This is a genomic window from Pseudomonas sp. gcc21 (assembly GCF_012844345.1).
In the GTDB taxonomy this organism is placed as follows: domain Bacteria; phylum Pseudomonadota; class Gammaproteobacteria; order Pseudomonadales; family Pseudomonadaceae; genus Halopseudomonas.
In genome coordinates this window covers 3326606-3384276 of sequence record NZ_CP051625.1, presented here as the reverse complement: position 1 = coordinate 3384276, position 57671 = coordinate 3326606, and the positions used below count along the sequence as shown (strand labels likewise).

The window sequence follows — 57671 nt, the reverse complement described above, 5'->3', positions numbered from 1 at the left end:
GCTTTACTCGAGCCCCGTTGATATTTCGAAAGACAGGCCTGGAATGGGCATACCGCCTCGGCAAGGAGCCAAAGCGGCTATTCAAGCGCTATGTGATAGGTATTCCGAAGTTCTTTTACTATGTCGGCCGCAACGGATTCGGCAGTGCGCCGCGCGACCCCAAGCATCATCTGATCGAGTGACCCGTTGGCCCTGCCTCTCTGGTAGGGCCCAGGTTCGCCTCCAACGCTCCTTCCTTGCTGTTTCGTTTATTCCGGCTGCGTCCTGACCCTACCTTGTGCGTATTAGCCAATACAGCGATAGCGCAAAGCACCACGTAGGTCGCTGCGTTAGACGGTATTTGCAGATTGAAGTCCGTCAGCGAATGCAGCATCAACGCCAATATCCCCAAGGCTGCACCACATCCCACTCCGCTTCGATAGAGCGAGCGTCGCTGCACCATCGCTTTCAACGCATAGAACATCGAAATCACTACAAACAGAACCAGCGGTAGACTCCCTACTACCCCGTACTCGATAAAGAACTGCAGAAAATCATTGTGCGCATGGTCGTAGTGCAGAGGCAAATTACCTGCATAGGGTGGAAAAACGGCCTCGAAACTGCCCGCGCCCTGACCGATCCAGGGCCGGTCTGTTGCCAGCGGCAGAGCCTGATTGAATACTGTTCCACGCAATTCATTGGCCTGCTCGACCACCGCACCGTCGACAACCACATCGGACAGCCGCGTATTGACCAACCGTTCCTTGAGTCGATCCAGACCGAAGTACTGGCTGACTATCAATATGTCGATCAAGAGAATGCTCGCCAACATGAGCCCGTTACGCAGTCGGTGCTCCTTGTCGACCAGCAGAAACAGCCCACCCGTCAGCAACAGACTGGAGAAAAACGCGGTATTGCCCATACGCGAATGAGTCATGACCAGACCAATAACCATAATGATCAGCGCCAGGCGCAGACGCATTTTTGGTCCCATGATAGTTTCAAACAACCCCGTCCACCGGAACCTGCCCTCCTGCCGCAGAGCAAGCAGTAGCCCGATGCCGGCCGCCAGTGTCAGTTCCAGATAGCCCGCCAGATGATTGCGGTTAACAAAGGTACCGGTGGCATGCCCGACGTGATGATCCTTGGGCCCGATAATCAGCCACTCAAGCCCCGACAGCGTCATGATGGTTCCGTAGAAAGCCTGCAGGACCCCGCTGATCACCAGGACGCCCAGCAACACGGACAACCGCTTGCGCGTTCGGAACAGGCCAATCACCAGCAGATAAAGCAGGCAATACGACAATCCGAGCATCAGATATTGGAAGGTCGCGGTCGAATCACGCGTCAACTCGGCTCCCCACTGCACGACCACCCAGGCTTGGGTTGCTACCAACAATCCGAGCGGCACCAGGGCTTTCCTGAATCCCGAGCCCAGGGACAGATTCTGCAGCATCTGCACGCTTAACCAGACGCAGGCAAGGCTACCTATCGCGAAAATCATCAATGCCGCCGACCAGTCCCGATTACTACCGAGCGGTAAAGGTATCCAGACGAGCAGAAGGAGTAAACCGGCGAGCACAAGGCGTTCAACGGTCTTGAAATAGCGGGTCATTCAGGCGCTTCCTACAACGATGAAAAAGGAATACTTCCGCCCTGCCAGGCGTACCGATTGTGTAGCGTAGGCAAGGCCGCTGTCGAGGCCTCATGATGGCCAGGTGCATAATGACTGGTGCTGATCAGGCAGGTCGGTTTACGGCCCTGAGCGCTGTTACTACACTCCAGGCTACGACAGGTTTGCCGGGTTGCTGATTGGCCAGCACTCCGGCATGGTCTGCTTCACACTCGGTAAAGGATAGCGGCATGCAGGTCGAATTCATTGAAATACGCGATCACCTGAGTCGCTTCCCGCCGTTCGATGGACTGGACGAGGACGTGCTGAACGACATCGCGCCCCAGGTCGAAATCAGCTATGTCCGCGCAAACACCGACATCCTGCACTTTGGCGAGGACAGCTACTACCTGTATTACGTGCGCAGCGGAGCAGTCGAGATCTATCGGCGCAACGGTGATCTGTACAACCGTCTGACCGAGGGCGACATTTTCGGGCAGTTTGGCCTGTTGCGCGATAACAAGGTGCGCTTTCCAGCCAAGGCAATCGAGGACAGCCTGCTGTATCTGATCCCGGACAAGCTGTTCAAGCGATTGTGCGATGAGCACGACAGCTTCGCGGATTTCGTCGAAGCCGAAGGTCAGTCCCGCCTGAAGACCGCCGTGGATACCCAATCCAAGGCCAGCGAGCTGATGAAACTCAAGGTGCGCAAGCTGGTGTCGCGCACGCCTGTGACTGCGCCACTCACAGCGACCATACGCGAGGCGGCCGCCATCATGACCGACGAAAGCGTGTCGTCTCTGGTCATTGTCGACCCTGAATCCACCCCTGCCCCGACCGGCAACGATCGGGCATCTGCCGCGCAGCACGTAATGGTGGGAATCATTACAGATCGCGATTTTCGTACCCGTGTAGTGGCTGAAGGGCTGCCAGCGCAAACGCCGGTCAGCGACGTCATGACCGGTCATCCGATTACCATGCAGGCTGACGACTCGGTATTCGAGGCCATGTTGTGCATGCTGCGCAACAATATTCATCACCTGCCGGTCGTGCATCGTCGGCGGCCGATCGGGGTCATCAACCTGTCGGATATCATCAAGTACGAATCCCAGAGCAGCCTGTATCTGGTCAACAACATCTTCAACAAGCAGAACATCAAGGATCTGACCAAGCTGTTGCCGGACGTGCGCGCCACCTTCGTGCGGATGGTCAACGAGGAGGCCAGCGCGCAAATGGTTGGCAGCGCCATGTCGAGCATTGGCCGCAACTTTACCCAGCGCCTGCTGGAGCTGGCCGAAGAGCAGCTGGGGCCACCGCCGGTGCCCTACTGCTTCATGGCGCTTGGCTCGATGGCACGTGACGAACAATTGATCGTCTCTGATCAGGATAACGCGCTGATTCTGGATGACAGTTTTGTGCCGGAAAAGCATGACGCCTATTTTCTGCAGATGGCAACGCTGGTCAGTGACGGCCTGGCCGCCTGCGGCTATACCTATTGCAAGGGCGGAATCATGGCCACCAACAGCAAATGGCGGCAGCCGCTCAGGGTATGGAGAAGTTATTTCAACAACTGGATCGACCGGCCCAATCCGGAAACGCTGCTGAACAGCTCGATTTTTTTTGATCTGGATAGCGTGTATGGCGAAGCAGAGATGGTCGAATCGCTGAGGGATCTGCTGGCTGAAAAGGCCAGCCGCAACGAAGCCTTTCTCGCTGCGATGGCGCGCAACGCGTTGAACCGCACCCCGCCCCTGGGATTTTTCCGCACCTTTGTCATGGAAAAGGACGGCGAACAGAAGAACGTCATCAACCTCAAACGCCGCGGTACTGCTCCGCTGACCGACCTGATCCGCGTGCACGCGCTGGCCTGCGGTACCAAGGCGCAGAACTCCTTCGAGCGCCTCGATGCCATCGCGAAAACCAAGCTCATGCCCCCCGAGGCCATCACGCGATTACGCTATGCTCTGGAATTCCTGACCAGCGTACGCATCCGGCACCAGGCGGTAGACATTGAACAGGACCGCGAGCCTGACAACAACGTCGAACCGGAAATGGTGACTACGGCTGAACGACACAATCTCAAGGAAGCCTTCCAGATCCTCAGCAACGCGCAGAAATTCCTGCGCTACCGCTATCCCAGCCTGCAATCGACGCGGGCACTATGACGGAACGCCAGCGCCGATCCGCCCACGCCGAAACCACCCCCGACTGGCGCACGCTGTTCGCCAGCCTGGCCCATACCGCCAGGCATCCGCATCTGGTGAAGTATTACCAGAGCGGAGCGGTGGCCGCCGAAACGCCACTGAATGACGTGCCGCTGATGGCGCTGGATATGGAAACAACCGGCCTCGACCCCAGAAAACACGCGATACTCAGTATCGGTCTGGTGCCGATGAATCTCGAGCGGATTCGCTGCCAGGGCTCGCTATACCGCGTAGTCAAGCCACCGTCGGAGTTGAGCAGCGAATCGGTAGCGTTTCACCGGATCACCCACTCCGATATCGAAGCTGCACCGCCTCTCGCCGAGGTGCTGGAGGAGCTCCTCGATGCCATGGCCGGAAAGGTGATGGTGGTGCATTACCGCAATATAGAGCGAGCCTTTCTTGATCGGGCTCTACAACATTATCTCGGCGAGGGCTTTCATTTCCCGGTGATCGACACCATGGACCTGGAAGCACGCATTCACCCCCGCCACAAAACCGGCCTGCTCAACTGGCTGTTGCGCCGGCCGCCTGAATCCATTCGTCTGGCGGACAGTCGCCGCCGTTATGGCCTGCCGCAATACCAGTCGCATCATGCACTGACCGACGCGCTGGCGACCGCCGAACTGCTACAGGCACAGGTTGCCACGCATTTCCGGCCGGACATGCCTGTCTGCGAGTTATGGCGCTAGGCTCTTTTCCTGGTGATGCGCGCACAAAAAAAGGCGCGACCTTGCGGACGCGCCCTTCTGTTTCTGCGGTGCGTTAACGCGGCTCGGAGCGTAGCCCCTTGATGATTGCCACACACCCGGCCAGCAGCACGACCGTGAACGGCAGCCCCGTGGACACCGCCATAGCCTGTAGCGCGACCAGACCGCCGCCAAGCAGCAGCGCAATAGCGATCACCCCTTCGATGATTACCCAGAAAACCCGTTGCGGGGCCGGAGCATTGATCTTGCCACCTGCGGTAATGGCATCAATAACCAGCGAACCGGAGTCCGAGGAGGTGATGAAGAATACAACCACCAGAATGATGCCTATAAAGGAAGTAATCGCCGCCAGGGGAAGCTCGCTCAACATGACGAACAACTGAAGCTCTAGTGCAGCGTCCTGCACCCCGGTGAACCCTGCAGCGAGCTGACTGATACCGGTGCCACCGAAGGCAGTCATCCACAACACTGATATCAGGGTCGGTACCAATAATACCGAAACCAGAAACTCACGAACCGTGCGGCCGCGACTGACCCGGGCGATAAACATACCGACAAAGGGCGACCAGCTGATCCACCATGCCCAGTAAAAGGCAGTCCAGCCCTGACTGAAGTTGGCATCCTCACGTCCGACCGGGTTGGCCAGCGCCGGGAGATGCATCAGGTAGGAGCCAAGGTTCTTGAAGAAGCCGGTCAGAATGGCCAGCGTTGGCCCCATGATAATGATGAAAAACAGCAGCAGAATGGCGAGCCCCATGTTCAGCTCTGACAGCCGCTTGACGCCCTTGTCCAGCCCGGCCAGAACCGATACCAGCGCAACGGCTGTAATCGCGACGATCAGCAGAACCTTTACGGCGTTGGTGGAAGTAATGCCAAACAGATAATCGATGCCACCCGCCGCCTGCTCTGCGCCCAGCCCCAACGAAGTGGCAAGACCGAACAGCGTGGCAAATACTGCGAGCACATCGATCACGTGCCCCGGCCAACCCCAGACCCGCTCACCGAGTATTGGATAGAATATCGAGCGGATACTCATCGGCAGACCTTTGTTGAACGAAAACAAGGCCAGCGCCAGCGCCACGATCGCGTAAATACCCCAGGGATGCAGACCCCAATGGAAGATGGTTGCGGCCATACCCAACCGGGCCGCAGCCTCTGCATCCCCCTCGGCTCCACCCAACGGCGCCCAGTCTGTACGGGCGCCGCTTTCAGCAAATTCCGTTCCTCCCATCGCAGCGGAATAGTGCGACATGGGCTCGGAGACCCCGTAAAACATCAACCCGATGCCCATGCCCGCGGCAAACAGCATCGAGAACCAGCCCAGATAGGTATGGTCCGGCACGGCTTCCTTGCCACCCAGGCGTACCTTGCCCAGCGGAGAAACGATCAGAAACAGGCAGAGAATCACGAAGACGTTGGCCGCTGCGATGAAGAACCAGCTCAAGTGGCCCGTCAGCCAGTCACGAATCGCGTTGAATATGGGTGCCACTTCATTCTGCAATGCCAGGGTCAGCATCACGAATACCAGAATGGTCAGCGAAGAGATCAAAAAGACCTTGCCGTGGATATCCAGCGACAGGGAAAACTCGCCGGTGATATTGTCCTGACCGATTACATAATCGGTATCGATCAGATTGGTCTCGCCACTTGGCGCCGGAATGCCTTCCAGGTTTTCCGGGGCTGGCTGGTCGGAGGGCCGTTCTTTATCCATGTATGGATACTCCTGAAAAAGCGGCCGCGCTTACCACGGCACATAAAGCGAAGACGTCTGTAAGTGTCTGGACCATAGTTCAGCCCGGACCCTCTGACAAGCGCCATACGGGGGCTAGAGAGGTATGCAAGTGTTCAGCTTCACTCTGAAATGAGTGCTGAGCCCCGGCAAGCGGACACGCCAGCTAAGGGGTAGCTAGCCCAATCGGGCGCACATGATATAGGTCTCGGACCCCATGGAATATGAGTATCCATGCACCGGGCCAGATACTGCATCATCGCCCCAGGTATCCAGCGAGGGTATCGTCTCAGGCTTGCACAGGCGCCGAGCGGAGGATCGCCAGCACAGTGCGCGCCGGCATGTTGTAGTCTTTCATAAGTAACTTGAGTTCGTCATTGAAAGCCAGTTCGCTTTGCAGTTGGGTATCCTTTTGCAACGCCTCCAGATGCGCCAATTGCTCGGCGAGCTTGCGCTCGGCGGCGCGGAACTCCGCGAGTTTCGTCATATCCTGCCTATCGGGGTGTAAGTTGGAGAGCCGTCAATTCTACACCAAGAAACATCGCTGTAGACGCCCAGCTCATCAGCTACTAGCCTCATTTGCATGTTCAGATCACTCTTCTATACACGCCTTTTACACAAATCCCCGGCTGTTGCTCTGGTCGGCCTGATACTGACCCATCTATCGGGCTGCTCGGGCAGCGATCCCGCCACTACCCTGCGCACAGAACAACCCATCGAACAGCGAACGGCGACTCGGCACATGGTCTCCGCCGCCCACCCCGCAGCGGTTGAAGCCGGGTTGGACATGCTGCGCCGCGGCGGGCATGCGGTGGACGCAGCTATCGCCGTGCAGATGGTGCTGGGTTTTATCGAGGCGCCCGAGACAGGGATTGGCGGCGGCGGGTTTCTGTTGCTGCATGATGAGCGTGAGCAACGAACGCTGGTCTATGACGGGCGCGAAACCGCACCGCAGGCGGCACGGCCGGACCGGTTCATGACGTTCGGCGTCCCGCATCCCCGGGCATTGACGATCCCCAGCGGCTCTTCCGTCGGAGTACCCGGTCTGATCGCCATGCTGGGCGAAGCGCACAGAGAGCATGGCCAGCTACCCTGGGAGGAGCTGTTCGCGCCAGCCATAACGCTGGCCGAACAGGGCTTGCCCATGCCGCCGCGTCTGGAGAAACAGATCGAATCGGACTGGTCCCTGCGTTTATTTTCCGACACCCGCGATTACTTTCGCAGCCAGACCAGCGAAAGTGAGCCGACTCTGCGCAACCCGCAACTGGCCGATACGATGAGACGGCTCGCTGCAGAAGGACCCGGGGCGTTCTATCAGGGCGAGATGGCCGAACAGTTTGTTGAGCGGGTCAACGATGCGCGCTGGGGCAAAGGCGATATGACCCTTGCAGACCTCGCTGATTACCGGCCGATCGAGCGCGAAGCCGTCTGTGCTCCTTACCGGCAATGGACGGTATGCAGCGCCGGCCCACCCTCCGCCGGCGGCCTGATAGTGCAGCAGGCGCTCGGCATGCTTGAGCATTTCCCGATCGCTGACATGGCGCCCGATGCGCCCGACACTGTGCACCTGATAGCCGAAGCCAGCCGACTGGCATTTGCCGACCGCAATCATTACGTCGGCGACCCCGCCTTCGTGCAGGTGCCGGTAGAGGGGCTACTGAACCGCCAGTATCTGCGTCAACGTGCCGCCTTGATTGACCTGGACCAGGCCATGCAGGTAGCTCGACCCGGCGAACCGGGCCAGCGCCCCGAAATACCTGAAGTCACCCCCAAACCCGAGCCGGAGGAACAGGGAACCTCGCATTTCAGCGTAATCGACGGTAACGGCAATCTGGTTGCGCTGACCAGCTCCAACGAGGCGCCCTTCGGCAGCCGCATGCTCAGTCAGGGCTTCGTGATCAACAACCAACTCAGCGACTTCACCTACGATCCGCAGCTGAACGATCACCCTCATCCCAACGCGGTCGGCCCCGGCAAGCGACCGCGCAGCTCCATGGCGCCGCTGCTCGTGTTCGATCAGCACAACAACATCCGGCTGGTGATCGGCTCGCGCGGCGGTAGCCGTATACCCGGATACGTGCTCAAGACACTGATTGGCGTGCTGGACTGGGAGATGGATATTCAGGATGCCATGGCCCTGCCCAACATCGTCGAGCGGGGGTTGGGCATCGAACTCGAAGCCGGGACCGAGCTTGAAGCCTTGCGTGATGATCTGGAGCAACTTGGACACGAGGTCAGAATCCTTCCCATGACCAGTGGCCTGCATGGCATGGAACGCATCAACGGAATCTGGCGTGGCGGCGCTGATCCCCGTCTGGATGGCGTTGCCTTGGGAGATTGAGACCGGTTTCGCTGTCACACCTTCAAGACAGTTTATTTCGCATCCAGGGAGCCCCGCATGACCACACCGGATACTGCTTTTCCGTTGCCGCCGTGGCGGACAAATGCCAAAGGCAACCTGCGCCGGGTCGGTGTCGAGCTGGAAATGAACGGCCTGGATATTGACCGTCTGGCAGCCGTTGCAGCCAACTTTCTTGAGTGCAAGGTCGAGCCGAGTAGTCGATATGAGCGCACCTTGCGCGGCGATCCGGCCGGCGACTGGGTGGTGGAACTGGATTTTCGCCTGCTCAAGAACATGGGCCGCGAACAGCGCATGGAGGAGGATCTGGGCGATGAAATCAAATCCTCGGCGGAAGACCTGCTGAAATGGGTCGCCGACAGCCTGGTCCCGCTGGAGCTGGTCAGCCCGCCGCTGCCGATGGACCGTCTCGGGGAGGTTAACAAGCTGATCGTCGAGCTACGCGAAGCCGGGGCCAAGGGCACTACCGATCGGGTGGCGAATGCGTTCGGCATGCAATTCAACCCGGAAATGCCTGACACCGAAGCGGAAACTATCTGTGCCTACCTCAAGGCCTTCATGTGTTTGTACGACTGGCTGAATGCCCGCGCCAATATCAACATGACCCGCAAGCTTACCTCCTATGTTGATCCGTTTCCGGCGGTATACGTGCGCCAGGTGATCAATCCCGCCTACCGGCCTAATTTGCCCACGCTGATCAGTGATTATCTGCGCGATAACCCCACGCGTAACAGGGCACTGGATATGCTGCCGCTATTCAAGCATCTGGATCCGCACCGCGTCGCGGCGCATACCGGCGACAAGCTCATCAAGTCGCGCCCCACTCTGCACTACCGCTTGCCCGATTGCCGGATCGACCAGCCGGGATGGGGCATGCATCTCGCCTGGAATGACTGGCTTGAAGTGGAATACCTGGCGGCCGACGCGCCCCGTCTCGAGGCCTGCTGCAGAGCCTATTCCGAACATCTTGAGCGCGGCGTGGGCCGTCTGTTGTCGCGCTGGGCCGAAGAGACCCGCAGGCACTGGTTGCGCAAAGCTGAATGAGCAAACCGATTATCGCGATTACCGGGCCCACACGGGGCGCGTTCGGCCCACGTTTTCTGGTGGCCACGGCGGTGCGCCTTTATGGCGGACAACCGCTGCAGGTGCGGCCGGGCGATCCGATTACCGCGTTGAATTACCATGGTGTGGTGGTAACCGGCGGGCATGATATCGACCCCGTGCTCTATGCCGCGGAGCCCGAGGTGCAGCCCAAGTACGACTCGGAACGTGACGCGCTGGAGATTGCGGTGATCGACGACGCGCTCAAGCGACACTTGCCGCTGCTGGGCATCTGCCGAGGGGCTCAACTACTCAATGCGCGGCGCGGTGGAAACCTGTTCCAGGAGTTGAAATCGCACCGCAAAATGACCTCGAACCGCTGGACCATCCTGCCGCTGAAGACGCTTTTGATCGAACCTGAAACCTTCGTCAGCCGGCTGCTGTGTACTCATCGATGCAAGATCAACAGCCTGCACAACCAGGCCATTGACCGCGTTGGCGTGGATCTGCAGGTAACCGGGCGCGATCTTGACGGCATTGTTCAGGCCATCGAGGACCCAGGACATCCGTTTCTACTAGGCGTCCAATGGCACCCGGAGTTTCTGCTGTTTATCAGCCGGCAGCGACGCATCTTCAAGGCGTTGCTGGCCGCATGCAAAGGACAGCACCCGGTCATTTGATCAGTCGGCGCTCATGCTCAGCCCACTGATCCGGCGCACCGGCTGCGCCACCGCCGCCTCAAAAATCCCCTGCCGCGTTTCCACCAGCGTAAATTGCTGGCTGGCACGGGTAATGCCGGTGTAGACCAGCTCCTTGGTCAATACCGGGCTGCGCGTTTCAGGCAAGATCAGCAGCGTGTGGGCAAACTCGGAGCCCTGGGATTTGTGCACCGTCATGGCGAACACGGTTTCTACTTCGGTCAAGCGGCTGGGCAGAATGAAACGCAAGCCGCCGGAGCCATCATTTCGTGGGAAAGCAACCCGCAACACCAACCGCTCGGGCTCACCTTCACGCAGGGGCTTGTCCTTGATTTTCATGGCGATGCCGATATCGCCATTCATCAATCCCAGGTTGTAATCGTTGCGCGTAACCAGCACCGGCCGTCCTTCATACCAGACCTGACCGGCGTCAAGCAGACCACGTCTCTGCAGGATCTCCGCGATACGCCGGTTCAGATTCTCGATGCCCCAAGGCCCCTTGCGAACCGCGCAGAGCACCTGAAATGCATCGAATGCCGCAAGCACCGACCGCGCCCAATCCTCCCAGCCCCCACTGGCCGCCGGCGTATCAGCGGCGGGACGCTCGGCGGACAGTACATTGAGGTACCGTGCATAGCCCGGCAAACCATCGCCCGACGCACCAAGCATCAGCGTGCTCAACGCGCTGTCTTCAACCGAGCCAAGCAAACGGCTGCGAATATCCGGATACCCTGCACTCAACACGTTGCGTGCAGCGTGAGGGTCGCTGCGATTCACCGCCCGCGCCAGTTCGCCAATGCCGCTCTGGGCACCGAAGCGATGCGAGTGCCGCAACATAACAGTTTGCTGCGCCAGGGGATGCTGCTGCGCATCGCCCTCCTCCAGACCCGCCGGCGCCAGCGATTGGCCGCCAATCTGCTCCAGCCATTGGCGAGTTTGCAGCGAATAGCGCCCTGCCTCGGCATCGCGGCACAGATCGCCCAGCACCGCACCCGCCTCCACTGAAGCCAGCTGATCCTTGTCGCCCAGTAATACCAGACGCGCGTGCGCCGGTAGCGCTCCGAGCAGGTTGGCCATCATTTCCAGATCGATCATCGAGGCTTCATCGACCACCAGTACGTCCAGTGGCAGCGGGTTGCCGGCGTGATGACGGAAATGCCGCGTGTCCGGGCGACTCCCCAGCAGGCGATGGACTGTGGTTACCTGCGTGGGGATTTCTTCGAGCACCGCCGGACTGAGCGTCAGCTGCCCGACCTGCCTGCCAATCGACTCGGTCAGACGCGCTGCCGCTTTGCCGGTGGGCGCAGCCAGACGAATGCGCAAGGGGCGGCCTGCGTTGACCGCGGGTTCCTGCAGCAGCGCCAGCAGCCGCACCACGGTGGTGGTCTTGCCCGTCCCGGGCCCGCCGGTGATGATGCTGAACGCGCCGCGCGCCGCTACTGCACAGGCAAGCTTCTGCCAGTCCGGCTGCGTCTGACTGCCGGCGAACAACCGCTCCAACCCTTGCTCAAAACCCTCGGGCAGTAACACCGGCCGATTCAGCCGCTGACGCAGCGAGTCCATTACCTGACGCTCGTACCGCCAATAGCGGCGCAGATAGAGCCGTGCCCCACGCAACACCAGCGGTTCGCCGCAATCCGCACCCGCTCCGCTGTCCACCAAGCGGCTGGCCGCGAGTAGTGCCAGCCAATCCGCTGCCTGCACCGGAGCAAGCACCTGCGATGGAAGCGTGACGCCCAGTGCGGCCTCGTCGCCCTCCGGTGGTAACGACAGCGCGAAGTCGGGCGCGCGCAAGGTTTCGCCGATATCCAGACACACGTGTCCATGCCCAAGCTGATGGCTGGTCAGCGCGGCGGCCATCAGCGTCAAGGGCGCGCTATGGGCGTCCAGTTCGAGCATGAAGGCAGCCAGCGCACGGTCAAGCGCGCGCAACCAGCCAAGCTCGACCCACTGATCCAGCAATGCCAGCGTGGAATGGATGTCCTCCAGGGCGCCCTCACCCAGCTCGTTTGCACGCGGTGCCTGGTTGGAATCGATCTCAGGGCTGCTGAGCAGATCAAGTTGTTCGACACTCATGACACCACCTCATCCAGCACCAAAGACTCACCGGCGAACAACCGGTCCAGCGATTCGATGAGCTCGCGAGGCGGACGGCAATGCCAGATGCCCGCGTTCTCCGCTGCACCGCCCCGCACAAACCAGTACACCGCGCCACCCACGTGCCGGTCGTAGTCATAACCCGGCAGGCGGGCCTTGAGCTGGCGATGTAGCGCCAGCAGATAAAACACGAACTGGAGATCGTAGCGGTGCTCAAGCACAGCCGACTGCATTGCCGCTTCGGTATAGGCCGTTTCGTCCTGGCCCAGCCAGTTGGATTTGTAATCAACCACGTAGTAGCGCGACTCATGTTCGCATACCAGATCGATGTAGCCCTTGAACAGACCGTTGAGCCGCTCCGGCGCCAGTGGGGCACGCGGCTGGCCCGGCAGCACGTAGCGCTGCACCAGCTCATCCAGCTGCTGGCCATCCACGCGATTGGCGGCAAACAGAAATTCCATCTCGGCCTGGTATTGCCCGGACTCCAGCCCCGCCAGGCGCAGTTCATCGGCACCCGGCAACGGCCAAGGCCGGTTGATCAAACCGCCCAGCCATTCAGCCAATGGCGTGACCCACTGCTCCCAGCCGCGGCGCACACAGCGCGGGCGAAGTAGTTGTTCACAGGCGCTTGCGGTTGCCAGCCTGTTGAAGCCTTCCGTGCCCGCCAGCTCAAGCAAACCATGCAGAAAGGTGCCGGGGCCGGGGCCGCGGGGGAAGCGGTGAATCGTAGCCTGCTCTCCCGCCCGCAGCGGCACGAAGACTGAGTGGCGTTCGTCATCGGTGGCTTTCTGCGCAGCCGGGCTATCCGGCGCAGCATCGTCCGAGCGGGTGCGCTGCAGCACTCTGTCATCGGGGCGCAAGGCACTGTACGAGGCTATCCACCAATGCTCCGCCGCGCGCCGCTGCGTATGCCGGGCGTGCAGCTCCGGAGCGGGGCCCATCAGCGGCTGGAAGCATTCGCCCGAAATATCAGGCGCTGGCTGCGCCTCGACGATGCCTGGCGCAGCCCACTGCGCCAGCAGCTCCGGCAAAACGGCGGAGGACATCAACGGCTGCCCACCGCTTAACAACTGCCCCACCGCGGAACGGTGCAGGATTGAAGCCTTGCCGTTGCCGTGTTTGATGTCAGCCATGCCCAGCCAGCAGGCGTGCCGCGCTCGGGTCAGGGCTACATAGAGAAGACGCAGGTCCTCGGCGAGCCGTTCGGCGTCGGCCTGCTCCACTTCGTCTTCGGTCGGCTCCAGCACCAGTCTCGCGGTCGCGCCATCATGCAGACGGAGCGGCGCGTCCTTGTTCACTGGCCTGACGCCGCAGATAAAGGGCAAAAATACCAGCGGGTATTCCAGGCCCTTGGATTTGTGAATGGTCACCACCTTGACCAGCGCCGCATCACTTTCCAGACGCAGGATCTGTTCATCCGACGCACTGGCGGAAGGGTTCGCCAGCAGTTCGGCCAGATGGCGCACCAGTGCCTGCTCACCGTCCAGCTCCCGCGAGGCTTGCTGCAACAGCTCTGCCAGATGCAGCAGATTGGTCAGGCGTCGCTCGCCATCGCTTTCGGCCAGCAGGCGTGCCGGCAACCCGAAGTCATGGATAATTTTGCGCAGCATGGGCAACACGCCCTGGCGCAGCCAGACCCGGCGGTAGTCGCGGAACTGGAATACTCGCTGCTCCCAGATGCGTTCGTCCTGGTTCAACTCGTCCAGTACCGTCCAGGTCAGCCCGAGCGTGGCGCTGGCCAGCGCCGCTCTCAGCAGGCGGTCGTTATCCGGCTCGGCGCAGGCACGCAGCCAGCGCAACACATCTGCTGCCTCACCGGTGGCCAGCACCGAATCCTTGTCCGAGAGATACACGCTGCGCACGCCCCGCGCTGCCAGTTCGCTGCGGATCGCCTGTGCCTCACGGAAACCGCGCACCAATACGGCCATATCGGCGGGACGCACCCCGCGCATCCCGGAGGAATCCACGAAACCAGCCTGATTCTGCTGTCCAAGATTGAGCAGGCGCACCATCTCGCTGGCGCAGCGGGCGGCCATTTCCTGTTGATAGACGCCGCCGGCCAGCGGCTCTTCACTTGGCAGATGCCAGGCGGTCAACGCTGGCGGGGTTTGATCTTCCACGCTCCAGACTTCCGGTCGTCCCTTGGCTGCGACTTCAATAAACGGCAAAGGTCGCTCGTCACCGTCGGCAAACAGAAAGGCTCCACGACCATCCGGACGTTTTTCAGCGAGTTCAAACACTCGGTTAACCGCCTGCACCATGGAATGGCTTGAGCGGAAGTTGGTATCCAGATTCTCGTGGCGTCCCGCGGTGGCTTTCTTGGCCTGCAGATAGGTATGAATATCCGCGCCGCGGAAGGCGTAGATCGCCTGCTTGGGATCGCCAATCAGAAACAATCCGTACTCGGGATCGTTGTCGGTTACGCGATACACGCGGTCGAAGATCCGGTACTGCAGCGGATCGGTGTCCTGGAATTCATCGATCAGGGCGACCGGAAACTGCCGGCGAATGACATCGGCCAGCCGCTCGCCGTTCGCGCCGTGCAGCGCCACATCAAGCCGGGCAAGCATGTCATCAAAACCCATTTCGGCGCGGCGGCGCTTTTCCTGCTCGAAACGCCTAAGGATCCAGCTCGCAGCGTGGCGCAAGGCCTGCTCTGCCGGATTGGGTAAGCCAGCAAGCCTGAGTTCAAGGGTTTCCATAGCGGTTAGAGCTTGCTTGATCGTATCGCTCAGTTCCAATACCACCCCTTTCTTGCAAGCGTCCTGCAACCCTTCGTGCGTGAGACGTTTGAAAAAGCCAGGCTTGCTACTGCCGTCCTTGAACGATAACTCCGCGCTATCGCTTGCACACCAGTCGCGCAAGCGTCGAAGACGCTCATGAATCAGTGCGGGCTTCACCTTGTTGGCATTGAAATTTCCGGCTTCGCAAGCCTGCTCGAAAAACTGTTGTAGGTCTTCCAGCCATTGCGGCCAAGGCGCTTTCAGTTGCTTCAGTTCAGCGGCGCAGTCTTCCAGCACAGGCTCGATTACGTCTCGCAGGCTATGCCCACTCTCGCTCGCCGGCTCTCCCAACAACACTTTGGCCCGAGCGAGCAGAGCGTCCGGCTTTCGCCAGTTTCCCACTACCCATTTCAACGCTGGACCGCGCAAGCTATAACACTGCTGCCGCCAGTAATCGCGCACCACTTCGGCCAGCAGTTCACTGTGATCGGTCTCCAGCTGCTGGGTGAACAGGCTGCCACTATCGAACGCATGCTCACGCAGCATGCGCTGGCACCAGCTATGAATGGTCGAGACGGCGGCCTGATCCATCCACTGCGCAGCAATATCCAGCCGACGGGCGCAGGCAGGCCAATCCATTGCATCATAATCATCCAGCAGGCCCTGCAGGACGGCGTCGGCATTAGCCAGCTCACCGCGAAATGCCTGTGCCGCTTCTACCAGTCGTGCGCGAATGCGGTCGCGCAACTCGCGGGTCGCCGCATCGGTAAAGGTGACCACCAGAATTTCCGGCGGCAACAGCTCGCGGCCCAGCCCTGCCTCACTTCCGCCGTGGCCCAGCACCAGCCGTAAATACAATGCCGAAATGGTGAAGGTCTTGCCGGTGCCGGCGCTGGCCTCGATCAGCCGGCTACCGCGCAGGGGGAAACGCAGCGCTAGGGGGCGCGCATCCATGCTCATGCTGTTTCCTCCGAAGACTCGTGAATCACCACCAGCTCGTCGAGGCTGGCCTGCACCAGCGGAGCGTACAGCCGGTCACAGTACAGCGCGAATTCGCCGCTCTGGTTGAGGCTGGCGAAATCAGGATACTGCCGCTGCAGTACCGCGCTTCTACCCACCTCCCCGCCAGAATTCCAGTTGCCTTCGTAGGCTTTTATGGCCTCGGCTTCGGCATTCGCTTCGTCCTTTTTGGCCAGGCCCTTGAGCCAGGCAAAGGCGGTATCGGGTACACAGGGCAAGGGACGCTCCAGGCCCGATTGATACTCTTCAAGCCAGGTACTCAATACCTGTTCTGCCCATTCCTGCGCCAGGGGTTTGAAATGCATCGAGGCGTCCCCCGCTACCACGTAGCTGTGCAATGCATAGCCGCTGGCGCAGGCCACCACATGGGTGGTCCAGTCGGCCAGCAGCTTGCGCCACTTCGGACCGGTTTTCTTGTCGAGAACCTTCCCTGGTGCCAGGCGAATCCGCGCCAGTGCGTTGCCATGCAGAGCACCGCGCAGGCCGCTCAACCAGCTGGTCAGCTGCAATGCACCGTGCCGACCGTGCAACGGCATGGGTGTTTCCTGCTCGGCGCCCCAGCTGGCGCACAGACTCTGATAGGTACGCAGCTGATCTCCCAGCGGCGAAAGCAACTCGCCGGATGCCAGGTCGCCAAAACCGGCCAGCGGAAACTGCCCCTGCCCCTTGAGTCTGTCAGCAAAACCCTGCAGTGCCTGGTCGATATCGACATCCGGCTCCAGGCGCTGGGCAAGCTCCAGGATGGCCTGGCTAAGTTGGTAGGTCTGCAGCCCGTCCAGAGCGAAGGGCTCATGGTCGATCAGGTTTTCGGTACGGTCATCGAGGTAGACCTTGAGCCGCGCGCTGTAAAAATGCGCCACGGGATTGCGCAGGAAGCGCTGCAGAGTTTCGAGCTCGATGGGTGCTTCCGGGGGCACTGCCTGCAACGCCGTGTCTGCCTGGACCTCAGTCGGCGCAAGGTGCATCGGCAGCCACTCGCCGGCGTAACTGAACAGCTCACTGCCGTCCTGGAAGTAGCGCTTGCTGAAGGGTTGCAGCGGGTGTTCGATGGTCAGCGCATCCAGCAGGTCGCCTCGCTCTTGCGCCAAGCGCCAGCCGGAATGCAGATAATCGCGCAATTGCCCGACCAACACCGAAGCCGGACGCTCGCTATTGTCACGAATGCTGCGCCCGATCCAGCTTATATAAAGCCGCTCGCGCGCGGACAGCAGCGCCTCCAGTAGCAGATAGCGGTCATCCTCCCGGCGCGAGCGGTCGCCGGGCCGATAATCCCGGCCCATCAGATCGAAATCCAAAGGCGGCTGCGCGCGCGGGTAGTCTCCGTCATTCATGCCCAGTAGGCAGATACGTCGGAATGGAATTGCGCGCATGGGCATCAGAGTACAGAAGTTGACCGCGCCCGCCAGAAAGCGCTGGCTGAGCTGGCTTTGTTCCACCGCGCCGAGCCAGGCTTCACGCGCCACGTTAAGCGGCAAGGCATCTTCCAGCGCCACGCTCTCACAAAGCTCCAGCCAGCTGTCGAGGCCTTCCTGCAACTGGGTCAGCAGGCGCTCATCGCGCTCGGTATCGGCCCGGAAGAAAGCCTCAAGCAGATTGCGCAAGCGTTCGCCCCAGACCGCGCAACTGGCTTGCCCGGCCAGCTCGGTGCAGCTGTGATCCAGCGTGTCGAGCAGCTTTACCAGGGGTCCGATCAATGCCGCATCCAGCCCGCCAATTTCATCGTAGGGTTCAATGTCGCCACAAGGTTCACCGGCACCCACCGCATAGCCGAGCAACATCCGGCGCAGTCCGAAGCGCCAGGTGTTGGCGTGCAGACCGGCCGGCAGGCCGAGCTCAGCGCGACGTTCGGCGTCGAGCCCCCAGCGTATACCGGCACCTTCGATCCAACGACGCAGCGTGGGCAGGTCGCTTTCATGAATTCCAAAGCGCTGACGCAGTGCCGGCACATCCAGCAGGTCAAGTACTTCACTGACCGGCAGACGGCTGTCGGGCAATCTCAGCAGATGCTCCAGCGCGATCAGCAGAGGATCAACACCGCGCTGCCCCTGATCCGCCAAGGTGAAGGGGATGAAGCGTTCGTCCTCGATCCCGTATTGTCCAAACACCGCCAGAATATGCGGCGCATAGGTATTCACGTCCGGGACCATGACGATGATGTCGCGCGGCCGCAGGCTGGGGTCGGCATTGAACCAGTCGAGCAGCTGGTCATGCAGTATTTCCACCTCGCGCTGCGGGCTGTGGCCCAGATGAAAGCGCAGGGATTGATCGGTAGAGGGATCCACCGCAGGCCAGAGCTCGCGCGTTTCGGCCAAAGGCCGCAGGTCGAGAATGTCATCCTGTAGCTGGCCAAGCAGATGGCTGGTATCAGGTGCGTCAAACAGGTCGATGCGGCCACCATTGAGACCAGCAAACTGCGCTTCATAGCTGGCGCGGTCATCGTGGCTGTCGAGCAGATTGATGTAGTCCCGACCTTGTTTGCCCCAGGCAGCGAGCAGCGGGTGCGCATGCTGATGCAGGCTGTATTCATCCAGCTGCGCCGGGGTACCTGGACGTCGCTGCTGTCGCTGGTATTGATGCCGCAACAGATCCTGATCGCCGACGATGTCGCCCCAGTGATGCTGGCAGGGGTTGAGTACGCACAACAGCACCTGACTGAAACGCCCGACCGCTGCCAGCGCCTCGAGATACTGCGCCGGCAGTGACGAGATTCCAAACACGATGACCCGGCGCGGCAACCCTGCCGGGCGCTCGGTTGCGCTTTGCAGAGCCTCGACAAAGCGCGGGTGAATACCCGCGCGGCTGTCGGCCAGCCGCGCCGCGCCGACATCTTCAAGCAGCGCGCGCCATAGCGCCGGTTGCCAGCGGTCCGCAGGCTCCAGCTGTTTTACACCGTCGCGCGCATGACGTACCTGATCGCGTCCTGCCGCCCAGTCGGTCAGCCAGTCGGCGCGGTAGACCTGATATTGGTCGAACAGGTCGGCCAAACGCTCCGATAACTGGTAGCGCTTGCGGCAATCATCATCGTCAGCCAGAAAACGCTGCAACGGTTCAAAGTCAGGCTGATCCATCAGCGCGGGCAACAGACGCATCAGCCGCCAGGTCAGAGGTGCTTTATCCAGTGGTGAGGTGGTGGGTACCGCTTCTGCCCCCAGCACGCTGCGGTACGCCTGCCACAGGAACCGCGCGGGTAACTGCACATCGAACGCCGCGGCGATTCCACAGCCGCTGCTTTCATCGTCCGTCACGTCAGCCGCCAGTGCCTGCTTGAGCCACTGAGCAATACCGTTGCTCTGCACCAGCACCACTTCGTTTTCCAGCGGGCGCAAAGGGTGCCCCGCCACCCAGCTGACCACCAGTTGACGAAGCGACTCCAGACGATTGCCATGGATAATCATCAGGCCCGGATTGAGCGGTTCGGTTTGCGGCATGAATGCTCCGTAACAGACTGGACGATCGGGCGAGCCGCCCGGCCGTATTGCAATGTGCGCATAGTATCAGGCCGGACTACGACATTTGGCGTCGCAACCACTCATCGGAACTAACACACGTATTCAGCTGTCAGTTCCGGGTGATCCGATGCATTCAGCGGCGCTTTGTTTATCTCAGCCAGATCATGCCAGACCTCAATGCAACGAACTATCGCGGCCCCGCTCCGACTGGAGCATGTTGTGGTGAGCCCGACGTGCCAGGAATGTTTCGCCAAAGGATATAGCCTCATGTTTCGCTCCGCCGTGTTGACCCTTTTGCTTGTTACTGCGCCCATGTGCGCTGTTGCCAAATCACCTGATCATCCATTGCTGAGCCGCTTTCCCGAAGCCCGGGCCACCAACTATCAGCAGGTAAGCTTTGAGCGTTTTTCCTTGCCGACAGGCTTGCCCCCCGAGGAAGCGAGCATGGCCTTCCCGGAACTCAACCTGATCGGCGACATGACCCGGCACACCTACCGCATTCGCAACACCTCGACCCTGAAGGTGTACCAGAACTACAAAGCCGCGATAGAGCGCGCCGGTATGAATGTACTGTTCGAATGCAGCCTCGATGAATGCGGCAACCAGCGCCAGATCCAGGACCTGGGAGCAAAGTTGGCGATCAGTAACAGTGTGTTCACCTTCTGGCAAAAGCCCTATTACTTGCTCGCTGAGGCCGATGAAGGCAAGGCGCACGTGGCGGTGTTCATTGGTGGCGACGATGGTGAAACTGCTGTCCAGCAAGTCATCATCGAGGAATCGCAGGTGCGCGATGACCTCATCGATATCGATATGTCCTACCTTGAGCGCCCCCGCGAACTCAACACTGAAATTGCAGAAGTTACACCGGCACAACGCGCCCGCGATCACGCTCTGCTGTCACGCTACCCGGGCGCACGGATTCGCCAGCGTACCCACAGCGAATATGAACACTTCATCATTCCCGTCAGCGTTGTCAGTGCTACGCGCAATGTCGACGAGTTTGAAAAAATCGAGCTAACCGGCGAGCTAACCCGCCACTTTTATGAATTGAGCAAGGTGTCCACGCTCAAGGTATACCGTAACTACACCTCCGCGCTGGCCGAAGCCGGATTCGAAGTGCTCTACGAGTGCTCGCGGGACGCCTGTGGCAGCTCCACCGAAATTCGGGCGCTCGGCGCGCTGATCGCCAACACCGGCAATGTCTACAACTACTACCGTGACCCGCATTACCTCGTCGCCCGCCGCGATACGGTGAAGGGCCATGCCTATATCGCGCTGTTTATCGGCGAGTACCGTGGCGATACTGCCGTTCAGCAAGCAATTCTCGAAGCAGGCCCCACCGAAACGGGACTCGTCAACGTCGATTCAGACCTTCTGCATACTGAGCTCGAGGAGTCAGGCAAGGCCTCAATTGAGGGCATCTTGTTTGATACAGGCAAGTCGACAATCAAAGTCGAATCGAAAGCTGCGCTGGAGTCGATAGCGGAATTGCTGAACGACTATCCCCAGCTGCAACTCTATGTCGTTGGTCATACCGATGATGTGGGCTCCCCCGAACTCAACCTGCGACTCTCGGCCGCGCGTGCAGAGTCTGTGGTGCAGACGCTGGTCAAGGATCACGGGATAGCTGCCGCACGGCTGCACTCTGCCGGCATGGGGCCCTACGCCCCGCTGGCGAGCAACACGACCGAGGAAGGCCGATCAATGAACCGGCGGGTTGAACTGGTCAGCCGCCTGCCTTGAGCCACGCTTGCTGGACAGGCCGGTTTCAAGACCAAAACGTCGACTGTTTCCGGCTCAGCAGTCGATCAGCCAGTATGATCGGGCACAAAATGTACTGCCTGAAGGAATGCCCATGCGCATCCGCGTAACTGTCCCGATCACTGCCGCTGCTCTCGCCCTTTTTGCCACGTCCGTTCCGGCCAAAGCACCGGATCATCCGCTCATAAAACGCTACCCGTCCGCAACGGTAAGGCTGTACGAGAAACTCGAGTATGAGCGCTTCCGGTTGCCAATTGGCATACCGGAAAAGGCTGGCGAAGAGCCGCCAACCCTCACCGTTACCGGCGACAGAACCCGGCATTTCTACGAAATCCGCGGGGTTTCGACACTCAAGCTGTACGAAAACTACCGCAAGGCACTGGAACAAGCCGGAATGGACGTGCTGTTCGAATGTGCCCATGAAGCCTGTGGCGAGGCGCGTCAGGGAAACCAGTTGGGGGACTGGATTGCCATCAACGGTAAAGTCTTTAACTGGCACGGCAAACCCTATTATCTGGCAGCCAAGCGTGACGTGGAGGGTAAGTCTACTTATGTCGCGGTCTACATGGGTGGCTACAAGGATACAGCAGCCATCCAGCAGGTGGTCATACAGGAAGTCCCCCTGGTCAACGACCTGCTCGACATCAATCCTGACGTGCTCGGTCCAGCCGCTGCCGCCGCAGACAGTCCGGCCATTACCGAAGAACAACGTGCAAAGGATCACCCTTTGTTGTCCCGATACCCTGGCGCTAGCCTGCGAAGCAGTGAAAAGCTGGACTATGAGACGATCTCACTGCCCATGGGTCCCATAACGGGCAAGCGCAACGCCTATGAATACGACAAGCTCGAGGTAACCGGTGATCTGATGCGCCATACCTACCAGTTGCCCCAAGTCTCAACGCTCAAGGCCTATGAAAACTATAAGGCCGCGTTGGATAAAGCCGGCTTCGAGCTTGTGGTCGACTGTCAGCTGAAGCAATGCGGTAACGCTGACCAGGCCGAGACACTGGGCGGGCTTCTCGCTATAAGCGGTGACGTGTACAACTACTACCGCAAGCCTTACTACCTCGTCGGAAAACGCGACGCTCAGAGCGGCCCGACCTATGCAGCAGTCTTCATCGGTGGTTATAACGACGAAACCATGATCCAGCAGAACATTGTTCAGACTGTAGCGGCGCAAACCGATCTGATCGGCGTGAACGCAGATGAGCTTCACAAGGAGCTGGAGGAAGCAGGCAAAGCGCTGATCTATGGCATCTACTTTGATACGGACAAATCCGAGGTCAAAGCCGAGTCAGCCCCCGCGCTCGAAGCGATTGCCGAATTGCTGGGCAAACATCCCGGGCTCAAGCTGTATGTGGTCGGCCACACCGACGATACCGGATCGGTGACACATAACCAGTCGCTCTCCTCGGCACGGGCCAAGGCGGTTGTACAACAACTGACGCAGCAGTACGGCATTGCTCCTGCCCGCCTCTCGCCTGCCGGCGTCGGGCCGCATGCGCCCCAGGCCAGCAACCACAACGACGCCGGACGAACGCTTAACCGGCGCGTGGAGTTGGTCAAGCGCGTTAACTAACTCCCCTGCAACCCAGCGAGCGCTTGTGCTCGCGTGCGGGCTCAACGACAGGGCCGTAAAGCGGCGCAGATAGTGGCGTAGCGCAGGCGCGCTACACCATCAGGCAGGCACACTGACGGCGGAGGCTTGCCGGGATTGTCGAGCTCCGTCTCGACAGAAAACTACGCTGAACACACGGCAATGCCAGGCACAAAAAAGCCGGCCCGAATACTCAAGGCCGGCTTTTCGCGCGTTTAATCAGAAACTCAGCGCACGATCCCCTTGCTCATCACGAATCCGCGTGGGCAGACCGATATCATTGAGCAGATTGATGAACGGCTTGGGCGGTAGCTCCTCGACGTTGACCATCTTCTGCACATCCCACTCGCCCTTCGCAATCAGAATGGCTGCGGCCACGGCGGGCACGCCGGCAGTATAGGAAATGCCCTGGCTGCCAACCTCTGCGTAGGCTTCAGCGTGATCGGCGACGTTATAGATGAACACTTCCTTCTGCTCACCGTTCTTCTGTCCTTTCACCAGATCGCCGATACAGGTCTTGCCCTGGTAGTCCGGCGCCAGAGAGGACGGATCAGGCAGCACCGCCTTGACCACTTTCAGCGGCACCACTTCCAGCCCTTCGGCAGTGGTAACAGGCTGCTCTGACAGCAGACCCAGGTTTTTCAGCACAGTGAACACATTGATGTAGTGCTCACCAAATCCCATCCAGAAACGGATGTTCGGCACATTCAGGTTCTGCGACAACGAATGCAGTTCGTCATGGCCGGTCATGTAGCTGGTCTGCTGGCCCACTACGGGCAGGTCGTCGGTACGCTTGACCTCGAACATCTGGTTCTGCGTCCATTCGTTGTTCTGCCAGGACCATACCCGGCCAGTAAACTCGCGGAAGTTGATCTCAGGATCAAAGTTGGTAGCAAAGTAGCGACCATGGCTGCCGGCGTTGATGTCGATAATGTCGATTTCATCGACCTTGTCGAAATACTCGTTCACGGCGAGCGCCGCATAGGCGTTTACCACGCCCGGGTCAAAGCCAACGCCAAGAATGGCGGTAATGTTGTTCTCAGCGCACAGCTCGCGGCGCTTCCACTCGTAGTTGGCATACCACGGCGGCGTTTCGCAGATCTTGTCCTGCTCCTCGTGGATGGCGGTATCGAGGTAGGCCGCACCTGTTTCGATACAGGCCTGCAGCACCGACATATTGATGAAAGCCGATCCGACATTGATGACCATCTGCGATTGTGTCTTGGCAATCAGCGCCTTGGTTGCTTCTATATCCAGCGCATCCAGGGCATGGGCTTGCAATTCACCGGCAACCTTGAGGCTGCCCTTTTCCCGCACGCTGTCGACTATCTGCTGGCATTTCTCGACAGTGCGCGAAGCGATATGGATGTTGCCCAGGATGTCATTATGTTGTGCACATTTATGTGCAACGACCTGTGCAACACCACCGGCACCAATAATTAGAACGTTTTTCTTCATGTCTCTTCCTCGAAACGCCTCCTTGGAAAAGGCTTGGGTGGTGGCCTCAGGAGAGGCCGTTAACAAAGTCTTCGAAGCCGAACTCCTTGACCAGTTCAACCTGGCCGTCGAGCTGACGCACTGCTATGGAAGGCATTTTCACGCCATTGAACCAATTCTTTTTGACCATGGTGTAACCGGCGGCGTCGATGAACGACAGCCTGTCGCCAATCGCCAGCTCCTTATCAAACTGGAACTCGCCGAAGATGTCCCCGGCCAGACAGGATTTGCCGCAGACCATGTAGCTGTGCGGCCCTTCACAGGGCTCCATTTTGGCGGGCTGACGATAGATGAGCAGGTCGAGCATATGCGCTTCGATCGAACTGTCGACGATTGCCAGATTCTTGCCATTGAACAGGGTGTCCAGCACGGTGACTTCCAGCGAAGTGCTCATGGTAATGGCCGCTTCGCCGGGCTCCAGATACACCTGAACCCCGTACCGCTCGGAGAATGCTTTGAGGCGGGCGCAGAACTTGTCCAGCGGATAGCCTTCGCCAGTGAAGTGAATTCCACCCCCGAGGCTGACCCACTTCACCTTTTCCAGCAACGAACCGAACCGCTGTTCAATCTGCGCAAGCATCTGGTCAAACAGCTCGAAGTCGCTGTTCTCGCAGTTATTGTGGATCATGAAACCGGACACCTGATCGATCACCGCGGCAACCTTGTCGGCATCCCATTCGCCCAGACGGCTGAACGGACGCGAGGGGTCGGCAATCAGGTAATCCGAGCTACTGACCTGGGGGTTGAGACGCAGGCCACGCACGTGATTGCTCGAAGCATCGGCGAAGCGCTGCAACTGGCTGATGGAGTTGAAGATGATCTTATCGGAGTGCGCCAGAACCTCTTCAATCTCGTCGTCGGCGTAGGCCACGCTGTAGGCATGCGTCTCGCCGCCGAACTTCAGCTTGCCGAGCTTGACCTCATACAGCGAGGACGAGGTGGTGCCGTCCATGTACTGGCTCATCAGATCGAATACTGACCAGGTGGCAAAACACTTGAGCGCCAACAATGCCTTGGCGCCGGAGTGTTCCCGTACGTAGGCAATCTTTTCGAGATTGCGCAACAGCTTACTTTTGTCGATCAGGTAATACGGCGTATTGATCACTGAGTCACCCTCCGTCCAGCCCGACAGCGGGGGTTGCCCCCGGCGTGAAGAAAGCGCGCGATTATAGTGGAAACGGGGAGTGGCTTCGAGTGAAAGATGTGGCGAGGGGTTTCAGGGCTCCTAAGCTTAAGGCTGGAAGCTGGAAGCTGGAAGCGAGAGGTTGTAAAGGAACTGAGGTTAAGTTCTGAATGTCCGGCGCGATGGCCGGACATTCACGAGCCTCACTGCTTAGAAATTGTAGCGCAGGCCAATGGAAGCAAGATCAACATCCACGTTTACATCAAACTTATCCGCAACGTCGTCATAGCGCTCGTACTCTGCCGCGATTTCAAACTGAGGCGTCAGAGCGAAGGTCGCGCCTACAGCATATGAAGTGACCCAATCCTTCTCAGACTCGTTCCAGTCGAGCCAGCCCACTTCCTTTTCTGTAAAGTCCAGCTCCAGCTTGTGATAACCAACCTTGCCGTAAAGCTTGAACCGATCAACTGGAATGGTGCCGACCAGGTTCGCTCCATAGCCCTCGACTTCCGCGATCTGCTTGAAGCCTGGCTCTTGATAGGTCGCTTCACCCAAATCCAGATATTGGAACTCAACGCCCACAAACCGGTTCAGCTGTATACCTGCGCCAATCTTGAAAGCCGTATCTTCATCATCAAGGGAACCCGGCGCCCCATCGTACGCGCTACCGAAATCGTAACTGGCTTGACCAACATTACCGAACAGATACCCATTCGGCTGAATTTCGGCCGCCTGGACGCCAGAAATCATCACGCCGGATACCAGCGCAGCAAGCAGTGTTTTCTTGAACATCGAAAGTCATCTCCTGATGATGTGATAGGCCGCCTTCATGGCAGCGAGTCCTTTATCCCGGTGCATCCATTGACCGGGTCGCCCAATACTACCCCGCTGCGATAGCCAAACGCCACTTGCACGACTTAGGGCTCCGCTCAGCGCAGCCCAAGATCGTCCCTAGATCATTGCAGCGGGATCATTCATATCGCCCGCTTGCCAGCGCAGTGTGCGCGGTGCGCCGGAGCCTTCTTCGATAACATGTGCCACCCTCGGCACGGCATAGCACTGGTCGCCACGCTTCGGCTGCCACTTGTTGAACTGGGCATGGGTAATACCAACCTCCCAGGGCTCTGCCGACTCCCAGCCGATGGGTGAAAGCTCAAGACGCACTTCAGCGCCCACCAGGCTGACCGACTCGATGCGCAGCGGTAAATGGGCGTGGGCCGCCGACATGGATTGCAAGCGCACCTCATGGGAGCGCATGTACAGCTGCAGTTCCTTCGACGTCACGGGCTCGCCCAGTTTCACCCAGGCCTCACCCTGCCGTATCACTTGCTCTTCCAGGCCGCCATTAAACACGTTGACGTGCCCCAGGAAATTAAACACGAATCGGCTGCCTGGCTCGGCGTAAAGCCTTTGCGGGGAATCGACCTGCTCGATCCTGCCGGCGCTCATGACGGCCACCTGATCAGACAGCTCGAGCGCCTCCTCCTGATCATGGGTCACGAACACGCTGGTGAAATGGAATTCGTCATGCAAAGTGCGCAGCCAGCGGCGAAGATCCTTTCGAACCTTTGCATCCAATGCCCCGAAGGGTTCGTCCAGCAACAGGATTTGCGGTTTCATCGACAATGCACGGGCAAGCGCGATACGTTGTTTCTGTCCGCCCGAGAGCTGTGCCGGATAGCGGTTAGCCAGATGACCGAGCTGGACCATCTCCAGCAGCTTATCCACCCGCTGCCGGATTTCCGCTGCCTTGGGGCGTTCCTTTGCGGGCAGGACTTCCAATCCGAACGCAACGTTCTGCGCCACGGTCATATGCCGGAACAGAGCGTAGTGCTGAAACACGAAACCGACGCGCCGATCACGCACGTGCAACCCGGTGACATCTTCCCCCTGAAACAGAATGCGACCGCTATCGGCGGTCTCCAGGCCTGCAATAATGCGCAGCAACGTTGTCTTGCCGGAGCCAGACGGGCCCAACAAGCCAATCAATTTGCCGTCCGGCACCTCAAGCGAAATGTTATCCAGCGCCTGAAAGGAGCCAAAAGATTTGTTGATACCTTCGATGGAAATACTCATCAGCGGTTGTCCGATTGATCATCCAGGGGAGCACGCTGACGGGCCTGCCGCCACTCCACAAAACTCTTCACAACGATGGTTATGAGCGCGATGCCTGCCAGCAGCGAGGCGCTGGCAAACGCACCTACCACGTTGTAATCCTGATACAAAAGCTCCACATGCAGTGCCAGCGTATTGGTCTCGCCGCGAATATTGCCCGAAACCACCGATACCGCACCGAACTCCCCGACTGCCCGGGCATTGGTCAGCACTACGCCGTACAACAATGCCCACTGAATATTCGGCAGAGTCACACGGCGGAACAGTTGCCAGCCGCTGGCGCCAAGTACCACTCCGGCCTCTTCTTCTTCGCGCCCCTGCTGCTGCATCAAGGGGATCAATTCCCGCGCTACAAAGGGGCAAGTCACGAAGACCGTGACCATGACGATGCCCGGCCAGGAGAACATCAGCTGCACGTCCCGATCAGCCAGCCAGCTGCCGAGCCAGCCGTTGCTGCCATACAAGAGCAGATACAGCAGGCCAGCTACGACAGGCGAGACCGCGAAGGGAATATCGATCAGCGTGATCAGCGCCTTGCGTCCGGGAAACTCGAAGCGCGTGACCAGCCACGCGAGAAATACGCCAAATACCAGGTTGATCGGCACAGTCAGGGCCGCTACGAAGAGCGTCAGGCCGATCGCGTGTAGAGTGTAACTATCAGTCAGGTTGCCCAGGTAGGTCTGCAATCCACCGGAGAACGCCTGGGTGAAAATGATCACCAGCGGCATGACCAGCATGATCACTGTCAGCGCCAATGCCAACCCGATGAGTGTCCATTTGACCCAGGGCTGGTCACCAGCGCGCATGGTTCTGCGTTGATGCATAGCCATTACCGTCCTTGCAGCCGGCGCAGGTAGCGCGCCTGCCAAAGATTGATACCAAGCAACAGGATCAACGAAGCGATAAGCACGACTGAAGCAATCGCGCTCGCGGCCGCGTAATCGAACTCCTGAAGGCGGACGAAAATCATCAGGCTGACGATTTCGCTGACGTATGGCATGTTGCCGGCGATGAAGATGACTGCGCCGAACTCACCCAGGCTGCGGGTGAACGATAGCGCAACCCCCGTCATCAACGCCGGCCACATAGCCGGAAACAGAATGCGCCGGAATACAGTCCAGTCGGATGCGCCCAGGCTGACCGCGGCCTCTTCGTCCTCTGGTGCGAAATCCTCCAGCACCGGCTGCACCGTTCTGACGACAAAGGGCAGACTGGTAAACGACATAGCCACAATGATGCCCAGCGGCGTGAAAGCCACTTTTATGCCCAGCATTGCGAACAGCTGACCGTACCAACCATCCGGTGCGAAGAGCGCCGTCAGAGTGATGCCCGCTACGGCCGTCGGCAAGGCAAACGGCAAATCTACAAGCGCATCCATCAAGCGTTTGCCGGGGAACTCATAGCGTACGAGAACCCAGGCAAGCAACAATCCGACCACACCGTTGATGATCGAGGCGATGGCGGCTGCCCACAGCGTTACCTTATAAGAGGCGACCACGCGTTCATCTGTAATGACAGCCCAGTATTCAGCCCAACCCATACCCGCCGTCTGCACGATCAAACCCGTGACAGGCAGTATGAGCACGATGCTTATAAAAAAAAGCGATACGCCGAGGCTCAAAGCAAAACCCGGCAAGACACGCTTGTCGGGTTGGCTGGAACGGCCTGGGAAAAGGCCGGAGAAAGATTGTTTCATTGAGAATATGCGTTATCGACGTTGTAGTTGGTCGAGCTTTCCACCGCTGGCGAAGTGCACTTTCATCACATTTTCCCAGCTTCCACCGATTTCCTCGACGGGCAGCAATTCTACCTCAGGGAACTGGTCGGCGAATTCGGCCTTGACCGTTTCGTTATGCACCCGATTGTAGAATCCGGCGATCAGGCGCTGTGCATCTTCTGTATAGAGGTTTTCTAAATAAGCCTTGGCCAGCTCTTCGGTCCCGTTTTTCTCGACGCTCTTGTCGATCCAGGTAACCGGAAATTCAGCGAGGAAACTGATCTTCGGCACCACCACCTCGTAGCCCTCGTTCTGGGCCGCGATGTTATTGACCTCGGCTTCGAAGGTGAGCAATACATCACCAATGCCGCGCTCAACGAAGGTAGTGGTCGCACCACGTCCGCCCGTATCGAATACCGCTACGTTGCCAAGCATGTTCCGCAGAAAGTCATCAATGGCGTCCTGGTCGTCACCAAAGGTCTTCTGAGCGTAGCCCAGCGCAGCAAGGTAGGTGTATCGACCATTACCGGAGGTTTTGGGGTTCGGCAACACAGAGCTGACGTCGTCGCGTACCAGGTCATCCCAGTTACGGATGTTCTTCGGATTGCCTTCGCGAACCAAGAACGCCATGGTGGAGTAGTACGGCGAGCTGGCGTTAGGCAAGCGCTCACGCCAGTTCTCCGGAATCAGGTTGCCCTTCTGGTGCAGGATATCGACATCGGTGACCTGGTTGTAGGTCACCACATCAGCGCGCAGCCCTTGCAGGATAGCCTGCGCCTGCCGGGAAGAACCGGCGTGGGACTGCTTGATTTCAACTGTCTTGCCGGTTTTTTCTTTCCACTGTTTTGCGAAGAGCTCGTTGTATTCGGAGAACAATTCTCGGGCGATATCGTAGGAGGAATTCAGAAGCTCTTGGTCAGCGGCCTGGGCGGGAAGCGTCAACCCTACGCTCAGAAACAACGCGGCAACGGCTGAACCCGTACGCTTGGACAAAGCGACTAAACTGGCCATGTAACCCTCCGAAGTATGTTCATACATGATGAAGTCGATCGAGCAGGAAGGTTACCTAAGCCTTTGCGATAGAACAAATTGTTTATTAGACGTATTTATTTATTCCTTAATCCGCTAAAGCATATAGCGATACAGTCATCAGGACTGTACTGACTGAAACCAGCAACTCGGTTGCCTCCCAGGCTCAGATAAAGTAACGGGCAGCTCGAAGAATAGTAGAAAGATATGTCGGGCACGGAAAACGCGCGCCATATCGCAATATTTCACCGGCTGCCAAGATTTTCCGCGCCCATAAAAGAACACCCCGACCTGTTTCCAGGTCGGGGTGTTCTCGGTATAAGCGCTTGACGATGACCTACTCTCACATGGGGAGACCCCACACTACCATCGGCGATGCATCGTTTCACTTCTGAGTTCGGGATGGGATCAGGTGGTTCCAATGCTCTATGGTCGTCAAGCAATTCGTTGCTGTGCGGCTGTTAGTCCACACGGCGTAAAGGGTTGGGAGCGTGATAGAAGCTCGGACAAGGGGGTAACTGTCATCTCTGCAGTTCCAGACTGTCGTTCAATCGGTGTCTTGTATAACACGGTAAATTGCTTGGGTGTTATATGGTCAAGCCACACGGGCAATTAGTACTGGTTAGCTCAACGCCTTGCAACGCTTACACACCCAGCCTATCAACGTCGTAGTCTTCGACGGCCCTTCAGGGGAGTCAAGCTCCCGGTGAGATCTCATCTTGAGGCAAGTTTCCCGCTTAGATGCTTTCAGCGGTTATCTCTTCCGAACGTAGCTACCCGGCAATGCCACTGGCGTGACAACCGGAACACCAGAGGTTCGTCCACTCCGGTCCTCTCGTACTAGGAGCAGCCCCTCTCAAATCTCAAACGTCCACGGCAGATAGGGACCGAACTGTCTCACGACGTTCTAAACCCAGCTCGCGTACCACTTTAAATGGCGAACAGCCATACCCTTGGGACCGGCTTCAGCCCCAGGATGTGATGAGCCGACATCGAGGTGCCAAACACCGCCGTCGATATGAACTCTTGGGCGGTATCAGCCTGTTATCCCCGGAGTACCTTTTATCCGTTGAGCGATGGCCCTTCCATACAGAACCACCGGATCACTAAGACCTACTTTCGTACCTGCTCGACGTGTTGGTCTCGCAGTCAAGCGCGCTTTTGCCTTTATACTCTACGCACGATTTCCGACCGTGCTGAGCGCACCTTCGTACTCCTCCGTTACTCTTTGGGAGGAGACCGCCCCAGTCAAACTACCCACCATACACTGTCCTCGATCCGGATAACGGACCAGAGTTAGAACCTCAAAGTTGCCAGGGTGGTATTTCAAGGTTGGCTCCACGCGAACTGGCGTCCACGCTTCAAAGCCTCCCACCTATCCTACACAAGCAAATTCAAAGTCCAGTGCAAAGCTATAGTAAAGGTTCACGGGGTCTTTCCGTCTAGCCGCGGATACACTGCATCTTCACAGCGATTTCAATTTCACTGAGTCTCGGGTGGAGACAGCGCCGCCATCATTACGCCATTCGTGCAGGTCGGAACTTACCCGACAAGGAATTTCGCTACCTTAGGACCGTTATAGTTACGGCCGCCGTTTACCGGGGCTTCGATCAAGAGCTTCGCCGAAGCTAACCCCATCAATTAACCTTCCGGCACCGGGCAGGCGTCACACCCTATACGTCCACTTTCGTGTTTGCAGAGTGCTGTGTTTTTAATAAACAGTTGCAGCGGCCTGGTATCTTCGACCAGCCAGAGCTTACGGAGTAAATCCTTCACCCTAGCCGGCGCACCTTCTCCCGAAGTTACGGTGCCATTTTGCCTAGTTCCTTCACCCGAGTTCTCTCAAGCGCCTTGGTATTCTCTACCTGACCACCTGTGTCGGTTTGGGGTACGATTCCTAGTTACCTGAAGCTTAGAGGCTTTTCCTGGAAGCATGGCATCAACCACTTCGCTTTCTTAAAAGAAAGCTCGTCATCGGTTCTCGGCCTTAGGATCCCGGATTTACCTAAGATCCCAGCCTACCGCCTTAAACAAGGACAACCAACGCCTTGCTGGCCTAGCCTTCTCCGTCCCCCCATCGCAGTAACTAGAAGTACGGGAATATTAACCCGTTTCCCATCGACTACGCCTTTCGGCCTCGCCTTAGGGGTCGACTCACCCTGCGTCGATTAACGTTGCGCAGGAACCCTTGGTCTTCCGGCGTGGGAGTTTTTCACTCCCATTGTCGTTACTCATGTCAGCATTCGCACTTCTGATACCTCCAGCCAACTTCTCAATTGACCTTCACAGGCTTACAGAACGCTCCTCTACCGCACATCCTAAGATGCACCCGTAGCTTCGGTGTATGGTTTGAGCCCCGTTACATCTTCCGCGCAGGCCGACTCGACTAGTGAGCTATTACGCTTTCTTTAAAGGATGGCTGCTTCTAAGCCAACCTCCTAGCTGTCTAAGCCTTCCCACATCGTTTCCCACTTAACCATAACTTTGGGACCTTAGCTGACGGTCTGGGTTGTTTCCCTTTTCACGACGGACGTTAGCACCCGCCGTGTGTCTCCCGTGCTCGCACTCACTGGTATTCGGAGTTTGCATGGGGTTGGTAAGTCGGGATGACCCCCTAGCCCAAACAGTGCTCTACCCCCAGTGGTGATACACGAGGCGCTACCTAAATAGCTTTCGAGGAGAACCAGCTATCTCCGAGCTTGATTAGCCTTTCACTCCTATCCACAAGTCATCCGCTAACTTTTCAACGGTAGTCGGTTCGGTCCTCCAGTGCCTGTTACGGCACCTTCAACCTGCCCATGGATAGATCGCCCGGTTTCGGGTCTATACCCTGCGACTGTTCGCCCTATTAAGACTCGGTTTCCCTACGCCTCCCCTATACGGTTAAGCTCGCCACAGAATATAAGTCGCTGACCCATTATACAAAAGGTACGCAGTCACGGAACAAGTCCGCTCCCACTGCTTGTACGCATACGGTTTCAGGTTCTATTTCACTCCCCTCACAGGGGTTCTTTTCGCCTTTCCCTCACGGTACTGGTTCACTATCGGTCAGTCAGGAGTATTTAGCCTTGGAGGATGGTCCCCCCATGTTCAGACAACGTTTCACGTGCGCCGTCCTACTCGATTTCACAGCTAAGAGCCTTTCGTGTACGGGGCTATCACCCACTACGGCCGCCATTTCCAGGGCGTTCCACTAAACTCTAAACTGCTTAAGGGCTGCTCCCCGTTCGCTCGCCACTACTTGGGGAATCTCGGTTGATTTCTTTTCCTCGGGGTACTTAGATGTTTCAGTTCCCCCGGTTCGCCTCACACACCTATGTATTCAGTGTGTGATACCCAGCTTATGCTGGGTGGGTTTCCCCATTCAGAGATGTCCGGATCATAGCTTGTTTGCCAGCTCCCCGAACCTTATCGCAGGCTACAACGTCTTTCATCGCCTCTGACTGCCAAGGCATCCACCGTATGCGCTTATTCACTTGACCATATAACCCCAAACAATCTGTGCTGTTGCCAGCGCGACTGATGAAGTCACATGTTATATCGACATGATTTCACGACAATCCGGAACTTGCGTTGAGATTACAAGTTACCTTAGCCATAACCCTGTGCAGTGAAACACAGTGCTATGTCTTGTCTTACTTCTATCACTTTCCCAAATTTTTAAAGAGCGGCTGGTATAAAGACCAGACATCAATGATCTACCCTGAGGCAATCATTCATGTATGAACTCTAGGTCCAGCTAAGGCGTTGTTGTTGCGTCGGTACGTCGGTCTGTCTTGGTGGAGCCAAGCGGGATCGAACCGCTGACCTCCTGCGTGCAAGGCAGGCGCTCTCCCAGCTGAGCTATGGCCCCTTTAAGAACCGTCGCACCTCGACAATTGGTGGGTCTGGGCAGATTCGAACTGCCGACCTCACCCTTATCAGGGGTGCGCTCTAACCAACTGAGCTACAGACCCAATCGCCTTTCTTTTGAATCAAGTAATTCGTGTGAGTGCTTGAAGAGTGTCGAGATCTATCGATTAAGGAGGTGATCCAGCCGCAGGTTCCCCTACGGCTACCTTGTTACGACTTCACCCCAGTCATGAATCACACCGTGGTAACCGTCCTCCCGAAGGTTAGACTAGCTACTTCTGGTGCAACCCACTCCCATGGTGTGACGGGCGGTGTGTACAAGGCCCGGGAACGTATTCACCGTGGCGTTCTGATCCACGATTACTAGCGATTCCGACTTCACGGAGTCGAGTTGCAGACTCCGATCCGGACTACGAACGGTTTTTCGGGATTAGCTCCACCTCGCGGCTTGGCAACCCTTTGTACCGCCCATTGTAGCACGTGTGTAGCCCTGGCCGTAAGGGCCATGATGACTTGACGTCATCCCCACCTTCCTCCGGTTTGTCACCGGCAGTCTCCTTAGAGTGCCCACCATTATGTGCTGGTAACTAAGGACAAGGGTTGCGCTCGTTACGGGACTTAACCCAACATCTCACGACACGAGCTGACGACAGCCATGCAGCACCTGTGTCTGAGTTCCCGAAGGCACCAATCCATCTCTGGAAAGTTCTCAGCATGTCAAGGCCAGGTAAGGTTCTTCGCGTTGCTTCGAATTAAACCACATGCTCCACCGCTTGTGCGGGCCCCCGTCAATTCATTTGAGTTTTAATCTTGCGACCGTACTCCCCAGGCGGTCAACTTAGTGCGTTAGCTGCGCCACTAAGAACTCAAGGTTCCCAACGGCTAGTTGACATCGTTTACGGCGTGGACTACCAGGGTATCTAATCCTGTTTGCTCCCCACGCTTTCGCACCTCAGTGTCAGTATCAGTCCAGGTAGTCGCCTTCGCCACTGGTGTTCCTTCCTATATCTACGCATTTCACCGCTACACAGGAAATTCCACTACCCTCTACCGTACTCTAGTTCAGCAGTTATGAAAGCAGTTCCCAGGTTGAGCCCGGGGATTTCACACCCATCTTACTGAACCACCTACGCGCGCTTTACGCCCAGTAATTCCGATTAACGCTTGCACCCTCTGTATTACCGCGGCTGCTGGCACAGAGTTAGCCGGTGCTTATTCTGTTGGTAACGTCAAAGTTGCTACGTATTAGGCAACAACCCTTCCTCCCAACTTAAAGTGCTTTACAATCCGAAGACCTTCTTCACACACGCGGCATGGCTGGATCAGGCTTGCGCCCATTGTCCAATATTCCCCACTGCTGCCTCCCGTAGGAGTCTGGACCGTGTCTCAGTTCCAGTGTGACTGATCATCCTCTCAGACCAGTTACGGATCGTCGCCTTGGTGAGCCATTACCCCACCAACAAGCTAATCCGACCTGGGCTCATCTGATAGCGCAAGGTCCGAAGATCCCCTGCTTTCTCCCGTAGGACGTACGCGGTATTAGCGCCCGTTTCCGGACGTTATCCCCCACTATCAGGCAGATTCCCAGGTATTACTCACCCGTCCGCCGCTCTCAAGAGAAGCAAGCTTCTCTCTACCGCTCGACTTGCATGTGTTAGGCCTGCCGCCAGCGTTCAATCTGAGCCATGATCAAACTCTTCAGTTAAAAAACTGCTTGGGTTTTGAGAAAACCCTAAACTTGGCTCAGCTTTACAAATAAACTCGATGAATTCACAGAGTAACTTGCTTGGCTGATAATCTTGCGATCATCGAGCAACTCAGCAAGCACCCACACGAATTACTTGATTCAGATTGTTAAAGAGCGATTCGGCCGGCGTTTCCGCCTGACCAAGGCCGCGTATTCTACGCTAACCTTCTGATCCGTCAAGCAATTTTGTGAAGTATTTTTGCTGCTTCACTTGTTGCCTGAGTGGCCTGAACAGCGCTGCTGTTCCGTGCCAGGGAGGCGCATTCTACAGGAGCCAAGCTCACTGTCAACACCTTCCGTAAACCTTGATGAGTCATCTCATCGCTGCGAACAACCGATCCAGCCAGCCCTTCGCAGAGCGGCGCATTCTACGCCTTCTTCCCAGCCTGTCAACCACTAAATTATCTCTAACTTATTGATTACTAAGCGCTTATTCCAAAGCACCCTGACTTGGGAGACGCGCATTATAGGCCTGTGAGATTTGTCGTCAAGCCGTTTTGATACGAATACGGGCAAATTTCTTCTTGCCTGCCTGGCATACATATTCAGAGCCCGGCTTGAACTCGAAGCTGCGCTCTACAACGGCGCCGTCCACTCTGACAGAGCCCGCCGCGAGCAGGTCTCTTGCGGCCGCCGCGTTCTTGACCAGACCCGCCCTATTCAGCACAGCGGAAACCGGTAAAGACCCATCAGTCTCCAACACAACCTCGGGCATATCGTCGGGCAACTCGCCTTCAGCCAAACGGTTACCTGCTGAACGATGAGCATTCGCTGCGGCCTCCTCTCCATGGAAGCGCGCCACCAACTCTTCGGCAAGCTTGATCTTGACATCCCGCGGATTAGCGCCTTTCTCTACATCGGCACGAAAGGCATCGATCTCAGCCATGCTGCGGAAGCTGAGCAACTCGAAGTAACGCCACATCAATGCATCCGGCATCGACACAATCTTGCTGTACATCTCGCCCGGCACGTCATTGATACCGACATAGTTGCCCAGCGATTTGGACATCTTCTTGACGCCATCCAACCCCTCTAACAACGGCATGGTAAGAGTAATCTGAGGCTCTTGTCCGTACTGCCGCTGCAGCTCGCGCCCCATCAGCAAGTTGAACTTCTGATCCGTGCCGCCCAACTCTACATCAGCCTTCATCGCTACTGAGTCGTATCCCTGCACCAGCGGATAGAGAAACTCATGGATCGCTATCGACTGACCGCCCTTGTAACGCTTATCGAAATCGTCCCTTTCCAACATACGGGCTACAGTGTATTTGCCCGCCAACTGGATCATGTCAGCCGCGCCAAGCTTGTCCATCCATTCGGAGTTGAACAGGACCTGCGTCTTTTCGGCGTCGAGAATCTTGAACACCTGCTCTTTATAGGTTTCGGCATTAGCCAGAACCTGCTCACGCGTCAACGGCTGCCGAGTGATGTTCTTTCCTGAGGGGTCGCCGATCATTCCCGTAAAGTCACCAATAAGGAACAGTACATGGTGACCAAGGTCCTGGAACTGGCGAAGCTTGTTGATAAGGACGGTGTGCCCAAGATGCAGATCCGGAGCAGTCGGATCAAACCCTGCCTTGATTCGCAGCGGCACGCCACGCTCAAGCTTGGCGCGAAGTTCGCTTTCTACGAGAATCTCTTCCGCACCGCGCTTGATTAGCGCCAACTGCTCGTCAACCGGCTTCATGTCGGAAACCCTGCCTGTCTGGAATAAAAAAGGAGCAAACCTTACAACATTGCCGCTCAATTTCAAGCGTGCACGGCCGATGTACAAATCATGCGGCGCCCGGCGCGACGGAAAATCGTCAAGAGGCTGCGTTGTAAAAATGACGGACGACGCACATTATGGCTTGCGCCTAAGGGCTTTCAGTTATAATTTAGCAAGTTAGTCAATAATCCATAGAATCAACCACAAGAGCGCTTATGCCTCCTCAAAAGACAAAGACGCCGCGATATCCTAAAAGCCATATCATGGCGGCCAGCGGAATCGCTGCAGCGCTAAGCATTTTTTTGCTCGTCATCCCTACGACGGATGTTGAAGCGCGCCGGACGTTCGTTCCGCTTGAACTGGAAACGTCCCCAATCTTGGAAGGACAACCTTCGGTCTCTGATCAATTGGATGCGCTGATCAGCGAGACAGTCACAGTTGCTTCTCCACTTCAACTGGCCCACCCTACCGAAACGCCGATTCAAACGGAAGCTTCTCCTGCGATCTTGCAATCGCGCGCCACAGCTCCGGAATCAACTTCTGCCGAACTGGCCGAAACGACCGATTCGCCTCCGACCGACTGGATAAGCGTCACCGTTGCCGCAGGCAATACGTTGTCGGTGCTATTCAGCCAGCTCGGATTCTCCGCTGCCTCGCTTCACTCTGTTGTGTCCAGCAGCAAAGATGCGCAACGGTTCACCCGGCTGAAGGTCGGCCAGGTTGTGGAATTCAAGAAGGACGAGACCGGAGAGCTGTTAGCCATTCGCTCCAAACTTAATGATCTTGAAACGATCCGTCTGGACAAAAAAGGCGGTACCTTTGCGTTCACGACTGAGAGCATCAAGCCGGATGTCCGGACGCGGTTCGCCAAGGGTGAAATCAACAGCTCGCTGTTCCTCTCAGCCCAGAAAGCCGGCCTGTCGCATAACCTGACCATGCAGATGGCCAACATCTTTGGTTACGACGTCGATTTCGCCCGTGAGATCCGCAAGGGTGACTCTTTCGAAATTCTGTTCGAAGAGTTGCACGTGGGCGAGAAACGGGTAGGCACCAATAACATCCTGGCGGCGCGCTTTACCAACCGCGGCAAAATTTTCACCGCCGTCCGGTACACCGATAAAAACGGCAACAGCAGCTATTACCGTGCAGACGGTACCAGCATGCGCAAGGCCTTCATCCGTACCCCCGTTGAGCTTGCCCGCATCAGCTCGCGCTATAACCCGAACCGCCGTCATCCGGTACTGAAAACCGTACGGCCACATCGCGGGGTTGATTACGCCGCAGCCACCGGCACGCCGATTCGCGCGACGGGTGACGGTCGCGTCGTGCATGCCGGACGCAAGGGCGGTTATGGCAATACCGTGGTAATCAAGCATGGTCAAAAATACCAGACCTTGTATGCTCACATGAGCCGCTTTGCCAAGGGTTTGAAAGCCGGAGACAACGTTTCCCAAGGCCAGGTAATAGGTTATGTGGGGACCACAGGTCTCTCCACCGGGCCGCACCTGCACTACGAATTTCTGGTAAACGGAACGCACGTTGACCCGCTTAACGTGAAGCTGCCTGTATCCGACCCCATTCCAAAAGCAGAGCGCACCGCTTTCCTGGAAATCAGCAACAGCCTCATGGCCAAGCTTGATCAACAGGGCAGTACTCAGCTGGCGTCACTGGAAGAATAATGTCCGGGTTCTATGTCGGTATCATGTCAGGCACCAGCCTGGATGGTATCGACATCGCTCTGGTTTCCGTCGAAGGTCAGCAGGCCACCTTGATAGGTGCGACCTGCCTGCCATTCCCCCCTTCCCTTTATAACGATCTACTCACTCTGTGTAATTCAGGCCCGGACGAGATCCATCGAGCCGGGCTCGCCGGCATGGCGTGGGCCAGGCTCGCAGCCAGCGGGATCGATATGCTACTGGCCAAACATTCGATCGATGCATCACAGGTCAAGGCAATCGGGAGCCATGGTCAGACAATACGGCACCATCCCGAGCAAGGGTTTAGCTGTCAGATCGGCGCCCCTGCTCTGCTAGCCGAACTCAGCGGAATTTCCGTTATATCTGACTTTCGCAGCCGCGATCTAGCAGCCGGAGGTCAGGGCGCGCCACTGGTCCCAGCGTTTCACCAGTGGCTGCTCAGCTCCCCGGAAGCCGTTCGCGTTCTGGTCAATATAGGCGGCTTTTCCAACCTGACGGTCTTGCGTCCCAATCAAAGTGTCACGGGTTTCGATAGCGGCCCGGGTAACGTGCTACTTGATCACTGGATTAATCGACATCATGGCGAAGCCTTCGATCGCGACGGTAATTGGGCACGAAGCGGCAAAGTGAATGATGAACTTCTGGCGTACATGCTGAGCGATTCCTATTTCCAGCGCCAGCCACCGAAAAGTACTGGCCGGGAATATTTCAACGCGTCCTGGCTGGATGCCGCTCTGCAACAAGCAAGCGGAACCTTCGATCCTGCCGATATCCAGGCGACTCTGCTAGAGCTCACCGCCCGATCCATCGCTCAGGATGTTTTTGCCAATGTTACCGATACGGCAGAGATCTATGTGTGCGGCGGCGGCGCACGCAACCGCTGGTTGATGGAACGTCTCGCGCAATTACTGGCGCCGCTATCGGTCAGAAGCACTCATGCAGTAGGCGTTGACCCCGACTGGATGGAAGCCATCGCCTTCGCCTGGTTGGCGTGGCGCTTTGATAACCGGGAGACCTCGAACCTACCCGTCGTCACGGGAGCGCGAGGCACGCGAATTCTCGGCGCGTTGTATCCGGCGTGATCAAGATCGCGCTGTTTTGCCGGCCACTTTTCTGAACCTGAACAGGAATATCAGCAGGCTGAGGAACGCGACACTCCAGCTGGCGGCAGCCAACAGATGCATTCCCGCGACCGGCAGAAGCGTACCCGCGAGAATTCGAGCTATGGCAGCAAGACTGATCAACCCTGCTGCAAGATAGATTGCCGGTGCGGCATTAGCGTTTTTCTGAGTTCGCTGTGCCTGGCTACGCGCCATAACTGTAAGCGTCAGGCTTCCCAACGCTCCGACACTGATCCCGTGCAAGGCAGTGGACAACGGCAGCGCCTGGAAAAGCAACGCACTACCGATCAGAAGCCATCCGAAAACCAGCCAGGCATACCCCGACGCCAGAGCAACCAGATCCGGCCGATCCCGACACCGCCAGACAGGCCAACGCAGCAGCCGGACCAAGGCAAACCCTGCTGCGGCAAAGAGCGCGATTCCCGCAATCAACTGTGCCGCTTCACCAGAAAGAAGATTGGCGATAAGAGCCGAAGCCAGCAACAGAAGAACATATCCCTCTAGCTGCGGCTGAAGCCGGGCCCGAAGCTCATAATTTTGCTTCAACAGGTGCGTCGCTATGGCGGGCGCGAGCATCCTTCCACTCATGAAGAACATGAGGGCGCTCAGTAACAGAATCGCCTCGAAAAACAATCCGTGGACCGCCCTTGCGTTGGCGGCTAGCGTCAGACCTTGAAATACCGCCCCAGCCACACATAACCCGAGCAGAATGGGCGCAAGCGTTTTGTTGCGCCATTTTTTTGCGCCAGCGAAACGCGGCACCGCTTTATAAGCGAGCACAGCAACGAACAGGATATTGGCTAACGCCGACAGGTAACTTGCTGGCCAGCCCAGGAAAGCGATACGCGCAAAAAGCCAGAGGGAAAACGTCGCCGCCAGCCATCGTCGCGGCTGCGGGCCGAGCACGTAGCCCGCTACAACTGCGATAGCGAAGCCGAACAACATCTCGTGCGCATGACCGATCGAACTGACCAGGCCAGGAGGCGCAGCCAATAGTCCAAGCTGTGCCAGCACGGACCACGGCAAGATCAATGCGCCGTAGGCGGTAGCAGCAGGAAAGAAAACCAGACTGGCTAAGGGTTGTTTCGCTCGCTTGGACAAACCCTTACTCCTGCTCAGCGAAGGGAAGCCGGCGCTACTCGGTCCAGACTGTTCAAAAGTGCAAGAAGACCATGAAGCGCGCTTAACAGGACGAAGGCGGTGAGATGACGAGAAGGCTACGCTAACCGGCCCACTAGGACGCTAACTACCGGTTCAGATGGAAAATGATGAACCACAGCCGCAAGTAGTGGCCGCATTAGGATTATTGATCACGAAACGAGACCCTTCGAGCCCTTCCTGATAATCGACTTCTGAACCAGCCAAGTACTGAAAACTCATCGGATCCACCACCAGCCTCACACCGCCGCGCTCGACAACCGTATCGTCTTCAGCCAACTCATCGTCGAAGGTGAACCCGTATTGAAACCCGGAGCAGCCGCCGCCTGTTACAAACACGCGCAGGCTGAGGCGTTCGTTACCTTCTTCTTCAATAAGAGCGCGCACTTTGCCAACCGCGCTATCGGAGAAATTCAACGGAGTGGGGGTAAAGATTTCAGCAGTCGACATACAACCTCCAGCAGCGGGTACCGCAGCACAACAGACCCGATATTATGGTTAACCCGAGTCTTTTGGTCAACTATTCACCCGGCTCGTTTGCTATCGATGCCAGATTAACCGGCAATTCGTCATTGGCCAGCTCATTACCCAGATATTTGAGCTGACCGCTGATCTGGGCGCCCATTACCATTTCCATGAAACGGTAGTGCAGGTCTCCGTTAATGCGGGCGTTGGCATCCAGTTCCAGATGCTCGAACGCATACACATCACCGATTACCTGACCGTTCACTTTGACGCTGGGCGCTCGGATCACGCCTTCAACCTGACCATGCTCGCTGACCCGAACCAGACCCTGCTCGGCTTCAATGCTGCCAACAACCCGCCCATCGATCTGCAACGCGCCCTGGAAGCGGATATCGCCCCGCACCACCGCATCCTGCGCTATGACGGTTGTCTTTCCACCAAACTGACTGATGTCCATTTTTTTTAGCTTTTCGGTTTTCCACATCAGGACTTTGCTCCCGTTACTGTCCAGTCGAACATCTGTTCTACCAACGTTTTGCCATCATGCTCGGCACGTAGATGCACACGTTTAGGTTGGAACCCTTCTGGAAGCGACAATTCGGCTTCCCTGCCATTGGCCGGCAGCACCTGAAAATAGCGAAAGTCCAGCGCCAGCCCTTCATCATCACCAACTGTAGTCATGCTTGATAAAGGTATCACTACTTCTTCGCCGTCGCGCGAGCCGTGCACCTCAATGAAGAGCGTAGCCTGCGTGGTTTCGCTCTCGCTACCTACCCTGCTGACCATAACCTTGTAGCGAAACACATCGGGGCGCTCGGTGGGCTGCAATTCGAATGCCTGAAAGCGCAAACCCGGCACCATTGCATTGGGCGCCAAGGCACCCTGATAGATAGCAAGATCCTGCTGCAACTTGAAGAGCTGCTGTTCGAGATCGGTAATGATCTTGCGACCATCTCTCACTGCCTCCCGCGCGACCAGCAAATCGACTTCCAGCTGCTGATAACGTTGCTGGGTCTGCTCCAGCTCGGCCTGAAGCGTTTGATGACTATCGCGCAGCTGGGAATGGTTTTCGACCAATTTGGAACGCAGTGCGGCATCCCAGCCAAGCCAGGCGGCAGCAGGGAATGCCAGTAACACGAATACTGCCAAAACGCGCCTGACCAGGCGGGCGAACCGTGATTCCACCGGAATCACGGCAAGACGATGTCCGCGCCGTAACGGAACCCGGCGCAGCAATTGATCGGTCAAGGCATCATCGCCGGATGAGCGAGCCCGAGGCTTTCTTCGAGCCCCAGCGCGATGTTCATGTTCTGAATCGCCTGTCCGGATGCGCCCTTGACCAGGTTATCGATTACCGAGAGCACTACCACCAGGTCGCCGCCCTGCGGACGATGAACCGCCAGCCTGCATTGGTTCGCGCCGCGGACGCTGCGCGTTTCCGGATGACTTCCTGCCGGCATCACATCCACAAATGGCTCGTCGGCATAGCGGTCGACGAACAGCTGCTGCAAGTCGACAGAATGATCCGTAACGTTTGCATAAAGCGTGGCGTGGATACCCCGGATCATGGGGGTCAGGTGTGGCACGAATGTCAGGCCGACCTCTCCTCCTGAAGCGAGGCGCAAACCCTGGCTGATTTCGGGCAGATGCCGGTGCCCTATAACGCCATAGGCTTTCATGCTTTCGCCCGCCTCGCCAAACAACGCGCCGACGCTCGCGCCGCGTCCTGCACCACTAACACCAGACTTGCAATCGGCAATCAGTCGCGTGGTATCGGCCAGTCCGGCTTCAAGCAGAGGCAGCAACCCCAGTTGCACCGCGGTCGGATAGCATCCCGGCACAGCGATCAGCTGCGCGCTGCGTATTGCCTCCCGGTTTACTTCCGGCAGACCATAGACGGCCTGACCAAGCAAATCGGCAGCACCATGCGGTTGGCCATACCATTGCGCCCACTCCTCGGCATTCTTTAGCCGGAAATCGGCGGACAGATCGATCACCCGAACGCCTGTCGTCAGCAACTCGGCAGCCATCGAGTGCGCGACTCCATGTGGCGTAGCGAAAAACACGACGTCGCACGCACCCAGCCGCTGAACATCCGGGACACTGAAGACCAGATTGTCGTAATGGCCACGCAAATTCGGGTACATGTCGATGACGCGGACACCCTCTTCCGAGCGGGAAGTAATGACCTCAACCTGCGCTTGAGGATGCTGAGCCAGCAACCGAAGCAGTTCTACTCCGGTATACCCGGTGCCGCCGACAATGCCGATCCTGATCATGATTGCTCCCCAAAACGATTGAACATGGCAAATAGACCTCTATGATAAGAGTCCGCTGGAGCAAATTACCAGTAAAGCCATCCCATCGTCGGCAGCGTGCCGAAACTAGTTGAGGAATGTCAGTGTATCTCTGGATCAAGGCCTTCCATATCATTGCTGTTATCACCTGGTTTGCGGGCCTGTTTTATCTGCCTCGCCTGTTCGTCTATCACGCAGCGGCAGATGATCGGCCCAGCCTGGAACGGTTCAAGATCATGGAGCGCAAGCTTTATCGGGGCATCATGACGCCTTCCATGCTGGTAGCAGTGGCACTGGGTCTGTGGATGGTGATGCTTCAGCCCGGATATCTGGAGCAGGCGTGGCTGCATGCGAAGCTCACGCTGGTTGCTCTGATAGTGGTCTACCACTTCGCCTGCGGCGCCCTGCTACGCACCTTCGCCGTTGACAAGAACACGCGCTCGCACGTGTTTTACCGCTGGTTCAATGAAGCTCCGGTGCTGGTACTGGTGGCCATTGTGCTGCTGGTAGTGCTCAAGCCGTTCTGACTGACCGCTCTGCAATCTGAACGTGGTTTCATTCTCGCCACGGTTGGTTAAACTGAAGACTGCACGCGAATAATGAGGAGCACCTAGTGGACTGTCTGTTCTGCAAGATAGCTGAAGGCAAAATCCCGGCTAAAACCCTGTATGAAGATGACCAGGTCATCGCCTTCCATGATATTAATCCGCAGGCGCCGGTACACTTTCTGGTACTGCCCAAAAAGCATATCGCCACGTTGAATGACATGACCGAAGATGACCGGGCGCTGGTCGGGCATATGACATATGTCGGACAGAAACTGGCGCTGGAACAGGGTTGCGACCAAGGGTTCCGAACGGTATTCAACTGCAAGGAATTTGGCAGCCAGTCGGTATACCATATTCACCTGCATGTGCTCGGTCAGCGGCAAATGGGCTGGCCGCCGGGTTAAACCTCCGCATCAGGACGGCACCCGCCCCCATCCACCTGCCCTCAGGAGTACGCGATGAGCGTTTCACGTCACTACAGCCTTGTCGATCGACTACTGGTTCAAGCTGATCAGTCGCTGCGCACGCTGATTCCCGGCGCGGCTCAAGCCAACCGCCCCTCCCCGGCGCAGCACATCACCACCGACGAAATACCCGAGAATGCGCGGCGGCATATCGCCGGGCTCATGCGTATCAATCACACCGGGGAGGTCTGCGCGCAGGCTTTGTATCAGGGGCAGGCACTTACTGCGAAGCTGCCGGAGGTGCGGGGCAAGATGGAGCAGGCGGCAGCCGAAGAAATAGACCACCTGGCCTGGTGTGAACAGCGGTTACGCGAGCTGCGCAGTCATCCAAGTGTTTTCAACCCGCTGTTCTATGGGCTGTCGTTCGGAATGGGGGCGGCCGCAGGGCTGGTCAGCGACCGGATCAGTCTGGGTTTTGTTGCAGCAACTGAACAGCTGGTAGAAAAGCATCTCGATGATCACCTCGAAGACCTGCCCGAGAATGACGTCAAATCGCGCGCTATTCTCGAACAGATGCGAGAGGATGAGATTGAGCACGGGAACCAGGCCCTTGACGCAGGGGGAGCTGTATTCCCCGCACCCGTCAAGTTGGCGATGACGCTGATGTCACGGGTCATGACGAAGGCCAGCTACCGCACCTGAGGCGCAGCTGGCCACAGCCAACTCAGTCTACTTCTACGATCTCGTAATCGTGCGACATCTTCACACCAGCACGGCCAAACATGATCGAAGCAGAGCAGTACTTCTCCGCTGAAAGCTCCACCGCCCGTTTGACGTGCTGCTCTTTGAGATTCTTGCCGCTTACGATGAAGTGTACATGCACCGCCGTGAACACTTTCGGCTCAGTCTCGGCGCGCTCACCTTCGAGCACGGTCTGGACATCGCGGATGTCCTGCCGCGCCTTGCGCAGTATGCTCACCACATCATAACTGGCGCAGCCACCCAAACCGATCAGAACGGTCTCCATCGGCCGAACACCCATATTGCGTCCGCCCGCTTCAGGCGGACCATCCATTACCAGCGTGTGACCGCTGCCGGATTCGCCGACGAACATTGCCCCATCAACCCACTTGATATGCGCTTTCATATGCTCTCCAGCGGCACCAATTCACAATTCGAAAGAACGGCAGAATAACACAGGCCAAACGGTGCAGTGGCGGTATGGCCATTTCCAGTGAAACTGGACATAATCAGATTTGGTCTCGGAAATGAGGCTGCATGGATGCCAGGCATCCTATGGTAAGGACCACAATAACGGAGCATAAGGATAGTCCGGTTTTTTTGTCCAAGGACCCAGTTTATCAGCCCACTGCAAGGACACATCACATGGTTGCTATAGCCCCCATACCAAAAATAAAGAATATCGACGCTTATCTTTCCTATTGTCACCGTCGCCGCTTCGCCGCACGCAGTACCATCATCCACGCTGGCGACTCTTCAGAAACGCTCTTCTATATTGTCAAAGGCTCGGTGACCATTCTCATCGAAGACGAGCACGGCCGTGAAATGATCATCGCCTATCTGAACCAGGGCGACTTTTTCGGCGAGATGGGCCTGTTCGATCAGCATCTGGCGCAACAGGACCGCAGCGCCTGGGTACGCGCCAAATCAGAATGCGAAGTCGCGGAGATGAGCTACAGCAAGTTCCGCGAGCTGAGCCAGCGCGACCCCGAGCTGCTCTATGCGGTCGGACGTCAAATGGCCGAGCGCTTACGCAACACCACGCGCAAGGTCGGTAATCTGGCATTCCTCGATGTCACCGGCCGCGTCGCAGGCAGCTTACTCGAATTGTGCAAACAGCCTGATGCGATGACCCATCCTGACGGCATGCAGATCAAGATTACCCGGCAGGAAATCGGTCGTATTGTCGGCTGCTCACGCGAGATGGTCGGCCGCGTGCTGAAGAATCTCGAAGAGCAGGGCCTCATTGATGTGAAAGGCAAGACAATGGTGATCTTCGGCACCCGTTGAGGGCCTGCAGTGACATAACGGCTCATGTACAATCGCCGCATCATTTCTCGTGGTGAGGCGATTATGGGCTTGAATAATCAATGGATGCAGCGCGACATTTCTGTGCTTTGGCATCCCTGCACCCAGATGAAAGACCATGAGCACATGCCGGTCATCCCGATCCAACGGGGCGACGGTGTCTGGCTGCATGACTTCGAAGGCAATCGATACCTCGACGCCGTGAGTTCCTGGTGGGTAAACATTTTTGGCCACGCCAATCCGCACATCAATCAGCGCATAAAAGACCAGCTGGACACCCTGGAGCACGTCATTCTAAGCGGCTTCAGCCACCCTTCGGTCATCGAATTATCCGAACGTCTGGTCCAGATGACGCCTGCGCCGCTCACCCGCTGCTTCTATGCTGACAATGGCTCGTCCTGTATCGAAGTCGCGCTGAAGATGAGTTTCCATTACTGGCTGAACATCGGCCAACCCCGCAAAAAACGCTTCATTACGCTCTCTAACAGCTACCATGGCGAGACCCTCGCCGCCCTGGCTGTAGGCGACGTCGCGCTGTATAAGCAAACCTACGAACCCCTGTTGATGGATGTCATCACGGTCCCTTCGCCCGATTGCTACGAGCGGAAAGAAGGCGTCAGCTGGGAAGCCCACAGCCGACAGATGTTCGAGCACATGGAGAGAACGCTCGCCGAGAATCACGAAGAGGTTGCGGCGGTCATTGTCGAACCGCTGATTCAGTGCGCTGGCGGCATGCGGATGTACCATCCCGTTTACCTCAAGCTGTTGCGCGAAGCCTGTGATCGCTACGGCGTACACCTGATCCATGACGAGATTGCTGTCGGCTTTGGGCGCACAGGCTCGATGTTCGCCTGCGAGCAAGCCGATATCAGTCCGGATTTTCTGTGCTTGTCCAAGGCGCTCACCGGGGGCTACCTCCCTATGGCGGTGTGCCTGACTACAGACCAGGTGTATGACGCCTTCTATGACGATTATGAGAATATGCGCGCATTTCTGCATTCTCATAGCTACACCGGTAACCCGCTGGCCTGTGCCGCGGCCCTGGCGACGCTGGACCTGTTCGAGCAGAACGATGTGATTCAGGCTAACCGCACCCTGGCGGCACATATGCATAAGGCAACCAGCCATTTCGCTGATCATCCGCACGTAGCGGACGTTCGACAGACCGGCATGGTGCTGGCCATCGAGATGGTCAAGGACAAGCGCAGCCGTACGCCCTTCCCCTGGCAGGAGCGCCGCGGCATCCGCGTCTATCAGCACGGCTTGAAGAACGAGTCCCTGCTGCGGCCGCTGGGGAATGTGGTGTACTTCATGCCCCCTTATGTCATCACCCCTGATCAGATCGATCACCTGGCAAGCGTAGCCTGGGAAGGTATACAGCTGGCGACGCGGGACTGATCGCATGCGCGTATCCCGTTTCTATCTGGACGAACCGCTGACCGAGGGCGAATACTCGCTCGCGGGTGATGTTGCGCATTACATCGGTCGAGTGCTGCGCCTGGCACCCGGGGCGCTGGTGCAGATCTTCAATGGCTCGGGGCAGGAATGGTCGGGGAGTATTCTGGAGGTCAGCAAACGGGAAGTAGTCGTGCGCCTGGAACCACCAATGCCCGGACTGCCGGAGCCTTCCCTGCGCATTCATCTCGGTCAGGCCATGTCCCGCGGTGAACGCATGGACTGGGTGATTCAGAAAGCCGTAGAGCTTGGAGTGGCGGAAATCACGCCGCTGTCTACCGAGCGCTGCGAAGTGAAACTGCAAGGTGAACGGGCTGAGAAACGGCAGAACCATTGGCAACAGATCGCTGTGAGTGCCTGTGAACAATGCGGCCGCAGCGTCGTTCCGCACATCCACCCACCTACCGCAATGGATGACTGGCTCGCCGACGTCGACGCCGACTTGCGCCTGGTACTGCATCACCGCACCGATGAAAACCTGCTCAACATCCAGAGACCCGAGACACTTGCCCTGCTGATCGGCCCTGAAGGTGGGTTGAGCGCTGGGGAGATAGCCCGCGCGGAGAAGGCCGGCTTTCAGGCCACGCGTTTCGGCCCGCGGGTTTTGCGTACCGAGACCGCGCCGGTTGTCGCGCTGAGCATTGCTCAGCATCTCTGGGGTGATTTTAGGTAAAGGCACACTGTCCGGTGAAGCCGGGCGGAACCACTGATGCGGACATAGGAATCAGATGGATTTCTGGCACGTAGTACTGATCGCTGTGGGAGGCTTCGCCGCGGGTGCGATGAACGCTTTGGCTGGAGGCGGAACCTTCTTCTCCTTTCCCGCCCTGCTCGCCGCCGGCATCCCCCCCGTCAGCGCCAACGCAACGAACGCCGTCGCACTGTGGCCGGCAAGCCTTTCCGCTGCCATGGCCAACCGCCATGTGTTGCGACGATTACCGCTGCGTAGCTACCTCTTGCCGTTGATGCTTGCTGCGCTTATCGGTGGCTTGGCAGGTGGCCTGGTGTTGTTGATCACCACTGATCAAACCTTCACGCTATTGATCCCGTGGCTTCTGCTGGTGGCTACGCTGTTATTTACTTTCAGCAGGCAACTCGGCCGGCTTGTACGCAAAGGCGAAGAACTGCAGAGCGAAAACCGCATCGGATCGACCGGCTTCGTATGCCAGTTACTGGTGTCGATCTACGGCGGCTTCTTCGGCGCAGGAATGGGCATTCTGATGATAGCCAGCCTGGCCATCTCGGGCCGTACTGAGGTGCTGGAAATCAACGCCATCAAGAACCTCATGTCCTCAACCATCTACAGCGTAGCGGCCATAACGTTCATCGTCGCTGGGGCGATTCACTGGCCGGCCTTGCTCATCATGCTGGTGGGGACGGTCAGCGGCGGCTATGCCGGCGGGCTTTTTGCTCGCGCTTTGCCTGATGCCTGGTTGCGCTGGCTGGTCATTGCCATCGGCTGGGGTCTGAGTCTGTATTATTTCTATGTCATATATGCCTGATTGACCGCCCCAGCGGGCTTGGGTAAGGTTCAGCCCGAGCGGATCAGCCCAACCGAGGTAATCATCATGGCCCGAAAAAAACCCATTGATTTCGAGCAGTCGCTAGGTGCGCTACAGCAACTGGTGGAGCGCTTGGAGAGTGGCGAACTCAGCCTCGAGGATTCTCTCACTGCCTTCGAGCAAGGCGTGGCGCTCACCCGTGACTGCCAGCAGGCGCTGACCCAAGCCGAGCAGAAGGTTCAACAGCTGGTGGAGCAAAACGGCACCCCGACGACGCTACCGCTGGATACGCCGCCCAATGAGTGACTTCGATAGCTACCTGCGCGATTGCCAAGGTCGTATCAATGGCTATCTGACCCAGCGCTTCGAGAATAACCACCCCGGTCTCGAACAGCTATTTTCAGCGATGCGTTACAGCGTCACCATCGGCGGCAAGCGGGTGCGTCCGCTACTGGCCTATGCCAGTTGTGAAGCACTCGGCGGCCAGCCGGAGCAGGCCGATGTCGTCGCAGCGGCGGCTGAGCTGGTGCACGCCTACTCGCTGATTCATGACGATCTGCCCGCCATGGACGATGATGATCTACGCCGCGGCCAGCCCACCTGCCATCGCGCCTATAACGAGGCGACCGCGATATTGGCAGGGGATGCACTGCAGGCTCAGGCTTTCGAATGGCTCAGCGGCGCAGAGCACATACCCGCAGAAACGCGGCTGCGCATGGTGCAGACTCTCGCCGTAGCGGCCGGCCCGCGCGGCATGGTCGGCGGACAGGCTATCGACCTTGCTGCAGTGGGCCAGCAGCTGGACATCCAAACCCTGGAAGATATGCATCGTCACAAAACCGGAGCCTTGATTTCTGCAAGCATTCAGCTCGGCGCTCTGGCTAGCGGCAAGGCTTCCGAGCAACAGCTGAAAGCACTCATCGACTATGCTGACGCCATTGGTCTCGCCTTTCAGGTCCAAGACGACATCCTTGATGTCGAAAGTGAAACCAGCATACTCGGCAAACAACAGGGCGCTGATGCAGCCCGGGAAAAGCCGACCTATCCTGCCCTGCTTGGCCTACAAGGGGCACATGATCTGGCGAATGACCTACGCGATCAGGCAATCGCCGCGTTGCAGTCTTTCAATGCCGACGCCGACCGGCTCCGACAGGTGGCGAATTACATAGTCAAACGTCAATTCTGAGCCGACGATAAGCCAAGGTTGGGCTATTGACCTGCATCGGGTAAACTGCTCGTTTATTTTCTTGCCACCGGGCGTGGCCACAAGAGCCCTGTTTGATGCCTAGCACTTTCCACGAGATACCTCTTGAGCGTCCCAGCACTCCGCTGCTGGATCGCATCAGCGACACCGACGTTCTGCGCGGCATGGATGAAGAATCCCTTCCGCAGCTGGCCGACGAGCTGCGCGCCTATTTATTGTGGACCGTTGGCCAGACCGGCGGGCATTTTGGTGCAGGCCTGGGCGTCATCGAGCTGACCCTCGCACTGCATTACGTTTATCAGACCCCTGACGACCGGCTGGTATGGGATGTCGGCCATCAAGCCTATCCGCACAAGATCCTGACCGGTCGCCGCGAACTGATGCACACTCTGAGACAGAAGGATGGTCTCGCAGCTTTTCCCCGGCGCGCTGAAAGCCCCTATGACACTTTTGGTGTCGGGCATTCCAGCACATCCATCAGTGCCGCTCTGGGCATGGCTATCGCATCTCGCCTGCAAGGGCTGGATCGACGCTCGGTCGCAGTAATCGGTGACGGCGCGATGACTGCCGGCATGGCCTTTGAAGCGTTGAACCATGCGTCCGATGTCGACGCTGACATGCTGGTGGTGCTGAACGACAATGACATGTCGATTTCGCGGAATGTTGGCGGGTTGTCCAATTATCTGGCAAAAATTCTTTCCAGCCGCACCTATTCGCACATGCGAGCAGGCAGCCGCAAAGTGCTGTCCAAGATTCCGAAGGCATGGGAGCTGGCCCGTCGTACCGAAGAGCACGCCAAGGGCATGCTGGTACCGGGCACTCTGTTCGAGGAGCTGGGTTGGAACTATATCGGCCCCATCGATGGTCACGACCTGCCCCTGCTGATCAGCACCCTGCGCAATATGCGTGGGTTGCCCGGCCCGCAGCTGCTGCATGTGGTCACTCAGAAGGGCAAGGGATTCTCGCCCGCCGAAGCGGATCCCATCGGCTATCACGCCATTACCAAGCTGGAGCCCTCGCGCTCCACCAGCCCCGCAAGCGGCCCGGCGAAACTGAAGTACTCGGCGGTCTTCGGTCAGTGGTTATGTGATATGGCTGCGCTTGATAAACGCCTGGTCGGCATCACTCCGGCCATGAAGGAAGGCTCGGATCTGGTCGCTTTCAGCGAGCGCTTCCCCGACAGATATTTCGATGTAGCCATTGCTGAACAGCATGCTGTGACCCTGGCAGCAGGCATGGCCTGTGACGGCGTCAAGCCGGTGGTCGCCATCTACTCTACCTTCCTGCAACGGGCTTATGATCAGGTCGTTCACGATGTCGCCGTGCAGAATCTCGATGTGCTGTTTGCCATAGACCGTGCCGGTCTGGTGGGCGAAGACGGGCCGACCCATGCCGGCAGCTTCGATCTGTCATTCCTGCGCTGCCTGCCGAACATGATGATCATGGCGCCAGCCGATGAGAACGAAACCCGGCAGATGCTGACGACGGGCTTTCTGCACGACGGCCCGGCCGCCGTACGCTACCCGCGCGGTACCGGCACAGGCGTAGCCATAGATTCCATGCTTCAACCCCTTCCGATCGGCAAGGGCGTCGTTACCCGCCAGGGCCAGCGAGTGGCCATCCTCTGTTTCGGCACCCTGCATGCCAATGCGCTGATTGCTGCCGAAGCGCTCAACGCAACAGTCGCCAACATGCGTTTTGTGAAGCCGCTGGATACCGAACTGATCAGCCAATTGGTCGAACAGCACGAGCTGGTGGTCACGCTCGAAGAAAATGCCGTCATGGGCGGTGCCGGTAGTGCCGTCAATGAATGGCTCATGGCCCAGGGCATTGATCAACCGGTACTCAATCTGGGTTTGCCGGATGTGTACGTCGAGCATGCCAAACCCTCGGAGATGCTTGCTGAATGCGGTCTGGACGCAGCCGGCATCGAGCGTTCGATTCGCGACAGGCTGTCGCTCCCTCCCGCCATCCACCACGCTTGACCTCTACTGGCAAAGCGCCTAGAGTCCTCTCCGCTTCCAGTCGCACTGGGTACCTGGCAGTTTAACTGCCAGGTGAAACGGGAAGTCGGTGCAACCCCGACGCTGCCCCCGCAACGGTAAAGGATCGCAGACCCTGTCTGCCGGGTATGTCACTCGCCACTGTGTTCTACATGGGAAGGCGACATATCCCGGGATTCTGTAAAAACGAATCCCGATCCTGAGCCCGGAGACCGGCCCTGTGCGAAGAACCCGCTCGATGCGCCATGCCCTTCTGGGCGGCACTGAATAGGTTCGTAGCTGAGGTGTCGCGGAGGGCGTCACCCGGTCGGTGCATGCTGCCCTCCGTCACAGGCAACTCCACTGGCTCCTCGCCCTCCTCAAAAGATGCTTTTGAGGATCAACATGAACAAGTTCGCCCTGTTTTTTCCCGCCATGCTGGCGTCTGCCGTTGCAGCAGCCAACAGCCTCGACCTGCCGGATACGGTCATCACTGCCTCGCGTTTTGAACAACCGAGCAGCACCGCCCTTGCGGCCCACGACGTATTCACTCGCAGCGATATAGAACGATTACAAGCGCGCAGCGTTCCGGAACTGCTGAGCCGAGTGCCCGGAGTGCAGCAGAACAGTAATGGGGGCATTCCAGCTTACTTCCTTCGCGGCAGTAACACGGCCCAGACCCTAGTACTGGTCGACGGCCAACGCATCGCCTCTGCCGCAGGCGGCATTGCGCGGCTGGATTATCTGAGTATCGACAATATCGAGCGAGTCGAAGTCATCCGTGGGCCGCGCTCCTCAGTATATGGCGCAGATGCGATTGGCGGGGTGATTCAGATTTTTACCCGCCAGGGCGAGCCAGGCTTCCAACGCAGCGTACGCTTCGCTGTAGGAACCAACAATACTTATCAACGTAGCGTCAATTTGAGCGGCGGTAACGACGATACCCGCTACGTACTTGGCGCCAGCCTCGACGAGAGGCTCGGGCACGACCTTACCTCCGACAACGCTGGCTATGACAGCGACCGCGATGGTCAGCGCACCAAGGCCATGCTTTTGCGCCTGGACCACGATTTCAACGACTATTGGACTGCCGGGTTTAGCACCAGCCACCAACAAGGTAAAAACGAATTCGATGACGCTTATGAGCTCGCTCCCGGTACGCCGGAGGATCAGTTCCGGGTGCGCAGTTATAGTGGCTATTTACAGGGGCAGCTAACCAGTATGTGGCAAAGCCACCTGGAGCTCGGCCGTAGCGAAGACCGCAATAAGGTGGTTGGATCAGGACAATCCTGGAACGACGCGTTCATCGAAACCGTCCGACATTCCGCCAGCTGGCTCAACCATCTGAAGCTCACATCAGCGCAGCGCCTGACACTCGGCGGTGACTGGCAACGCGACCGTCTATCCTCCAGCCACTCTTTTACCCAAACTCGGCGTGAGAACCTGGCGGGCTTTCTTCAACACAGCTGGACCACGCAGCACTTCAATACCGAAGTAGGCATTCGCCATGATGACAACCAGCATTTTGGCACCGAAGAAACATGGAATGCGGCCTTATCAATACCGAGCGGGAAAAACCAACAGTGGATCGTCAGTTACGCAACCGGCTTCCGTGCTCCTACTTTCCGGGACTTGTACGGTCCTCCGACATGGGGACCGAACCCGGGGCTAGACCCGGAGCGCTCAAAAACCTGGGAACTGCAGTGGCGCGGCGAGCTAGCGGGAAGCCACTTGGAGGCGTCGCTCTATCGCAATGACGTAAGGGATTTGATTGTCTGGGATACGGTTACCAACCAAGTGGAAAACATCGATCAAGCGCGTATCAATGGCCTTGAATTATCCGCCGAGCGTGAGCTCTTCGGCTGGTCAAGCCGTGCCGCGCTGAGCATCATTGACCCGCGTGACCGCGACACCGGCGGCACTCTGCAACTGCGCGCTAAACGCAGCTTGAGTCTCGATATGGATCGCCAGTTTAACGATTTTGGTTTTGGAGCAACCTGGCAACTGTTCAGCCAGCGCTACGCCAACGCGGCCAATAGCGAAACGCTGTCCGGCTACGGTACGCTCGATCTGCGAACCAGCTGGCATGCCAGTACGGCACTGCGCTGGGATTTGAAACTGAGCAACGTACTCGATCGGAACTACCACCTAGGTAGCTATCAGCGCCCGACTGGTTTTTGGCCAGCGCCTTCGATAGACAATCCTTATCAGGAGCAGGGTCGCGCTGCTCTACTGGCGGTTACCTGGACGCCGAACATCTAGCACCCGTACATCCGGCAGCAGCTCGCTGTCGAATGACTAATAGGAAAATTCGCAAACACCTGAGAGCCCTGACGTTTTCAATAAGTAAATCACCTAATGTTTATCATTGAAAACTTCCTGCAATAAAGACTGTCGATACTTGGGCTAACCCCCAAGTCGCCGGCAGTCTTCCATGTTCAACAACCGTACCCGTGCACTCATCGTCGTTCCTTTGCTGGCCATCTCCTGGCTGATTTACACAGGGCTCGACAGTACCCCTGAGCCCGAAGAGGCCTTGCAGACGCTGGTTTTTCTACGGCATGCCGAGAAGCCCAACGATGGGCTCGGGCAACTGAACTGTCAGGGCCTCAATCGCTCCCTGGCTCTGCCTGCCCTGCTGCCGGAACGCTTCGGCGCACCTGATTACGTATTTGCTGCCAATCCCGACCGAAGGGTAGAAGAAGGGCCCGACGACGAAGAATTCAACTATCTGCGCCCGCTCCTGACCATCGCCCCCACAGCTATTGCCCATGGACTACCGGTCAACACCGAGTTCAATGCGAACGACGTTGAGGAAATCGTTGATGAGCTGACCGACCGGCGATATCGCAACAGCACGATTTATACTGCCTGGTCCCGGGGCTATGTATCGGAAATCATGAACGAACTGCTGGATGAGGTAGACGCGGACGAGAGTCTGGCCGTCGACCGCTGGCACCGCGAAGACTTCGACAGCGTGTATGTGATCAAGCTGCACTGGAAGGATGGCGTAGCCAAAACCTCACTGGAAACCCAGGCGCAGGGCTTGAACGATGCCAAATCGCAATGCCCAGGGAAGCAGCAACCAGCAGGCCCTCAACTGGCAGAGAATTCTTCGGGATGATTGGGTCAATCAACCGGTTGCGCTGGCCTGCGCTGGCCTGCGCTGGCGTTCGATAAGCTCGCACAAGCGCTGAACGCCGTCCAGTACACCGGGAGTCGGCCTGACCAGGCGGTCGCTATCCAAGACATGTAACCCGTTACGACGCACCGCATTGAGCTGCGGAAAACGCCGCCAGCGGTCGAGCCATTCGGTCACTGACTTGCCATCGTCTGCCAGCACCAGGATCAGATCCGGGTTGGCTGCCAGCACCCCTTCCCTGCCCACTTGCGGGGCCAATCCCGGCAGGTTCTCGAACACGTTGCGCCCGCCGCAATGTTTCACTGCGTCGCCGATCAGCTGGTTACCCGTGACGGTATAGAGCGGATCATCCCACAACTGGATGAACACGCCAGGCGAGCGGTTATCGACCGGGACAGCAAGCTCAGCCAGAGCTGCCCGGTAACGCTGGTTCATTTCGGTCGCACGCTCAGCCGCATTGAGCGCTTCCCCGAGTCTTTCAACTGTTGTGGCGATACTTGAGAGATCCTTGGGATCAAAGCGCAGCACCTGTATGCCCCAGCCCTCCAGGCGGTCGAGTAACGCTGGCGGGTTGCCTGAGTCCCAGGCGAGCACGAGATCAGGCTTCAACGAAACGATCAGTTCCAGCGACAGAGTCTGATGCCCCCCTACGCGCGGAATGTCGTCGATTTCAGGGGGAAGGTGACCGTCATTCAGAACGCCGACGAGCCGATCGGTCGCGTCGAGCATGATGACCATGTCGGTAAGAAACGGAGCCAGACTGACCACCCGCTCGGCTGCGGGTACACAGATACTCTGTAACAACAGGCCAGCCAGTAGCCAGCCACGCATCATTGCATCCGGGCAGTGGGCGGACGATAGATGAGCATGGCCCCCTGACTGG

44 protein-coding genes, 2 tRNA genes, 3 rRNA genes and 1 riboswitch (2 of these 50 running past the window's edge) are annotated in these 57671 nt (G+C 57.8%); of the genes, 22 read left to right on the top strand and 27 right to left on the bottom strand.

Annotated features, from left to right (window positions below; translation table 11 throughout):
• Positions 1-182 carry the 3' end of a WecB/TagA/CpsF family glycosyltransferase gene (locus tag HG264_RS15655; protein WP_169408479.1) on the top strand. It extends 604 nt beyond the left edge of the window, so 182 of the gene's 786 nt are visible here — the last part of the coding sequence; its start codon lies beyond the left edge, outside the window; the stop codon is at positions 180-182.
• On the opposite strand, the gene HG264_RS15650 is transcribed toward HG264_RS15655, so the two are convergent.
• Positions 167-1594, bottom strand: a complete 1428-nt coding sequence (locus tag HG264_RS15650; RefSeq protein WP_169408478.1) for an O-antigen ligase — start codon at positions 1592-1594, stop codon at positions 167-169. The genes HG264_RS15655 and HG264_RS15650 overlap by 16 nt on opposite strands.
• Positions 1595-1842: 248 nt before the next feature.
• On the opposite strand from HG264_RS15650, the gene HG264_RS15645 reads away from it, so the two are divergent.
• Both HG264_RS15645 and HG264_RS15640 read left to right on the top strand, forming a co-directional pair.
• Positions 1843-3756 carry a DUF294 nucleotidyltransferase-like domain-containing protein gene (locus tag HG264_RS15645; protein WP_169408477.1) on the top strand — a complete coding sequence of 638 codons (1914 nt, stop codon included), beginning with the start codon at positions 1843-1845 and terminating at the stop codon, positions 3754-3756.
• The gene (locus tag HG264_RS15640; protein ID WP_169408476.1) at positions 3753-4484 is read left to right on the top strand and encodes a 3'-5' exonuclease; all 732 of its coding nucleotides are present in this window, start codon (positions 3753-3755) and stop codon (positions 4482-4484) included. The genes HG264_RS15645 and HG264_RS15640 overlap by 4 nt, the downstream gene beginning before the upstream one ends.
• Positions 4485-4557: 73 nt before the next feature.
• Here the strand turns inward: HG264_RS15640 and HG264_RS15635 are convergent, their stop codons facing one another.
• Both HG264_RS15635 and HG264_RS15630 read right to left on the bottom strand, forming a co-directional pair.
• A complete protein-coding gene (locus HG264_RS15635; protein WP_169408475.1) occupies positions 4558-6213 on the bottom strand; it encodes a BCCT family transporter in 1656 nt (551 codons plus the stop codon).
• A gap of 307 nt (positions 6214-6520) precedes the next feature.
• A complete protein-coding gene (locus HG264_RS15630) occupies positions 6521-6718 on the bottom strand; it encodes a hypothetical protein (RefSeq protein ID WP_169408474.1) in 198 nt (65 codons plus the stop codon).
• Positions 6719-6814: 96 nt separating this feature from the next.
• Between HG264_RS15630 and ggt the strand changes: the two genes are divergently transcribed.
• Genes ggt through HG264_RS15615 form a run of 3 tightly spaced genes read left to right on the top strand, consistent with a single transcriptional unit; the run spans position 6815 to position 10311 of the window.
• Positions 6815-8572 carry a gamma-glutamyltransferase gene (gene ggt, locus HG264_RS15625; protein ID WP_169408473.1) on the top strand — a complete coding sequence of 586 codons (1758 nt, stop codon included), beginning with the start codon at positions 6815-6817 and terminating at the stop codon, positions 8570-8572.
• A gap of 57 nt (positions 8573-8629) precedes the next feature.
• The gene (locus HG264_RS15620) at positions 8630-9634 is read left to right on the top strand and encodes an amidoligase family protein (RefSeq protein WP_169408472.1); all 1005 of its coding nucleotides are present in this window, start codon (positions 8630-8632) and stop codon (positions 9632-9634) included.
• Positions 9631-10311: a gamma-glutamyl-gamma-aminobutyrate hydrolase family protein gene (locus tag HG264_RS15615; RefSeq protein ID WP_169408471.1), complete on the top strand. Its 681-nt coding sequence runs from the start codon at positions 9631-9633 to the stop codon at positions 10309-10311. Before HG264_RS15620 ends, HG264_RS15615 begins: the two co-directional genes overlap by 4 nt.
• Here the strand turns inward: HG264_RS15615 and recD are convergent, their stop codons facing one another.
• From recD to recC, 3 genes are read right to left on the bottom strand one after another with little or no spacing between them, the layout of a single operon-like run.
• Complete coding sequence (gene recD, locus HG264_RS15610; RefSeq protein WP_169408470.1) at positions 10312-12405, bottom strand: exodeoxyribonuclease V subunit alpha; 2094 nt, start codon at positions 12403-12405, stop codon at positions 10312-10314. It lies immediately after the preceding gene.
• Positions 12402-16109: an exodeoxyribonuclease V subunit beta gene (gene recB, locus HG264_RS15605; RefSeq protein WP_169408469.1), complete on the bottom strand. Its 3708-nt coding sequence runs from the start codon at positions 16107-16109 to the stop codon at positions 12402-12404. The genes recD and recB overlap by 4 nt, the downstream gene beginning before the upstream one ends.
• Positions 16106-19597, bottom strand: a complete 3492-nt coding sequence (gene recC / locus HG264_RS15600; protein ID WP_169408468.1) for an exodeoxyribonuclease V subunit gamma — start codon at positions 19595-19597, stop codon at positions 16106-16108. The genes recB and recC overlap by 4 nt, the downstream gene beginning before the upstream one ends.
• Positions 19598-19885: 288 nt before the next feature.
• On the opposite strand from recC, the gene HG264_RS15595 reads away from it, so the two are divergent.
• Entirely contained in the window at positions 19886-21361 is a 1476-nt protein-coding gene (locus tag HG264_RS15595; protein WP_169408467.1) for an OmpA family protein, read from the top strand.
• Between the two features lie 112 nt (positions 21362-21473).
• Positions 21474-22958 (top strand): OmpA family protein, encoded by a 1485-nt coding sequence (locus HG264_RS15590; protein WP_169408466.1) that lies wholly within the window; start codon positions 21474-21476, stop codon positions 22956-22958.
• 237 nt (positions 22959-23195) lie between these two features.
• On the opposite strand, the gene HG264_RS15585 is transcribed toward HG264_RS15590, so the two are convergent.
• The 13 genes from HG264_RS15585 to tyrS form a co-directional block, all read right to left on the bottom strand.
• Positions 23196-24434 carry a saccharopine dehydrogenase family protein gene (locus HG264_RS15585; protein ID WP_169408465.1) on the bottom strand — a complete coding sequence of 413 codons (1239 nt, stop codon included), beginning with the start codon at positions 24432-24434 and terminating at the stop codon, positions 23196-23198.
• A gap of 46 nt (positions 24435-24480) precedes the next feature.
• Complete coding sequence (gene nspC / locus HG264_RS15580) at positions 24481-25578, bottom strand: carboxynorspermidine decarboxylase (protein WP_169408464.1); 1098 nt, start codon at positions 25576-25578, stop codon at positions 24481-24483.
• A 228-nt stretch (positions 25579-25806) separates the two neighbouring features.
• Positions 25807-26388 (bottom strand): porin family protein, encoded by a 582-nt coding sequence (locus tag HG264_RS15575; protein ID WP_169408463.1) that lies wholly within the window; start codon positions 26386-26388, stop codon positions 25807-25809.
• Positions 26389-26547: 159 nt separating this feature from the next.
• A complete protein-coding gene (locus HG264_RS15570) occupies positions 26548-27672 on the bottom strand; it encodes a sulfate/molybdate ABC transporter ATP-binding protein (protein ID WP_169408462.1) in 1125 nt (374 codons plus the stop codon).
• A complete protein-coding gene (gene cysW / locus HG264_RS15565) occupies positions 27672-28535 on the bottom strand; it encodes a sulfate/thiosulfate ABC transporter permease CysW (RefSeq protein WP_178102821.1) in 864 nt (287 codons plus the stop codon). The genes HG264_RS15570 and cysW overlap by 1 nt, the downstream gene beginning before the upstream one ends.
• 5 nt (positions 28536-28540) lie before the next feature.
• Positions 28541-29407 carry a sulfate ABC transporter permease subunit CysT gene (gene cysT / locus HG264_RS15560; RefSeq protein WP_169408460.1) on the bottom strand — a complete coding sequence of 289 codons (867 nt, stop codon included), beginning with the start codon at positions 29405-29407 and terminating at the stop codon, positions 28541-28543.
• Between the two features lie 12 nt (positions 29408-29419).
• Positions 29420-30439 carry a thiosulfate ABC transporter substrate-binding protein CysP gene (gene cysP, locus HG264_RS15555; RefSeq protein WP_169408459.1) on the bottom strand — a complete coding sequence of 340 codons (1020 nt, stop codon included), beginning with the start codon at positions 30437-30439 and terminating at the stop codon, positions 29420-29422.
• Positions 30440-30781: 342 nt separating this feature from the next.
• A 5S ribosomal RNA gene (rrf, locus tag HG264_RS15550) occupies positions 30782-30897 on the bottom strand.
• Between the two features lie 151 nt (positions 30898-31048).
• Positions 31049-33939, bottom strand: a 23S ribosomal RNA gene (locus tag HG264_RS15545).
• Between the two features lie 295 nt (positions 33940-34234).
• Positions 34235-34310 (bottom strand) — tRNA-Ala (locus HG264_RS15540).
• A gap of 26 nt (positions 34311-34336) precedes the next feature.
• A tRNA-Ile gene (locus HG264_RS15535) sits at positions 34337-34413 on the bottom strand.
• 64 nt (positions 34414-34477) lie between these two features.
• Positions 34478-36014, bottom strand: a 16S ribosomal RNA gene (locus HG264_RS15530).
• Together the 16S, 23S and 5S rRNA genes with 2 tRNA genes alongside form the textbook arrangement of a ribosomal RNA operon.
• Positions 36015-36543: 529 nt before the next feature.
• Positions 36544-37743, bottom strand: coding sequence for a tyrosine--tRNA ligase (gene tyrS / locus HG264_RS15525; RefSeq protein WP_169408458.1), 1200 nt, complete (start codon positions 37741-37743; stop codon positions 36544-36546).
• A gap of 236 nt (positions 37744-37979) precedes the next feature.
• On the opposite strand from tyrS, the gene HG264_RS15520 reads away from it, so the two are divergent.
• Positions 37980-39443 carry a peptidoglycan DD-metalloendopeptidase family protein gene (locus tag HG264_RS15520; RefSeq protein ID WP_169408457.1) on the top strand — a complete coding sequence of 488 codons (1464 nt, stop codon included), beginning with the start codon at positions 37980-37982 and terminating at the stop codon, positions 39441-39443.
• Complete coding sequence (locus HG264_RS15515; protein WP_169408456.1) at positions 39443-40543, top strand: anhydro-N-acetylmuramic acid kinase; 1101 nt, start codon at positions 39443-39445, stop codon at positions 40541-40543. Before HG264_RS15520 ends, HG264_RS15515 begins: the two co-directional genes overlap by 1 nt.
• On the opposite strand, the gene HG264_RS15510 is transcribed toward HG264_RS15515, so the two are convergent.
• The 5 genes from HG264_RS15510 to argC all read right to left on the bottom strand — a co-directional run bounded on the left by HG264_RS15510 (position 40544) and on the right by argC (position 44484).
• Complete coding sequence (locus HG264_RS15510; protein ID WP_169408455.1) at positions 40544-41683, bottom strand: NnrS family protein; 1140 nt, start codon at positions 41681-41683, stop codon at positions 40544-40546. It abuts the gene before it with no gap.
• 153 nt (positions 41684-41836) lie between these two features.
• Positions 41837-42190, bottom strand: coding sequence for an iron-sulfur cluster insertion protein ErpA (gene erpA / locus HG264_RS15505; RefSeq protein WP_169408454.1), 354 nt, complete (start codon positions 42188-42190; stop codon positions 41837-41839).
• Positions 42191-42260: 70 nt separating this feature from the next.
• Positions 42261-42689 carry a polymer-forming cytoskeletal protein gene (locus HG264_RS15500; RefSeq protein ID WP_169408453.1) on the bottom strand — a complete coding sequence of 143 codons (429 nt, stop codon included), beginning with the start codon at positions 42687-42689 and terminating at the stop codon, positions 42261-42263.
• Entirely contained in the window at positions 42689-43453 is a 765-nt protein-coding gene (locus HG264_RS15495) for a DUF6776 family protein (RefSeq protein ID WP_169408452.1), read from the bottom strand. The genes HG264_RS15500 and HG264_RS15495 overlap by 1 nt, the downstream gene beginning before the upstream one ends.
• A complete protein-coding gene (gene argC, locus HG264_RS15490; RefSeq protein ID WP_169408451.1) occupies positions 43450-44484 on the bottom strand; it encodes an N-acetyl-gamma-glutamyl-phosphate reductase in 1035 nt (344 codons plus the stop codon). Before argC ends, HG264_RS15495 begins: the two co-directional genes overlap by 4 nt.
• 122 nt (positions 44485-44606) lie before the next feature.
• On the opposite strand from argC, the gene hemJ reads away from it, so the two are divergent.
• The 3 genes from hemJ (at position 44607) to coq7 (ending at position 46156) form a co-directional block, all read left to right on the top strand.
• Positions 44607-45029, top strand: coding sequence for a protoporphyrinogen oxidase HemJ (hemJ, locus tag HG264_RS15485; RefSeq protein ID WP_169408450.1), 423 nt, complete (start codon positions 44607-44609; stop codon positions 45027-45029).
• Between the two features lie 86 nt (positions 45030-45115).
• Positions 45116-45454: a histidine triad nucleotide-binding protein gene (locus tag HG264_RS15480; protein WP_169408449.1), complete on the top strand. Its 339-nt coding sequence runs from the start codon at positions 45116-45118 to the stop codon at positions 45452-45454.
• Between the two features lie 54 nt (positions 45455-45508).
• Complete coding sequence (coq7, locus tag HG264_RS15475; RefSeq protein ID WP_169408448.1) at positions 45509-46156, top strand: 2-polyprenyl-3-methyl-6-methoxy-1,4-benzoquinone monooxygenase; 648 nt, start codon at positions 45509-45511, stop codon at positions 46154-46156.
• A 22-nt stretch (positions 46157-46178) separates the two neighbouring features.
• Here the strand turns inward: coq7 and HG264_RS15470 are convergent, their stop codons facing one another.
• Entirely contained in the window at positions 46179-46601 is a 423-nt protein-coding gene (locus HG264_RS15470) for an OsmC family protein (protein ID WP_169408447.1), read from the bottom strand.
• A 239-nt stretch (positions 46602-46840) separates the two neighbouring features.
• Here HG264_RS15470 and crp point away from each other — a divergent pair, with 239 nt between their 5' ends.
• The 9 genes from crp to HG264_RS15425 all read left to right on the top strand — a co-directional run bounded on the left by crp (position 46841) and on the right by HG264_RS15425 (position 56770).
• The gene (gene crp, locus HG264_RS15465) at positions 46841-47485 is read left to right on the top strand and encodes a cAMP-activated global transcriptional regulator CRP (protein ID WP_150302287.1); all 645 of its coding nucleotides are present in this window, start codon (positions 46841-46843) and stop codon (positions 47483-47485) included.
• 63 nt (positions 47486-47548) lie between these two features.
• On the top strand, positions 47549-48901 hold the full coding sequence (locus HG264_RS15460) for an adenosylmethionine--8-amino-7-oxononanoate transaminase (protein ID WP_169408446.1): 1353 nt from the start codon (positions 47549-47551) through the stop codon (positions 48899-48901).
• Positions 48902-48905: 4 nt separating this feature from the next.
• Complete coding sequence (locus tag HG264_RS15455; protein ID WP_169408445.1) at positions 48906-49631, top strand: 16S rRNA (uracil(1498)-N(3))-methyltransferase; 726 nt, start codon at positions 48906-48908, stop codon at positions 49629-49631.
• 55 nt (positions 49632-49686) lie between these two features.
• The gene (locus HG264_RS15450; protein ID WP_169408444.1) at positions 49687-50460 is read left to right on the top strand and encodes a sulfite exporter TauE/SafE family protein; all 774 of its coding nucleotides are present in this window, start codon (positions 49687-49689) and stop codon (positions 50458-50460) included.
• A gap of 66 nt (positions 50461-50526) precedes the next feature.
• Positions 50527-50766: an exodeoxyribonuclease VII small subunit gene (locus tag HG264_RS15445; protein WP_169408443.1), complete on the top strand. Its 240-nt coding sequence runs from the start codon at positions 50527-50529 to the stop codon at positions 50764-50766.
• Positions 50759-51646 (top strand): polyprenyl synthetase family protein, encoded by an 888-nt coding sequence (locus HG264_RS15440; RefSeq protein WP_169408442.1) that lies wholly within the window; start codon positions 50759-50761, stop codon positions 51644-51646. Before HG264_RS15445 ends, HG264_RS15440 begins: the two co-directional genes overlap by 8 nt.
• A gap of 95 nt (positions 51647-51741) precedes the next feature.
• Positions 51742-53649 carry a 1-deoxy-D-xylulose-5-phosphate synthase gene (gene dxs, locus HG264_RS15435; RefSeq protein ID WP_169408441.1) on the top strand — a complete coding sequence of 636 codons (1908 nt, stop codon included), beginning with the start codon at positions 51742-51744 and terminating at the stop codon, positions 53647-53649.
• Between the two features lie 30 nt (positions 53650-53679).
• Positions 53680-53903, top strand: a riboswitch (cobalamin riboswitch).
• A gap of 148 nt (positions 53904-54051) precedes the next feature.
• A complete protein-coding gene (locus HG264_RS15430; protein WP_169408440.1) occupies positions 54052-55908 on the top strand; it encodes a TonB-dependent receptor domain-containing protein in 1857 nt (618 codons plus the stop codon).
• Between the two features lie 172 nt (positions 55909-56080).
• Positions 56081-56770, top strand: a complete 690-nt coding sequence (locus HG264_RS15425; RefSeq protein ID WP_169408439.1) for a histidine phosphatase family protein — start codon at positions 56081-56083, stop codon at positions 56768-56770.
• Positions 56771-56779: 9 nt separating this feature from the next.
• Here HG264_RS15425 and HG264_RS15420 read toward each other — a convergent pair whose 3' ends face one another.
• Positions 56780-57619 (bottom strand): cobalamin-binding protein, encoded by an 840-nt coding sequence (locus tag HG264_RS15420; protein WP_169408438.1) that lies wholly within the window; start codon positions 57617-57619, stop codon positions 56780-56782.
• Positions 57619-57671, bottom strand: partial view of a hypothetical protein gene (locus tag HG264_RS15415; RefSeq protein WP_169408437.1) — the 3' portion only. It continues 376 nt past the right edge of the window; only the last 53 of its 429 coding nucleotides appear in the window; its start codon lies beyond the right edge, outside the window; its stop codon occupies positions 57619-57621. The genes HG264_RS15420 and HG264_RS15415 overlap by 1 nt, the downstream gene beginning before the upstream one ends.

What these genes read in the sequence shown, in the direction of transcription:
- HG264_RS15650 (WP_169408478.1), bottom strand. Translation starts at nt 1,594, where the DNA reads ATGACCCGCTATTTCAAGACCGTTGAACGCCTTGTGCTCGCCGGTTTA.
- HG264_RS15645 (WP_169408477.1), top strand. Translation starts at nt 1,843, where the DNA reads ATGCAGGTCGAATTCATTGAAATACGCGATCACCTGAGTCGCTTCCCG.
- HG264_RS15640 (WP_169408476.1), top strand. Translation starts at nt 3,753, where the DNA reads ATGACGGAACGCCAGCGCCGATCCGCCCACGCCGAAACCACCCCCGAC.
- HG264_RS15635 (WP_169408475.1), bottom strand. Translation starts at nt 6,213, where the DNA reads ATGGATAAAGAACGGCCCTCCGACCAGCCAGCCCCGGAAAACCTGGAA.
- HG264_RS15630 (WP_169408474.1), bottom strand. Translation starts at nt 6,718, where the DNA reads ATGACGAAACTCGCGGAGTTCCGCGCCGCCGAGCGCAAGCTCGCCGAG.
- ggt (WP_169408473.1), top strand. Translation starts at nt 6,815, where the DNA reads ATGTTCAGATCACTCTTCTATACACGCCTTTTACACAAATCCCCGGCT.
- HG264_RS15620 (WP_169408472.1), top strand. Translation starts at nt 8,630, where the DNA reads ATGACCACACCGGATACTGCTTTTCCGTTGCCGCCGTGGCGGACAAAT.
- HG264_RS15615 (WP_169408471.1), top strand. Translation starts at nt 9,631, where the DNA reads ATGAGCAAACCGATTATCGCGATTACCGGGCCCACACGGGGCGCGTTC.
- recD (WP_169408470.1), bottom strand. Translation starts at nt 12,405, where the DNA reads ATGAGTGTCGAACAACTTGATCTGCTCAGCAGCCCTGAGATCGATTCC.
- recB (WP_169408469.1), bottom strand. Translation starts at nt 16,109, where the DNA reads ATGAGCATGGATGCGCGCCCCCTAGCGCTGCGTTTCCCCCTGCGCGGT.
- recC (WP_169408468.1), bottom strand. Translation starts at nt 19,597, where the DNA reads ATGCCGCAAACCGAACCGCTCAATCCGGGCCTGATGATTATCCATGGC.
- HG264_RS15595 (WP_169408467.1), top strand. Translation starts at nt 19,886, where the DNA reads ATGTTTCGCTCCGCCGTGTTGACCCTTTTGCTTGTTACTGCGCCCATG.
- HG264_RS15590 (WP_169408466.1), top strand. Translation starts at nt 21,474, where the DNA reads ATGCGCATCCGCGTAACTGTCCCGATCACTGCCGCTGCTCTCGCCCTT.
- HG264_RS15585 (WP_169408465.1), bottom strand. Translation starts at nt 24,434, where the DNA reads ATGAAGAAAAACGTTCTAATTATTGGTGCCGGTGGTGTTGCACAGGTC.
- HG264_RS15575 (WP_169408463.1), bottom strand. Translation starts at nt 26,388, where the DNA reads ATGTTCAAGAAAACACTGCTTGCTGCGCTGGTATCCGGCGTGATGATT.
- HG264_RS15570 (WP_169408462.1), bottom strand. Translation starts at nt 27,672, where the DNA reads ATGAGTATTTCCATCGAAGGTATCAACAAATCTTTTGGCTCCTTTCAG.
- cysW (WP_178102821.1), bottom strand. Translation starts at nt 28,535, where the DNA reads ATGCATCAACGCAGAACCATGCGCGCTGGTGACCAGCCCTGGGTCAAA.
- cysT (WP_169408460.1), bottom strand. Translation starts at nt 29,407, where the DNA reads ATGAAACAATCTTTCTCCGGCCTTTTCCCAGGCCGTTCCAGCCAACCC.
- cysP (WP_169408459.1), bottom strand. Translation starts at nt 30,439, where the DNA reads ATGGCCAGTTTAGTCGCTTTGTCCAAGCGTACGGGTTCAGCCGTTGCC.
- tyrS (WP_169408458.1), bottom strand. Translation starts at nt 37,743, where the DNA reads ATGAAGCCGGTTGACGAGCAGTTGGCGCTAATCAAGCGCGGTGCGGAA.
- HG264_RS15520 (WP_169408457.1), top strand. Translation starts at nt 37,980, where the DNA reads ATGCCTCCTCAAAAGACAAAGACGCCGCGATATCCTAAAAGCCATATC.
- HG264_RS15515 (WP_169408456.1), top strand. Translation starts at nt 39,443, where the DNA reads ATGTCCGGGTTCTATGTCGGTATCATGTCAGGCACCAGCCTGGATGGT.
- erpA (WP_169408454.1), bottom strand. Translation starts at nt 42,190, where the DNA reads ATGTCGACTGCTGAAATCTTTACCCCCACTCCGTTGAATTTCTCCGAT.
- HG264_RS15500 (WP_169408453.1), bottom strand. Translation starts at nt 42,689, where the DNA reads ATGTGGAAAACCGAAAAGCTAAAAAAAATGGACATCAGTCAGTTTGGT.
- argC (WP_169408451.1), bottom strand. Translation starts at nt 44,484, where the DNA reads ATGATCAGGATCGGCATTGTCGGCGGCACCGGGTATACCGGAGTAGAA.
- coq7 (WP_169408448.1), top strand. Translation starts at nt 45,509, where the DNA reads ATGAGCGTTTCACGTCACTACAGCCTTGTCGATCGACTACTGGTTCAA.
- HG264_RS15470 (WP_169408447.1), bottom strand. Translation starts at nt 46,601, where the DNA reads ATGAAAGCGCATATCAAGTGGGTTGATGGGGCAATGTTCGTCGGCGAA.
- crp (WP_150302287.1), top strand. Translation starts at nt 46,841, where the DNA reads ATGGTTGCTATAGCCCCCATACCAAAAATAAAGAATATCGACGCTTAT.
- HG264_RS15460 (WP_169408446.1), top strand. Translation starts at nt 47,549, where the DNA reads ATGGGCTTGAATAATCAATGGATGCAGCGCGACATTTCTGTGCTTTGG.
- HG264_RS15455 (WP_169408445.1), top strand. Translation starts at nt 48,906, where the DNA reads ATGCGCGTATCCCGTTTCTATCTGGACGAACCGCTGACCGAGGGCGAA.
- HG264_RS15450 (WP_169408444.1), top strand. Translation starts at nt 49,687, where the DNA reads ATGGATTTCTGGCACGTAGTACTGATCGCTGTGGGAGGCTTCGCCGCG.
- HG264_RS15445 (WP_169408443.1), top strand. Translation starts at nt 50,527, where the DNA reads ATGGCCCGAAAAAAACCCATTGATTTCGAGCAGTCGCTAGGTGCGCTA.
- HG264_RS15440 (WP_169408442.1), top strand. Translation starts at nt 50,759, where the DNA reads ATGAGTGACTTCGATAGCTACCTGCGCGATTGCCAAGGTCGTATCAAT.
- dxs (WP_169408441.1), top strand. Translation starts at nt 51,742, where the DNA reads ATGCCTAGCACTTTCCACGAGATACCTCTTGAGCGTCCCAGCACTCCG.
- HG264_RS15430 (WP_169408440.1), top strand. Translation starts at nt 54,052, where the DNA reads ATGAACAAGTTCGCCCTGTTTTTTCCCGCCATGCTGGCGTCTGCCGTT.
- HG264_RS15425 (WP_169408439.1), top strand. Translation starts at nt 56,081, where the DNA reads ATGTTCAACAACCGTACCCGTGCACTCATCGTCGTTCCTTTGCTGGCC.
- HG264_RS15420 (WP_169408438.1), bottom strand. Translation starts at nt 57,619, where the DNA reads ATGCGTGGCTGGCTACTGGCTGGCCTGTTGTTACAGAGTATCTGTGTA.